The sequence below is a fragment of the Undibacterium sp. GW821-FHT07F11 genome (genome assembly GCF_059418665.1).
This window is the reverse complement of sequence record NZ_JBWKQH010000008.1, coordinates 230,686-288,356: the sequence shown is the minus strand read 5'-3', so window position 1 is coordinate 288,356 and position 57,671 is coordinate 230,686. Positions and strand designations below refer to the sequence as shown.

The 57,671-nt window shown below is 50.7% G+C and carries 49 protein-coding genes (2 of these 49 only partly in view); 32 read left to right on the top strand and 17 right to left on the bottom strand.

Annotated features, from left to right (window positions below; genetic code table 11):
- The 9 genes from AC07OI_RS20875 to AC07OI_RS20835 all read left to right on the top strand — a co-directional run.
- Nucleotides 1-280, top strand: partial view of an ANTAR domain-containing response regulator gene (locus AC07OI_RS20875; RefSeq protein ID WP_492706414.1) — the final stretch only. The gene continues 389 nt to the left of window position 1, outside the view; the window shows 280 of its 669 coding nt (coding positions 390-669); its start codon lies off the left edge, out of view; it ends in the stop codon at nucleotides 278-280.
- Between the two features lie 406 nt (nucleotides 281-686).
- Entirely contained in the window at nucleotides 687-1,856 is a 1,170-nt protein-coding gene (locus tag AC07OI_RS20870) for a CmpA/NrtA family ABC transporter substrate-binding protein (RefSeq protein ID WP_492706829.1), read from the top strand.
- A 9-nt stretch (nucleotides 1,857-1,865) separates the two neighbouring features.
- Nucleotides 1,866-2,774 carry a nitrate ABC transporter permease gene (gene ntrB, locus AC07OI_RS20865; protein WP_492706416.1) on the top strand — a complete coding sequence of 303 codons (909 nt, stop codon included), beginning with the start codon at nucleotides 1,866-1,868 and terminating at the stop codon, nucleotides 2,772-2,774.
- Nucleotides 2,775-2,776: 2 nt separating this feature from the next.
- A complete protein-coding gene (locus tag AC07OI_RS20860) occupies nucleotides 2,777-3,589 on the top strand; it encodes an ABC transporter ATP-binding protein (RefSeq protein WP_495258580.1) in 813 nt (270 codons plus the stop codon).
- Nucleotides 3,590-4,133: 544 nt separating this feature from the next.
- Nucleotides 4,134-6,434, top strand: a complete 2,301-nt coding sequence (locus tag AC07OI_RS20855) for a putative bifunctional diguanylate cyclase/phosphodiesterase (protein ID WP_492706419.1) — start codon at nucleotides 4,134-4,136, stop codon at nucleotides 6,432-6,434.
- Nucleotides 6,435-6,844: 410 nt separating this feature from the next.
- Nucleotides 6,845-8,767, top strand: a complete 1,923-nt coding sequence (locus AC07OI_RS20850; RefSeq protein WP_492706421.1) for a PrkA family serine protein kinase — start codon at nucleotides 6,845-6,847, stop codon at nucleotides 8,765-8,767.
- A gap of 55 nt (nucleotides 8,768-8,822) precedes the next feature.
- Nucleotides 8,823-10,094 carry a YeaH/YhbH family protein gene (locus AC07OI_RS20845; RefSeq protein ID WP_492706423.1) on the top strand — a complete coding sequence of 424 codons (1,272 nt, stop codon included), beginning with the start codon at nucleotides 8,823-8,825 and terminating at the stop codon, nucleotides 10,092-10,094.
- Between the two features lie 8 nt (nucleotides 10,095-10,102).
- The gene (locus tag AC07OI_RS20840; RefSeq protein WP_492706425.1) at nucleotides 10,103-11,644 is read left to right on the top strand and encodes a SpoVR family protein; all 1,542 of its coding nucleotides are present in this window, start codon (nucleotides 10,103-10,105) and stop codon (nucleotides 11,642-11,644) included.
- Nucleotides 11,645-11,743: 99 nt separating this feature from the next.
- Nucleotides 11,744-12,049 (top strand): hypothetical protein, encoded by a 306-nt coding sequence (locus AC07OI_RS20835; RefSeq protein WP_492706427.1) that lies wholly within the window; start codon nucleotides 11,744-11,746, stop codon nucleotides 12,047-12,049.
- Nucleotides 12,050-12,195: 146 nt separating this feature from the next.
- Here the strand turns inward: AC07OI_RS20835 and AC07OI_RS20830 are convergent, their stop codons facing one another.
- Nucleotides 12,196-12,876, bottom strand: a complete 681-nt coding sequence (locus AC07OI_RS20830; protein ID WP_492706429.1) for a MarC family protein — start codon at nucleotides 12,874-12,876, stop codon at nucleotides 12,196-12,198.
- 174 nt (nucleotides 12,877-13,050) lie between these two features.
- On the opposite strand from AC07OI_RS20830, the gene AC07OI_RS20825 reads away from it, so the two are divergent.
- From AC07OI_RS20825 to AC07OI_RS20815, 3 genes are all read left to right on the top strand, one after another.
- Nucleotides 13,051-13,479 (top strand): hypothetical protein, encoded by a 429-nt coding sequence (locus AC07OI_RS20825; RefSeq protein ID WP_495258579.1) that lies wholly within the window; start codon nucleotides 13,051-13,053, stop codon nucleotides 13,477-13,479.
- A 90-nt stretch (nucleotides 13,480-13,569) separates the two neighbouring features.
- On the top strand, nucleotides 13,570-14,055 hold the full coding sequence (locus AC07OI_RS20820) for a GNAT family N-acetyltransferase (protein ID WP_492706432.1): 486 nt from the start codon (nucleotides 13,570-13,572) through the stop codon (nucleotides 14,053-14,055).
- 46 nt (nucleotides 14,056-14,101) lie between these two features.
- On the top strand, nucleotides 14,102-14,461 hold the full coding sequence (locus tag AC07OI_RS20815) for a 5-carboxymethyl-2-hydroxymuconate Delta-isomerase (protein ID WP_495258578.1): 360 nt from the start codon (nucleotides 14,102-14,104) through the stop codon (nucleotides 14,459-14,461).
- A gap of 43 nt (nucleotides 14,462-14,504) precedes the next feature.
- Here the strand turns inward: AC07OI_RS20815 and AC07OI_RS20810 are convergent, their stop codons facing one another.
- Complete coding sequence (locus tag AC07OI_RS20810; RefSeq protein ID WP_495258577.1) at nucleotides 14,505-16,805, bottom strand: TonB-dependent receptor; 2,301 nt, start codon at nucleotides 16,803-16,805, stop codon at nucleotides 14,505-14,507.
- 92 nt (nucleotides 16,806-16,897) lie between these two features.
- Nucleotides 16,898-17,278 (bottom strand): DUF2946 family protein, encoded by a 381-nt coding sequence (locus AC07OI_RS20805; protein ID WP_492706438.1) that lies wholly within the window; start codon nucleotides 17,276-17,278, stop codon nucleotides 16,898-16,900.
- 235 nt (nucleotides 17,279-17,513) lie between these two features.
- Between AC07OI_RS20805 and AC07OI_RS20800 the strand changes: the two genes are divergently transcribed.
- The 3 genes from AC07OI_RS20800 to AC07OI_RS20790 all read left to right on the top strand — a co-directional run bounded on the left by AC07OI_RS20800 (nucleotide 17,514) and on the right by AC07OI_RS20790 (nucleotide 20,540).
- On the top strand, nucleotides 17,514-18,983 hold the full coding sequence (locus tag AC07OI_RS20800) for an APC family permease (RefSeq protein WP_495258576.1): 1,470 nt from the start codon (nucleotides 17,514-17,516) through the stop codon (nucleotides 18,981-18,983).
- A 55-nt stretch (nucleotides 18,984-19,038) separates the two neighbouring features.
- Nucleotides 19,039-19,527, top strand: a complete 489-nt coding sequence (locus AC07OI_RS20795; protein ID WP_492706441.1) for a CreA family protein — start codon at nucleotides 19,039-19,041, stop codon at nucleotides 19,525-19,527.
- A gap of 146 nt (nucleotides 19,528-19,673) precedes the next feature.
- On the top strand, nucleotides 19,674-20,540 hold the full coding sequence (locus AC07OI_RS20790) for an HDOD domain-containing protein (protein ID WP_495258575.1): 867 nt from the start codon (nucleotides 19,674-19,676) through the stop codon (nucleotides 20,538-20,540).
- 57 nt (nucleotides 20,541-20,597) lie between these two features.
- Here AC07OI_RS20790 and AC07OI_RS20785 read toward each other — a convergent pair whose 3' ends face one another.
- Together AC07OI_RS20785 and AC07OI_RS20780 are read right to left on the bottom strand one after the other, a co-directional pair.
- Nucleotides 20,598-20,795, bottom strand: a complete 198-nt coding sequence (locus tag AC07OI_RS20785) for a hypothetical protein (protein WP_495258574.1) — start codon at nucleotides 20,793-20,795, stop codon at nucleotides 20,598-20,600.
- Between the two features lie 318 nt (nucleotides 20,796-21,113).
- Entirely contained in the window at nucleotides 21,114-21,242 is a 129-nt protein-coding gene (locus AC07OI_RS20780; RefSeq protein WP_495258573.1) for a hypothetical protein, read from the bottom strand.
- Nucleotides 21,243-21,450: 208 nt separating this feature from the next.
- Here AC07OI_RS20780 and AC07OI_RS20775 point away from each other — a divergent pair, with 208 nt between their 5' ends.
- From AC07OI_RS20775 to AC07OI_RS20760, 4 genes are read left to right on the top strand one after another with little or no spacing between them, the layout of a single operon-like run.
- A complete protein-coding gene (locus AC07OI_RS20775; protein ID WP_495258572.1) occupies nucleotides 21,451-22,095 on the top strand; it encodes a TetR/AcrR family transcriptional regulator in 645 nt (214 codons plus the stop codon).
- Nucleotides 22,088-23,083, top strand: coding sequence for an HlyD family secretion protein (locus AC07OI_RS20770; RefSeq protein ID WP_495258571.1), 996 nt, complete (start codon nucleotides 22,088-22,090; stop codon nucleotides 23,081-23,083). Before AC07OI_RS20775 ends, AC07OI_RS20770 begins: the two co-directional genes overlap by 8 nt.
- Complete coding sequence (locus tag AC07OI_RS20765) at nucleotides 23,080-24,084, top strand: ABC transporter ATP-binding protein (protein WP_495258570.1); 1,005 nt, start codon at nucleotides 23,080-23,082, stop codon at nucleotides 24,082-24,084. The genes AC07OI_RS20770 and AC07OI_RS20765 overlap by 4 nt, the downstream gene beginning before the upstream one ends.
- Entirely contained in the window at nucleotides 24,081-25,214 is a 1,134-nt protein-coding gene (locus tag AC07OI_RS20760; RefSeq protein ID WP_495258569.1) for an ABC transporter permease, read from the top strand. The genes AC07OI_RS20765 and AC07OI_RS20760 overlap by 4 nt, the downstream gene beginning before the upstream one ends.
- Before the next feature lie 12 nt (nucleotides 25,215-25,226).
- Here AC07OI_RS20760 and AC07OI_RS20755 read toward each other — a convergent pair whose 3' ends face one another.
- The 4 genes from AC07OI_RS20755 to AC07OI_RS20740 are packed head-to-tail and all read right to left on the bottom strand — an operon-like array spanning nucleotide 25,227 to nucleotide 28,333.
- Nucleotides 25,227-26,183: an ATP-grasp domain-containing protein gene (locus tag AC07OI_RS20755; protein ID WP_495258568.1), complete on the bottom strand. Its 957-nt coding sequence runs from the start codon at nucleotides 26,181-26,183 to the stop codon at nucleotides 25,227-25,229.
- Nucleotides 26,071-26,580: a M15 family metallopeptidase gene (locus tag AC07OI_RS20750; protein WP_495258567.1), complete on the bottom strand. Its 510-nt coding sequence runs from the start codon at nucleotides 26,578-26,580 to the stop codon at nucleotides 26,071-26,073. The genes AC07OI_RS20755 and AC07OI_RS20750 overlap by 113 nt, the downstream gene beginning before the upstream one ends.
- Before the next feature lie 2 nt (nucleotides 26,581-26,582).
- Nucleotides 26,583-27,392 carry an N-acetylmuramoyl-L-alanine amidase gene (locus tag AC07OI_RS20745; protein ID WP_492706458.1) on the bottom strand — a complete coding sequence of 270 codons (810 nt, stop codon included), beginning with the start codon at nucleotides 27,390-27,392 and terminating at the stop codon, nucleotides 26,583-26,585.
- On the bottom strand, nucleotides 27,389-28,333 hold the full coding sequence (locus AC07OI_RS20740; protein ID WP_495258566.1) for an N-acetylglucosamine kinase: 945 nt from the start codon (nucleotides 28,331-28,333) through the stop codon (nucleotides 27,389-27,391). The genes AC07OI_RS20745 and AC07OI_RS20740 overlap by 4 nt, the downstream gene beginning before the upstream one ends.
- Nucleotides 28,334-28,561: 228 nt before the next feature.
- Between AC07OI_RS20740 and AC07OI_RS20735 the strand changes: the two genes are divergently transcribed.
- The 5 genes from AC07OI_RS20735 (at nucleotide 28,562) to AC07OI_RS20715 (ending at nucleotide 34,776) form a co-directional block, all read left to right on the top strand.
- The gene (locus AC07OI_RS20735; protein WP_492706462.1) at nucleotides 28,562-29,863 is read left to right on the top strand and encodes an MFS transporter; all 1,302 of its coding nucleotides are present in this window, start codon (nucleotides 28,562-28,564) and stop codon (nucleotides 29,861-29,863) included.
- A 14-nt stretch (nucleotides 29,864-29,877) separates the two neighbouring features.
- On the top strand, nucleotides 29,878-30,879 hold the full coding sequence (locus AC07OI_RS20730) for a M14 family metallopeptidase (RefSeq protein WP_495258565.1): 1,002 nt from the start codon (nucleotides 29,878-29,880) through the stop codon (nucleotides 30,877-30,879).
- Entirely contained in the window at nucleotides 30,876-32,672 is a 1,797-nt protein-coding gene (locus AC07OI_RS20725; RefSeq protein WP_495258564.1) for an ABC transporter substrate-binding protein, read from the top strand. Before AC07OI_RS20730 ends, AC07OI_RS20725 begins: the two co-directional genes overlap by 4 nt.
- Before the next feature lie 137 nt (nucleotides 32,673-32,809).
- Complete coding sequence (locus tag AC07OI_RS20720) at nucleotides 32,810-33,409, top strand: M15 family metallopeptidase (protein ID WP_492706466.1); 600 nt, start codon at nucleotides 32,810-32,812, stop codon at nucleotides 33,407-33,409.
- A 2-nt stretch (nucleotides 33,410-33,411) separates the two neighbouring features.
- Complete coding sequence (locus tag AC07OI_RS20715; RefSeq protein WP_495258563.1) at nucleotides 33,412-34,776, top strand: serine hydrolase domain-containing protein; 1,365 nt, start codon at nucleotides 33,412-33,414, stop codon at nucleotides 34,774-34,776.
- Here AC07OI_RS20715 and AC07OI_RS20710 read toward each other — a convergent pair.
- Both AC07OI_RS20710 and AC07OI_RS20705 read right to left on the bottom strand, forming a co-directional pair.
- Nucleotides 34,773-35,675, bottom strand: coding sequence for a LysR family transcriptional regulator (locus tag AC07OI_RS20710; RefSeq protein ID WP_492706468.1), 903 nt, complete (start codon nucleotides 35,673-35,675; stop codon nucleotides 34,773-34,775). The genes AC07OI_RS20715 and AC07OI_RS20710 overlap by 4 nt on opposite strands.
- 92 nt (nucleotides 35,676-35,767) lie before the next feature.
- Nucleotides 35,768-36,655 (bottom strand): N-acetylmuramic acid 6-phosphate etherase, encoded by an 888-nt coding sequence (locus AC07OI_RS20705; protein ID WP_492706469.1) that lies wholly within the window; start codon nucleotides 36,653-36,655, stop codon nucleotides 35,768-35,770.
- Nucleotides 36,656-36,820: 165 nt separating this feature from the next.
- Here AC07OI_RS20705 and AC07OI_RS20700 point away from each other — a divergent pair, with 165 nt between their 5' ends.
- Both AC07OI_RS20700 and AC07OI_RS20695 read left to right on the top strand, forming a co-directional pair.
- Nucleotides 36,821-37,387: a L,D-transpeptidase family protein gene (locus tag AC07OI_RS20700; protein WP_492706471.1), complete on the top strand. Its 567-nt coding sequence runs from the start codon at nucleotides 36,821-36,823 to the stop codon at nucleotides 37,385-37,387.
- Nucleotides 37,388-37,521: 134 nt separating this feature from the next.
- Nucleotides 37,522-38,844, top strand: coding sequence for a serpin family protein (locus tag AC07OI_RS20695; RefSeq protein ID WP_495258562.1), 1,323 nt, complete (start codon nucleotides 37,522-37,524; stop codon nucleotides 38,842-38,844).
- Nucleotides 38,845-38,935: 91 nt separating this feature from the next.
- Here the strand turns inward: AC07OI_RS20695 and AC07OI_RS20690 are convergent, their stop codons facing one another.
- Nucleotides 38,936-41,776: a TonB-dependent receptor domain-containing protein gene (locus tag AC07OI_RS20690; protein WP_492706475.1), complete on the bottom strand. Its 2,841-nt coding sequence runs from the start codon at nucleotides 41,774-41,776 to the stop codon at nucleotides 38,936-38,938.
- A 152-nt stretch (nucleotides 41,777-41,928) separates the two neighbouring features.
- Between AC07OI_RS20690 and AC07OI_RS20685 the strand changes: the two genes are divergently transcribed.
- Nucleotides 41,929-42,063: a hypothetical protein gene (locus AC07OI_RS20685; protein WP_492706477.1), complete on the top strand. Its 135-nt coding sequence runs from the start codon at nucleotides 41,929-41,931 to the stop codon at nucleotides 42,061-42,063.
- 50 nt (nucleotides 42,064-42,113) lie between these two features.
- Here AC07OI_RS20685 and AC07OI_RS20680 read toward each other — a convergent pair whose 3' ends face one another.
- Nucleotides 42,114-43,649, bottom strand: a complete 1,536-nt coding sequence (locus tag AC07OI_RS20680) for a glycoside hydrolase family 10-like protein (protein ID WP_495258561.1) — start codon at nucleotides 43,647-43,649, stop codon at nucleotides 42,114-42,116.
- A 164-nt stretch (nucleotides 43,650-43,813) separates the two neighbouring features.
- The gene (locus tag AC07OI_RS20675; protein WP_492706480.1) at nucleotides 43,814-44,962 is read right to left on the bottom strand and encodes an acyltransferase family protein; all 1,149 of its coding nucleotides are present in this window, start codon (nucleotides 44,960-44,962) and stop codon (nucleotides 43,814-43,816) included.
- Nucleotides 44,963-45,368: 406 nt separating this feature from the next.
- Here AC07OI_RS20675 and AC07OI_RS20670 point away from each other — a divergent pair, with 406 nt between their 5' ends.
- From AC07OI_RS20670 to AC07OI_RS20650, 5 genes are all read left to right on the top strand, one after another.
- Nucleotides 45,369-45,764, top strand: coding sequence for a DUF6404 family protein (locus AC07OI_RS20670; RefSeq protein ID WP_492706482.1), 396 nt, complete (start codon nucleotides 45,369-45,371; stop codon nucleotides 45,762-45,764).
- Nucleotides 45,764-46,354 (top strand): hypothetical protein, encoded by a 591-nt coding sequence (locus AC07OI_RS20665; RefSeq protein ID WP_492706483.1) that lies wholly within the window; start codon nucleotides 45,764-45,766, stop codon nucleotides 46,352-46,354. Before AC07OI_RS20670 ends, AC07OI_RS20665 begins: the two co-directional genes overlap by 1 nt.
- Before the next feature lie 368 nt (nucleotides 46,355-46,722).
- Complete coding sequence (locus tag AC07OI_RS20660; protein ID WP_495258560.1) at nucleotides 46,723-48,336, top strand: ShlB/FhaC/HecB family hemolysin secretion/activation protein; 1,614 nt, start codon at nucleotides 46,723-46,725, stop codon at nucleotides 48,334-48,336.
- 6 nt (nucleotides 48,337-48,342) lie between these two features.
- A complete protein-coding gene (locus AC07OI_RS20655; RefSeq protein WP_495258559.1) occupies nucleotides 48,343-54,462 on the top strand; it encodes a beta strand repeat-containing protein in 6,120 nt (2,039 codons plus the stop codon).
- Entirely contained in the window at nucleotides 54,431-55,297 is an 867-nt protein-coding gene (locus tag AC07OI_RS20650; RefSeq protein WP_495258558.1) for a FecR family protein, read from the top strand. The genes AC07OI_RS20655 and AC07OI_RS20650 overlap by 32 nt, the downstream gene beginning before the upstream one ends.
- Nucleotides 55,298-55,372: 75 nt before the next feature.
- Here AC07OI_RS20650 and AC07OI_RS20645 read toward each other — a convergent pair whose 3' ends face one another.
- The 3 genes from AC07OI_RS20645 to gmhB form a co-directional block, all read right to left on the bottom strand.
- Nucleotides 55,373-56,299, bottom strand: a complete 927-nt coding sequence (locus AC07OI_RS20645; protein WP_492706491.1) for a M48 family metallopeptidase — start codon at nucleotides 56,297-56,299, stop codon at nucleotides 55,373-55,375.
- A 198-nt stretch (nucleotides 56,300-56,497) separates the two neighbouring features.
- Nucleotides 56,498-57,247 (bottom strand): lysophospholipid acyltransferase family protein, encoded by a 750-nt coding sequence (locus AC07OI_RS20640; RefSeq protein WP_492706493.1) that lies wholly within the window; start codon nucleotides 57,245-57,247, stop codon nucleotides 56,498-56,500.
- Nucleotides 57,248-57,290: 43 nt separating this feature from the next.
- A protein-coding gene (gmhB, locus tag AC07OI_RS20635; protein ID WP_110255684.1) for a D-glycero-beta-D-manno-heptose 1,7-bisphosphate 7-phosphatase crosses the window boundary here: on the bottom strand, nucleotides 57,291-57,671 show its 3' portion. It continues 183 nt past the right edge of the window; 381 of the gene's 564 nt are visible here — the last part of the coding sequence; its start codon lies beyond the right edge, outside the window; its stop codon occupies nucleotides 57,291-57,293.

The window sequence follows — 57,671 nt, the reverse complement described above, 5'->3', positions numbered from 1 at the left end:
CGTTGCTGGTTTGCAGTCCGAGCGCATCAAGCCTGTGCTTGATGTTGCGATGGCACGCTTCAATGCAGATCAAAAACTGCGCAGTGAATTATCTGATACCAAAGCCAAGTTGCATGAGCGCAAAACCATAGAGCGGGCCAAGGGTTTGTTGATGGAACGTCATCATCTGTCGGAAAACGAGGCTTATCAAAAAATGCGCAAGCAAGCAATGGAAAAAAACCTCAAGCTGGTTGATCTGGCGCAGCGCATGCTGGATGTAGCTGATTTACTTGGGGGGTAAGTCCAGATTTGTGCGTGAAAATGGTGCGTTGCGTCATTTAGGTGCGAATCAGATGTGGATTTTTAAGGGAGTTTTGTTTCACAGGGCTGGTCTGAGGATATAAGTCCTTGTGTTTGAGCTGGCACGGCAATTGCTGTATCAAAAGAAAGTGCCAAAGCTGGTACTTAAGAAAACAAGTGAGCTTGACTAACGGCGGTCACCTCACAAGACAAAGGTGTCTTTCCATACGGTTTATCCGTAATGGGACGACACCTTTTTTCATTATAGAAATTACTTTAGCTGGAGTGCAGACATGTCGAATCAGGAAACTTCTATCAACCTCATCAAGACGCAGGAAGAAAATGAACCGAATTTCAAACGTCGCAGTTTCTTGCAAACTGCTGCACTGGCAAGTGGGGCAGGTATCATGGGCTTGAGTACAGGCGGAGTATGGGCTGCAGGATCAGACAAACCGGAAAAAGAAGAAGTGCATATCGGCTTTATCCCTCTCACCGATTGTGCTTCGGTGGTGATGGCGTCGGTGCTGGGTTTTGACAAAAAATATGGTATCAAAATCATCCCGACCAAAGAATCTTCGTGGGCCAGTGTGCGTGACAAACTGGTCAATGGTGAACTGGATGCTGCTCACGTACTGTATGGCCTGATCTATGGCGTGCAACTGGGTGTAGGCGGCAATAAAAAAGATATGGCCGTGTTGATGACGCTGAATAATAACGGTCAGGCAATTACGCTCTCAAAAAAACTGGCAGAGAAGGGTGCAGTAGATGGTGCCGGTTTGGCCAAGCTGATGCAAAGCGACAAGCGTGAATATACTTTCGCCCAGACATTCCCTACAGGCACCCACGCCATGTGGCTTTACTATTGGCTGGCTGCGCATGGCATTAATCCAATGAAAGACGCCAAGGTCATTACCGTACCGCCGCCACAAATGGTGGCGAACATGCGGGTCGGTAATATGGATGGTTATTGCGTAGGCGAACCCTGGAACCACCGTGCAATTGCTGATGGCATAGGCATCACGGCAGCGACTACACAAGACATCTGGAAAGATCATCCGGAAAAAGTATTGGGTACCACTTCTGAATTCGTACAGAAATATCCCAACACTGCGCGTGCCGTTGTCGCCGCGATCCTCGATGCCAGCCGCTGGATAGATGCATCCTTGTCCAACAAGACCAAGATGGCAGAAACCATCGCCGACAAGTCCTATGTCAATACCTCGGTCGATGTCATCAATCAGCGCATTCTGGGGCGCTATCAAAATGGACTGGGCAAGACCTGGGACGATCCTAACTACATGAAATTTTTTAACGACGGTGCGGTGAATTTTCCCTATTTGTCAGATGGCATGTGGTTCCTGACCCAGCATAAACGCTGGGGTTTGCTCAAGGCTGATCCTGATTATCTGGCAGTGGCGAAAGCTGTCAACCGTATCGATGTGTATAAGGATGCAGCGACCATGGCCAAGGTATCCGTTCCCAAGGATGTCATGCGCAGCAGCAAGCTCATGGACGGTACCGTCTGGGATGGCAAGAACCCGGCTGCCTATGCAGCTTCTTTCAAAATCAAGGCTTGAGGAGTCGCTATGAATACCTTGGTACATGGTGCAATGCCTGCAGCAGACGCGGAAGACACTGCAGCCAGCGCAGCAACAACAGTGACGGAAGTTAACGTGGCTAAGAAAATAAAACCCAGAGCAGAAAAAAAGCCACGCTCGTTCCGGCCCTTTTTTTTGAGTGTGTTGCCGCCTTTATTTGGCATAGGCATGCTGATACTGATTTGGGAAATCATCGCTGTGAGGAACACGACTTTCCCTTCACCATGGGTGACTTTGCAGGAAGCCATCAAGGTATTCTCTGACCCCTTTTACCAAAAGGGACCAAACGACCAGGGCATAGGCTGGAATATTTATGCTTCGCTGAAACGCGTGGCGGTCGGCTTTGGCCTGGCCGCAGCCGTGGGCATACCGCTGGGGTTTCTGATAGGCCGTTTCAAGTTTTTATCCGGCATGTTCAATCCCATCATCAGTCTCTTGAAACCAGTCTCACCGCTGGCCTGGCTGCCCATAGGTTTGCTGGTGTTCAAGTCGGCTCATCCGGCGGCAATCTGGTCTATCTTTATCTGTTCGATCTGGCCCATGATCATCAATACCGCGATCGGTGTGCAGCGTGTGCCGCAAGATTATATGAATGTCGCACGTGTGCTTAATTTATCCGAATGGAAAATCATTACGCGCATCTTATTACCCTCAGTGCTGCCATACATGTTGACCGGTGTCAGACTGGCGATAGGTACGGCATGGCTGGTGATTGTCGCTGCAGAAATGCTGACGGGGGGCGTAGGTATCGGTTTCTGGGTATGGGATGAATGGAATAATCTGAACGTGCCGCATATCATCATTGCCATCGTCGTCATAGGTATGGTGGGGCTGATACTTGAACAAATCCTGGTGGCAATAGCACGCGCCTTTACTTATGAAGATGTGGGGACATGATCATGAATGAAATCGATAACAAGTACATACAGATCAATCAGGTTGAAATGGTCTTCAATACCAGGAAGGGTAGTTTCCATGCACTGCGCGATATCAATCTGAATGTCAAAAAAGGCGAATTCATTACGTTGATCGGTCATTCCGGTTGTGGCAAATCGACGCTGCTGAATTTGCTTGCTGGTTTGACCAATGCCAGTTCCGGTACTCTGCTATGTGCCAACCGAGAAATTTCTGGCCCCTCACCAGAACGCGGCGTAGTGTTCCAGAATCATTCTTTATTGCCCTGGCTGACCTGCTATGAAAATGTCTTCCTGGCGGTAGAAAGAGTGTTTGGCGCGACCGAGAATGGTACGAAATTGCAAAAACGTACCATGCAAGCCTTGTCACTGGTGGGTTTGACGCATGCAGAGAAAAAACGTCCAAATGAAATTTCCGGTGGCATGAAGCAGCGTGTGGGCATCGCCCGCGCACTGGCAATAGAACCAAAAGTCTTGCTCATGGATGAGCCCTTCGGTGCCCTTGACGCCCTGACGCGCGCGCATCTGCAAGATGAATTGCTGAAGATCGTCGCCAAGACCCAATCAACTGTGGTCATGGTGACCCATGATGTGGATGAGGCAGTCTTGCTGTCAGACCGTATCGTCATGCTGACCAATGGCCCGGCTGCAACCATAGGTGAAATTTTGCAGGTGGATCTGGAAAGACCGCGTGACCGTGTGGCACTGGCGCAAAATCCGCAATATGCAGCCTACCGTACAGAAGTGCTGGAATTTTTATATCACCGCCAGTCACATCCTGTGCATGATGCGGCTTGATTTTGCTGAACAATGTTACTGCCCCGCAATCCAAAAGTGGGGTGGTAATTCGGTAAAGAATCTGCAAAGAATCCATAAAGAAAATTGAGCACAATTATTCAAGCTCATTTCATCAACCCGATGTAAGTTCCAGTCCCGGTCATTACTCACCAATACAGCGGTTTATATTTCATTTTCGACATATAACCAACTGCCCTGTATTTCATTACCGATAGGATAAAAATTATTAAAAAATTACTGGTGAAATGCCTGGTATTTAAGCAGGCATACAATATGAAATATAAATATCTGCCCAATTTACCAAATGAAAAATAGTTTTCATTTTTAATGCCGCTAATTGTGACAATATGTGCTGAAATAAACTGAATCTATGAGAGAATGCCTAATCCTTTTGGAAACATTTTTTTACAGATTCATAGGGGCTTGTTGATATAAATGCGGGCAATAAATGCTTGATGGTAATTAATTGGTTTGCCGCAAGAATTTAGATATTCCTCATCTTTTTCTGATAACAGGCTCTGGCTTCTTATATTGATTGCATGACATGTTTCGCTGGCTTTTTCTTAATGAAAGTGCATTAACGCCTGCTGAGCACGCTGCATGGAAATTAAGTGCACTACGTATCATTTTGATGTCTGGCTTTGTGCTGGAGGCGGCAGTAGCGATTCACAGTTCTCTGGACGCAATCGCAGTTGGTGCTTATCAGGTGTTGTGGGTGGTAGGCTTTTTCTATGCTGTGCTGGCATTGGGGTTGTACTATTCATCCCGACATCTGCGCGCCGGTGCCGCTATACTCATAGGCACGGTCTATGCGTCTGCATTTGCCATCGTTTGTCTCATCAATCAATTCGAGATAGCCAAGTTTGGCTATATCTTCATTTATACCACGCCGATTATCGCCAGATTGTTCTTTGGCACCCGCCTGGCCATAGGACTGATGGCTTTCAATGTCTTGCCTTTCCTTTTGCTGCTATTGAACCGGCCCTTGTTTAATGTGCCTGGTTTTGACGTCACACTGCCTTCAAGTAATACTTACATCCAGTCGCTGTTATTCCTGTTTTTTAATACCTGTGTGCCATTGGCCGTGTTCAGGGTCTTGCATGAGCTGGATGTATCTGCATTGCGTTACCGCCAGGCCAGCGCCGCCCTGGAAGTCAGCCACGCGCAATATGAGGAAGTGTTCCAGAATGCAGGAACAGCCCTGCTGTTGACCGACGCCAGCGGACAAATTTTGCAGGCTAACCAGCTTGCCAATAGTTTGCTCGGCCGTGAGGCTGATGATGATGGCGACCGTGCCTTGTTTGGCTGGTTATCGCTGGATAATAGTGTACGGTTGAAGAGTCCGAATGCCGAGGAATCAGAAAACATGCGCATGTCGGCTTATCGAACGCGTGACGGTAAACTGGTTGCACTGGAAAATATTTCACAGACCTCTACCGATCACTACATTGTCGCCTTGCGTGATGTCTCCGGTCTGCATTCCATGCATCATGCGCTGCAACTCAGCCTGCAACGCGAAGATTATCTGAGCCGTCATGATGCATTGACCAACTTACCAAACCGAGATATGTTGCGCAGTCACTTGCAAGGCGTCCTTGCCAGCATTGACGAGAGCAAGGTTACCGCCCTGGTGTCTTTCCGCCTCAATAGCATACGTCATGCAAATCAACAATTTGGCGCACATACCGGCGATATTCTGTTGCGCCGATTTGCAGAAGAATTGTCGCGTGCCTTGCCCAAGAATTGCTTCTGTGCCCGCTTGCGCAGCATCGTGTTTTCATTTGTGGTGGAGAATTCGCGCACACCTGGTGAAATTATCAAACTGGTAGAAAAAGTCAGAAATAATTTGCCTAAAGAATTGGAAGTCAATGGCGAGAATTTGCTGATACAGTTTTCTGCTGGTATTGCGCTGGTCAGGCCAGAAGATCAGGAGCCTGATGATTTGATACGCCGCAGCGAAGTGGCGCTTGATACTGCGCGCCGTTCCAGTGATCAGAGTGTGACCTTGTTCGATGAAGAAGACGCCCTGCAAATACGCCGCAGTGTTGAAATTGAAGTCGGTATCGTCAACGGTCTCAAGCAAAATGAATTCCGCCTGGTGTATCAACCCAAGGTGGACAGGGACGGCAAGATTGCTGGCCTGGAAGCCTTGCTGCGCTGGGAATCACCCAGCCTTGGTAATGTCGCACCCGCAGAATTTATCCCGATTGCTGAACGCGCTGGTTTGATAAGACTGATCAGCAACTATGTCATGAACCAGGTATGCTGCCAGGTCAGGGACTGGCTGAACCGCTTTGCTGATTGTCCGGTGATTGCCCTGAACTTGTCGGCTACCGATATCGCCCGCAATGACCTGTTGCAACTGATAGACGGTTGCTGCAATCGCTATGATATCGCCCCTTCATACATCGAGTTTGAGATCACAGAGACCGGTCTGATTGCGAATGAAGCGCTGACCATACATCATCTTGATGAACTCAAGGCACGCGGTTTTAATATTGCAATTGATGACTTCGGTACAGGTTATTCATCGTTGTCCAAGCTCAGCCATTTCCCTGCACAGAGTGTCAAGATTGACCGTTCCTTTGTTGCCCAGATAGGTAATAACAAGAAGAGCGAAATGATCATCAAGGCGATTATCTCGCTGGCCAATATCCTGTCTTGTCACACGGTTGCTGAGGGTGTGGAAAACGAAGAGCAGGAGCGATTCCTGAAAGAGATAGGCTGTGACTATTTCCAGGGATATTATTATTACAGGCCACTGGAAGTCTCTGCACTGGAATTACTGCTGACTGAAATGCCAGCCAAAGAAGCTGCGCCATCTTATAAATTCAAGCTTGCCTGACATTCGTTATGTCATATTTCCCGCATATGCATAAATGAATTGCGATGAAATTCGCAGAACAATTTGTGCATCTGCGGAATTACTCATCACATAAATTAACATTCGCTGTCAACGTCATCCACGGGATTGCGTTGGATAGTGTAGATTGGTGCTTTGTGCATGATCAGGTTTGACTTCATTCGTTTAGCTGCATTCGTTTAATAAATTTAATGTGACCGGGTTGTTCGTTTTGCTTATTTCCAACATTTTGCACAGAGTAACAATTTCGTCTGCACGTTTTGATAATTTCAACTACACTAAAGTTGTAGTGTGCTGGCTGGCAATTAATTTGAGTTGATTCGAATTGATTTGAGATTGCCACCAGACCGGTTCGGTATTTGCAAGTTTTCTGCTTATCCATGGAGGTCGGGATGAATATCTTTGACAACTACACCGCGCGGTATGAACGGACTCGTGAAGAAGAGTATTCCATGCAGGAATACCTTGATCTTTGTAAAAAGGACAGGCTGGTGTATGCCAGTGCTTCAGAACGCATGCTGGCTGCCATCGGTGAGCCAGAGTTGGTTGATACCCGGCATGACTCTCGGCTATCACGCATTTTTTCAAATAAAGTGATCAAGATTTATCCTGCTTTCCGTGAGTTTTATGGCATGGAAGAAGTGATAGAGCAAGTCGTTTCCTACTTCCGCCATGCCGCGCAAGGTCTGGAAGAGCGCAAACAAATTCTGTATTTGCTAGGCCCTGTCGGTGGTGGTAAATCTTCCATTGCTGAAAGATTGAAATCTTTGATGGAAAAAATCCCTTTTTATTGCATCAAGGGTTCACCCATCAATGAATCGCCTTTGGGTTTGTTCAACGAAGATGAGGACGGTGTTTTACTGGAAGAAGATTTTGGTATTCCGCGTCGTTATCTAAAAAACATACCGAGTCCCTGGGCCGTCAAGCGCCTGCATGAGTTTAATGGCGACATCAATCAGTTCCGTGTGGTGCGGCGTTATCCTTCGGTATTGAAACAGGTCGCGGTTTCCAAAACCGAACCAGGTGACGAAAATAATCAGGATATTTCTTCACTGGTGGGTAAGGTAGATATCCGCAAGCTCGAAGAATATGCGCAGGATGATCCTGATGCCTACAGCTATTCAGGTGGCTTGTGCCTGGCAAATCAAGGGCTGATGGAATTCGTCGAAATGTTCAAGGCTCCCATCAAGGTCTTGCACCCCTTATTGACAGCGACACAGGAAGGTAACTTCAAGGGGACCGAAGGATTTGGTGCGATACCTTTTGAGGGCATCATACTGGCTCACTCCAATGAGTCTGAATGGAAGACCTTTAAAAACAATAAAAACAATGAAGCCTTCCTCGACCGTATTTATATCGTCAAAGTACCGTATTGCCTGCGCGTCAATGATGAAATAAAAATTTACGAAAAACTGGTACGTACTTCTTCACTGGCAGCCGCACCATGTGCCCCTGGCACCTTGAAAATGATGGCGCAATTTGCCGTGCTGTCGCGCCTGAAAGAGCCAGAAAATTCCAGCATCTTTAGCAAGATGCAAGTGTACGACGGTGAAAACCTCAAGGACACAGATCCCAAGGCCAAGTCACGTCAGGAGTACGCTGATTATGCCGGTGTCGATGAAGGTATGAATGGTTTGTCTACCCGCTTTGCCTTCAAGATTTTGTCCAAGGTATTCAACTTCGATAACACCGAGGTTGCTGCGAATCCTGTGCATCTGTTGTATGTACTGGAACAGCAGATAGAACGCGAGCAGTTTGCACCAGAAATCGAGCAGAAATATGTGTCCTATATCAAGGAATATCTGGCTCAGCGTTATGCCGAATTCATAGGCAAAGAGATACAGACCGCCTATCTGGAAAGCTATTCAGAATACGGTCAGAATATTTTCGATCGTTATGTCACCTTTGCTGATTTCTGGATACAGGACCAGGAATTCCGTGATCCTGATACCGGTGAAAGTTTTGATCGTGATGCCCTGAACAATGAACTGGAAAAAATAGAGAAACCGGCAGGCATTTCCAATCCCAAAGACTTCCGCAACGAGATCGTCAATTTCGTGCTGAGGGCCAGGGCGCAGAATGCTGGTAAAAATCCGGCATGGACCAGTTATGAGAAACTGCGTACGGTAATCGAGAAAAAAATGTTCTCGAATACTGAAGAATTATTGCCTGTCATTTCCTTTAATGCCAAGGCCAGTGCAGATGACTCTAACAAACACCAGGAATTTGTTGAGCGTATGGTCGCCAAAGGCTATACCGCCAAACAGGTACGCCTGCTGTGTGAATGGTATCTGCGTGTCAGGAAATCTTCATAAAGAAGCATGGATAGCAGAACGGTGCAGGAAATTTCAGGGCAAACGGGAGAGCATTTTGGTTCATCTGATTGACCGGCGTGTCCAGGGTAAAAATAAATCTGCCCCGAATCGCGAGCGTTTTTTGCGTCGCTATAAAGGGCAGATCAAAGATGCTGTTGCCAGAGCAGTCAAAGGTCGTTCGATTACTGACATAGAAAGCGGCGAGCGTATTTCCATTCCTGTCAAAGATGTCAGCGAACCGACCTTTGGTCATGCCCACGGCGGCGTTTGGGAAGGTGTGCAGCCAGGTAATGAGCAATACCAGCGCGGTGATCAAGTTGCCAGACCAAAAGGTGGTAGCGGAGGCTCAGGCAAGGGCCAGGGCGGTAATAGCGAAGACCCCAGTGAAGATGATTTCGTATTCCAGTTGTCGCGCGAAGAATTCATGAATTACTTCTTTGAAGACCTGGAGTTGCCAAACATGGTCAAGACGCAACTGACCTCAACAACAGACTTCAAAAGCCAGCGTGCGGGTTATAAAACTTCAGGTACAGCATCGAGCCTGCATGTACTGCGCTCCCTGCGCGGTGCCATGGGCAGGCGCATTGCAGTGGGCGGTAAGTCTGCCCGCAGATTGAGGGATGCCGAAGCAGAAATGACAGTCTTGCTGGAAGTGGGTATGGATCCCAAAGATCCCTACTTTGTCGCACTGAAGGAAGAAATACATCACCTGCGCATGCGGCTGCTGGCTATTCCCTTTCTTGATCCTTTTGATTTGCGCTATAGCAATCGCGTCAAGGTTCCCAAACCAGCCAGCCAGTGCGTGATGTTTTGCCTGCTGGATGTATCGGGTTCCATGGATGAGCAAAAAAAAGATACAGCGAAACGCTTCTTTATCTTGCTATACCTGTTCTTGACACGTGCCTACGAAAAAATAGAAGTTGTCTTCATACGCCATCACACGACTGCACTCGAAGTGGATGAAGATGCTTTTTTCCATTCGCGCGAATCTGGTGGCACTATCGTTTCTTCTGCCCTGAATCTGTTGGCGCAAATTGTTCGTGAGCGTTATGCTGCATCGGACTGGAATGTATATGTGGCGCAGGCGTCGGATGGTGATAACTGGGACAATGATTCAGCCACCTGCAAGCAGTTGCTGATCAATAACATCATGCCTCTGGTGCAGTATTATGCCTATGTAGAAATTACTGATGGACAGCCACAGAACCTGTGGCTGGAATATGAAAAAGTCGCCGAGCAAAGTGCGCACTTTGCGATGCAAAAAATAGAAACACCGGCGGATATTTATCCGGTCTTTCGGGAACTGTTTAAGAAGCAGCCGAAATGAGGTAATCCATGGAAAACGACCATGTCAGCCCCAGGAAAAAACATGCACGCGCCTTGCCCGAACAATCAGAATGGACATTCGAACTGATCGAGCAAGCCCACGAAGAAATTCGCCGGGTGGCAGAACAATTTGGACTCGATACCTACCCGAATCAACTTGAGATCATTACCGCCGAGCAAATGATGGATGCCTATGCTTCGGTAGGTATGCCGGTATCCTATAATCACTGGTCGTTCGGCAAGCATTTCTTGTCTACCGAAAAAAGTTATAAACGCGGGCAAATGGGTTTGGCCTATGAGATAGTCATCAATTCCAACCCCTGTATTTCTTACCTCATGGAAGAAAACAGCCTGACCATGCAGGCTTTGGTGATCGCACATGCTGCCTATGGACATAATTCCTTTTTCAAGGGGAATTACCTGTTCCGTACCTGGACTGATGCCGAGGCCATCATCGACTACATGCTGTTCGCAAAAAATTATATTGCTGACTGTGAGCAGCGTCATGGCATGGAAGCGGTAGAGTTGATAATTGACTCCTGCCATGCCTTGCAAAATTATGGCGTCGACAGGTATAAGCGTCCAGCCCGCATTTCTCTTGCTGAAGAACGTGAACGGCAGGAAGAGCGGGAAAAATACATGCAGTCCCAGGTCAATGACTTGTGGCGCACCATACCGCGGCGCAGTGAAGCGCCAGAGAGTCTGGTGAAACAGCGGTTCCCTGCAGAGCCGCAAGAAAATCTCTTGTATTTCATTGAAAAATATTCACCCTTGCTGGAACCCTGGCAGCGTGAAATCGTGCGCATCATCCGTAAGGTGTCGCAGTATTTTTATCCGCAACGCCAAACCCAGGTCATGAATGAAGGCTGGGCAACGTTCTGGCACTACACCATCTTGCATCAGCTATATGAAGAAGGCGTGGTGGGCGACGGCTTCATGATGGAGTTTTTACAAAGCCATACCAATGTTGTGTATCAGCCGCCTGTGGGTAGCCGGTATTTCAGCGGTATCAACCCCTATGCCCTGGGCTTTGCCATGATGCGTGATATCCGTCGCATTTGTGAAGACCCGACACCAGAAGACCGCGAATGGTTCCCTGACTTTGCCGGGTCTGACTGGCAAAAAACCTTGCAATTTGCCATGCGCAATTTCAAGGATGAGAGCTTTATTGCGCAGTACCTGTCACCCAAACTCATGCGCGATTTTCATTTCTTTTCCATACTGGATGACGACAGCAAGGACAAATTGCTGATTTCTGCGATTCATGATGAGCATGGCTATCGTTACCTGCGTGAGCAACTGGCAGGGCAATACAATCTTGGTAACCGCGAGCCCAATATTCAGGTATGGTCGGTTGACATGCAGGGCGACAGGGCTTTGACCCTGCGTCATACCCAGTATCTGCGTCGTCCCTTGAACCCGCAGACCGGCGAAATGCTCAAGCATGTCGCCAGATTATGGGGCTTTGATGTTTATCTGGAAACGGTCGATCCTGAATCAAAAGTGCTGGCCAAACAGGAATGCAAATGGGAAAAACGCAACAGACCCTGAGTTTTTCAAGCTGCCGGAGTAGTACGGCTAAATCCCGATAGCGACTGTGCTGTCTATCAGTTAGAATGAAAAACGATCATCAGAAGACGGAGACGCACCATGTATCTGGACCACCCAAAAATTTCTGCTACCAATAGCGAAACCGAACCAGACCGCATAGAGCGACTGAGCCGTGTGTATGGTTATGCGATGGGGCTGGCAGATATTGATGGCAATACCGCCTGTATTACCAAACTGGCCAAGATACATGACCATAAGGGTACATTGATGGTGATCTGGTATGACGCACCGACAACTGCTGAGAAGAGTTATTTCGTGCGCGCGTGGAATAGCCGTATCGGTGATGAAACTGAAATTGTCGAGCATGCCCTGATGCTCAATGAGCCGGTATCCAACGCAGAATAAGTAATTTCAGCTCTCTGCATAGAGCTGAAGTTGTTTCAGCCCTTGCTATCCATCCTCATTCTTTTTGCAACTGCACATGGACAGGCTTATGCCTGCCATGCGCAGGTAGTAGTACTGAGAGTACTGAGCGTACTGAACTTTACCGCCTAGTGCTTCAAATCTCCCAGCAAATCAGAAATGCCCGCCCAGCCAATCTCTATGCCTATGCACAACAAAATAAAGGCAGACAAGCGCAGCAAGACTATCGCACCGACATCACCCAGTATTCTTTCCATATTGCGGGCAAAGCGATAGCACAGGTAAATCACCAGGCTGGTCAGCAGTACGCCCACCAAAGAAGCAATACCGGTAATGATCCAGTCCACAGGTTTATGCGGCATCTGTGTCCCCAGCGTGACAGAAGCGGCGATGGTGCCGGGCCCCACCGTCAGGGGGAAGCTGAAAGGGTAAAAACTGCGCCTACGCAATTCTTCCTTGGTCCAGCTGCCGCCATGGGACGCTGCCACAGAGTTGCGCAAACTGTCCTGACCCTGGTCATTCAATAATTTCCATCCTGCCATGGCAACGACGATGCCACCGGCAACCCTGACGATGGGCAGGGAAATACCAAAAAAATCCAGCACATAAGAGCCGATAAAGATGGCACCCATGAGCAGGAAAAAGCAATTCAGGGCGATGCGTTTTGCCAGCCGGTTGGCCAGTGACGGCTCTATTGGTCCTGTCATGGACAAGAAGATAGGAGCAATGGCGATGGGGTTCAATATGGGCAGCAAAGTGATCGGTACTACGATCAGGGCCTTAAAAAAAATGATCATCGTGATGCTCATGAATACTCCTTGAATATGGGCTAATGATTATGCATCAGAATTTCAGTCGCGGCGACTACCAGACCACGCTTTCACCTACAAAATGATACTTTCAGCGGGTAGGCGATTGCACGTGCATGATATACAATTAATTTGCCAGTTTTAAGAAACTGGTCAATCAAAACTGAGGATGCCATGAAGTCTTTGAGCAAAGTTGTAGTACTTTCGGCCCTGAGCCTGACTTTGTTTGGGGCTTGCCAGATGGCTCCCCTTTCTTATTTGAATGGTAATCCTGGACGGCCCTTGTTTAACCATGAATATCCGGTCCGCATCGTTGCAGTAGATCAGACATATTACCTGACCGGACCTGTTCAGGTCACACCAGGCAAGCACCTGGTTACGGTTCAGCTCAGCCACTCCACTTCTCACGTACCAACCCAGAAGACCCTGACCCTGGATGTGCAGCCATGTACTCGTTATTACATTACCGCTAAAAAAGAATCCCTTATGGAAAGCAAATGGGAACCCAGGATTTTCGATACTGAAAATGTCGGCGGCTGCAATGCGGCAGAAGAGTTAAAGAAAGCCAGTAGTTCTGCATTAGTGACTGAGTCCAAATCATAGGCACCTGAATACCTTCCGAAGGCATGCAATGCACTTATTCCAGTATTTGCTTAGAATACTGCATTCGCTTGATGACTTTGCTGCGCTGCCATGAGTATAAGCTTTTCCCCATTACTTCCTGAGCATCAGGATTTGCTCTGGAATTTTCTGCATATTGCCTTGTGGGATCCACCGCCTGCAGGTTTGCGTCCGCTGGAAACCCTGCAACTGCCACCTGTGCGCATTTATGCCGAAAACTGGGGCCGTGCCAGCGATATTGGTATCATCGCCCGCATTGAGGGTGAGCAAGGTCCCATAGGCGCATGCTGGATGCGCCTGGTGCCAGATGGTTTGGGGCTGGCTTATATCGATGAACAGACACCGCAACTGGGTATCGCGCTCTTGCCCGCGTATCAGCACAAGGGCTACGGCAAGGTCATGATGCTTGCCGCGCTGGATGCGGCACGTCAGCGCGGGGTGGGACAAGTTTCTCTTACCGTGCATCCACAAAACCCAGCGGCAGGTATGTATGCATCTTGCGGCTTTGTGCAAACTGAAATCAGGAATTCTTATCTGCTCATGCAGGTCAAGTTATGAATGTTGTGAATGCAGCGACAATTTTAAAATAATCTGAAAGAAAAACATGCCTCATCTGACCATCGAATATTCCTGTAATTTGCCTCTGCAAGCCAAGGAAGTGCTCTTGCAGATCAATACTTCTTTAGCAGAAACAGGACATTTTAATGAGATCGATATCAAGAGCCGGGCAATTCGCTTTGATGATGTAATTATTGGTACCGCACCTGCTGCGCGTGCTTTTTTGCATGCCAAGCTGGTGATATTGAAAGGGCGCAGCACTGAAGTAAAACGTGAATTGTCTGAGCGTGTGCTGGCCGTCATTCAAGCTGCACAAATCTGGCCGCAAGGGCTGGATGTGCAGCTTTGCGTAGAAGTACTGGAAATTGATAAAGAAACTTATGCGAAGGCGCATTTAGCGAACTAAAAAGAAGCTGCCAAAGTAGCCTTCACCATCAATCTCTCATTGGTTAAAAATCAAACTTCAATTCACCTACTACACTGCGTTGTGTGTAGGGGTGAAAGGCCCAGTATTTTTTATTATTCAAATTATCTATGCCGACAGAGGCCACCCATTGCCTGGCCAACTGATAGCGCACGCGCACATCGGCGACCACAAAGCTGGAAAACCCCTGATAGGTAAAGGCATTGCTATCGCTGTTATCGAGTGAGCCATATTGCTTGCCGCTATAGCGCAAACCCAAGGTGGTGCTGAGTTTGTCGTCCGGGCGGTAACTGATGACAAAATTGGCGCGCCATGCTGGTACCCGTGGCTGCCATTTGCCAACGCTGGCCGGGAATTTGTCGTTCCTGGTGATAACAGAGTCGGCATAAGTCAGGCTGGTGATCAGGTCCAGCCCACGTGTGAATACATCATTGGCCTGATAAGCGAGTTCCAGTCCTGTCGTATGGATTTCATCGACGTTCTGGATATTTGTCACATTCGGTGTCACCAGCGTATTCACTTGTGAATACAGCGCGTCTTTGGTTCTTTCATGGAACAGGGTAGTACGCAGAAAACCTTTGCCATCATTCAGTGTCCGCTCTGCCGTCCACTCTGTAGTCCAGGATTTTTCTGGCTTCAGGTTGGGGTCGTTATTGACGATGGCCGTAGTCGAAATACTGCCCTGGTACAACTCAGAAACAGTAGGCATACGTACAGCACGACCTGCTGATGCTTTCAAAGTCCAGTCTTCATTGGCCTTAAAGGCGATTGCTGCTTTTGGGGAAAAATAATTTTCCTTGCGCTCTGCAAAGGGCATCGTGGAATTTGCATTTGAGATAGCGCCACGATCTGCCTGCCATTGCTCAAGGCGACCACCAACAATGGCTTTCCAATGAGGATTGATACGCCAGGCATCTTGCGCATACAGGCTTTGCAATTGGGTATTACCCTGGAAGGCAGAGTAGCGCTTGGCCGCAGCGCCTTTGATCCAGTCATCAGTATCGGATACCAGGGTACGCATTTGATAGGCTTCACGCTGATAACCAAATTCTGCAGTATGTTCTGCATTTGGACGCCAGATGCCTTTCAATGTCAGGGTATTCCAGCCTGTGCCTGCGCCATCTGTAATACGGCCATTGCCGCCGCCGTTGGCCTGCGGGATTGCCACAGTTGGTGCACGGGCGATATCCTTGCTATAGTCATACAGGCTGGCGGCCACTTCCCAGTCAAACTCGCCCTTGGTATTGCTCTTCAGGTTCAGGCCATGAGTGATATGTTCGAGCTGGTTTTTGCTGTTCGATATATCGGTTGGGGCCAGGGTATATTTTTTACCGGCGATATTGATGTCGCCGCTATATACCGCATTGCCCGCAGCATCACGCAAATAACTTTCGACACCACTGTTCATATTGTTGCGCCAGTAGCCAAAGGTGTAGCTGGCACGCAAAGTCGGGCTAAAGTCATAGGCTAGCTTGACTTTGGCATGGTCTTGCGTGGTATGGTATTGCCCCGTAGCACCCAGTATCCACCAGTCCAGCCCTTGTGGATTTTTGTCGGCAATCGCGCCTGTCACTGCGATGCCCGCGCTGCTGCTGATGCCAGTGGAGGCCAGCTTGTTGGCGAAGGCGATAGGGTGGCCATCGCTATCAAGTTGATTCACATTCAGCCACCAGGAAAACGCACCTTGTTTATTACCCAGGCTGGCGCTGAGCTGTTTGCCGCTATAGCTTTTGTCTGTGCCATATTGCTGGAAGTTTTCGCTAAAACCCACCAATTTGGCATGGGCTTCAAACTGCTTGGGCATGCGCGTCACATAGTCGACTACGGCACCGGCAGAATTGCCAGCATAGGCAGCAGAGAAGGGGCCGTACAGGACATCCACTCGCTCGATTTCTTCCGGTGTTACCAGACCCCAGCGCGGGGTGAAGCTGGCACCATTGCCCAGCAGGTTGGACAGCAAGATGCCATCGGCATACACCATGGAGCGCGCGCTGTTACCTGTGCCAGATGCGCGTGTCGCCAGCACTGCATGATTGTAGTCACCGACATAGCGTTTGCGTACCAGCAGACTGGGCAGGTATTTCAGGGCATCTTCTGCATCTATGGCATTGATGGTCTGTTCCATGGTCTTGGCACTGATACCTTCTATGGTGGTCGGTATTTCCTTGGGCAGGGAAGAGGGGCGGTCGCCATTGATGATGACGCGCTCGGCCTGGGTGGTATTTTCTATTGCTTCAATTGCGAAGGAAGTAGCAGGTAACAGTGGGAAGGCGGCAGTCAGTGCCGCTGTCAATGCGCGCAAGCGCAAAGGGCGTAAAGGAGACATATGAATAATCTGAAAATTGGAACGCGCATGCAAATGCGCAAAGCAAACTTGCCAGTGCGGGTGGCATGGCCGGTTTGAACTAATTCAATTTTTTAGATGGCTGGCGGCCCGCGTGCAGGTAAAGGTGCGGCAACGATCGATGCCAGGCGTGCTGCCGGGATGGAGCGGGTGGCGTAGGATAAGGCGTGGGGTGCTGCAAAAACCGTGGTTTGCGGGAAGCTGGCAGGCAAACTGGCTGCCAGGCACATGGAGCAATCAAGCATGTGCGTCATGCTCTTGCCAGTTTCTTTGACGCCACTGCCGTCCGCTTTGATGAATTTATAGCCGGTACTGGTACAGATCAGATTCATGCCCTGTTCGCCGGATTTCACCACTGAAGATGCCATCGCGACACCCAGCGTCAGTACATACATAAGCAGTACTGCGCGCACCAGGTGGCGAAAACACGACAGGGAAATACGTTGGGCGGACATGGGGCGGAATTGTACCACCCTTCTGTCCTGCTATAAATCTGCTGTTGGAAGTCAGGAAAAATAAGCGAACTGACATCAAAGCAGTCAAATTTGGGGCTATCATGGCGATTTTCGGGGCAAGCCTGGCCTGGGCCGCACAATGGCAGACAGCCAAATCTGGATGAGTAGTCCAGATGATAGTCAGGCATCAGCCCCTTTACTCAACAGGTATTTGGCATAAGTAGAAGGATAGATCTTGAGACAAGTTAGCCTGGGTCAGCAACTGACCCGCACCAAGCCCATAGACCATAGTGAACAGGTGACCGATGACCAGGGCCACGCACTGCACCGCTCATTGGGACTGTTTGCCCTGACCATGATAGGCGTGGGTTCTACTATCGGTACCGGTATTTTCTTCACCATGGTGGAGGCTGTGCCCAAAGCCGGGCCTTCAGTCATCCTGTCTTTTATCATCGCGGCGATTACGGCTGGTTTGACTGCCCTGTGTTATTCCGAGCTGTCTTCCCGTATCCCGGCATCCGGTTCTTCTTATTCTTATGCCTATGCAACGGTCGGTGAATTTGGTGCCTTCATTGTTGCAGCATGCCTGTTGCTGGAATATGGCCTGGCCGCCAGTGCGACTGCGATAGGCTGGTCGGCTTACCTGAATAATTTCCTGACCAACGCCCTGGGCTGGCAGATACCTGAAATGTTGCGTTCCCCCATGATCGTGGCTGGCGCCAACGGGGTGGAATTTCATGCCGGGCAATTCAACCTGCCGCCCATGGTACTGGTAGCGATATGCTGCATACTCTTGTTGCGGGGTGCCAAGGAGTCCGCCACTGTGAATACCATCATGGTATTGATCAAACTGGTGATTTTGACTTTCTTTGCTGTCGTCGCATTTTCCGGCTTTAATGCCGAGCATTTCACCCCCTTCTTTAATACCGACAATAGCAAGGGCCTGGCAGGCATGGCTGGCGTAACGGCAGCGGCCGGTACAGTATTCTTTTCCTTCATCGGTCTTGATACCGTGGCGACGGCTGGTGCTGAAGTCAAGGACCCCAAACGCAATGTGCCACTGGGCATCATGGCAGCACTCATCGTCGTGACGGTGTTTTACTTGCTGGTAGCCGTTGCAGCTGTTGGTGCCCAGCCTGCCAAGATGTTTGAGGGGCAGGAAGCCGGTCTGGCAGTGATCTTGCAAAACGTGACAGGTAAGGCCTGGCCTGCATTGATCTTGTCTGCTGGCGCTGTGATTTCGGTATTCAGCGTGACCCTGGTGACCATCTATGGCCAAAGCCGGATTTTATTTGCGATAAGTAAAGACGGCTTGATCCCAAGTTCTTTCCAGCGCGTGCATGCCCGCACCCGTACCCCTGTCAGCAATACCATCATGGTTTGCGTGCTGGTGGGTATAGTTGCTGGTCTGGTTGATTCTACTTTCCTGTGGGATATGGTCAGCATGGGCACTCTGGTTGCGTTCATGGTGGTGTCGGTTGCCGTGCCTGTCATACGCAGGCAAAAGCTGGGTGAAGGTGTAGCCGGTTTCCGCGTGCCTTTCGGTCCTTACCTGATACCTGGCCTCAGCATACTGGCTTGCCTGTATATCCTGAAAGACTTGTCGGCGACCACCTATCATGTCTTCTTTATCTGGATGGCAGTCGCTATCGCGATTTATTTCCTGTATAGCAAAGCTCATTCACACTTGAATAAACAGCAATAAGCCTGATATTCCTGAAGCGCCCGGCTTGTGGCGTCTTCAGGAAAAGAGCGAGATTATGAAACTGCCACCATTAAGTTTTGCCGCTATAGTGATATCCGTAGCATTCTCTGCCGTCGCCTCTATTGCATCGGCAGAAAACATAGGTAGTGTAGACACGGCCTTCAAGCTCATAGGCCCGGACCATAAAGTCGTGGTAGAAGCCTATGATGACCCCAAAGTGAATGGCGTTACATGTTATATATCACGTGCCAAGACGGGTGGTATCTCTGGTGGCCTGGGCTTGGCTGAAGACAAATCTGAAGCTTCCATCGCTTGCCGTCAAGTTGGTCCTATCAGTTTCACGGGCTCACTCAAGCAACAGGATGAAGTCTTTAATCAAAGCTTGTCCATCCTGTTCAAAAAGCTACGCATCGTGCGCATGGTAGATCAAAAACGCAACGCTTTAATCTATCTGACTTATTCCGATAAACTGGTTGATGGTTCACCCAAGAATAGTGTCACTGCTGTTGCGGTCGATCGTAGTACGCCCATCCCTGTCAAATAGCGAGGCGGAAGTTAGTGAGAAGCAGGCTGGAGTCAGGCAGGGTCTGATATGTAAAAAATGTTTGGGTTTTTCTACCCAGCAATGAATTACGCTTACAATAGCAGACTGTAAGCGTAAGCCTTCCCTAGCGTATCAACTGTATTAATATGACAAGCCCTGCTGCAGCCCCCAGGCTGACCACTGAACAATCTGTTGATGCGCTCGTCAAGACGATACGCATACCGCCGCGTCCCAGCTTGCTGGCTGACGTGCAGGCTGAGCTTGCAGCCGACGACCCCGACCCGCGCAGATTGACTGGCATTATTGCCAACGATGTGGCCATGTCGGCATCTTTATTAAAGCTGGCAAACTCATCTTTCTTTGGTTTGCGGCTGAAAGCCAAATCTGTGGAGCATGCTGTCAATTTGTTAGGAATTACCCAGTGCGGTAATTTGATGACAGGAATTATTGCCAGGCAAAGTATACAGGTTGAAAAAATATCACTGGTCAAGTTCTGGGATTTTTCCACCAAGCGTGCCCAGGCCATGACACAACTGGCAAGACGCATGCGCGTATGCCCGGCTGATATGGCACATACGTTTGGGTTGTTTTGCGACATAGGCATACCCTTGCTGCTGGAACGCTTCCCTGATTATGCCGAGACCCTGGAACTGGCTCATGAGGAAGCTCAAGAGACCTTTAGCGCGGTAGAAGAGCAGCGTCACAATACTTCGCATACTGCCATAGGTTCTCTGATGGCCCGCACCTGGGGTTTGCCTGAAACAGTTTCACTGGCGATACTGTTACATCACGACTATAGCGTGTTGCATGATCCCAATACCGAAGATGCTGTCAAGAGCCTGATCGCGCTGGCATTATTGGCTGAGTATGGAATACAAAAATACCATGGTCAGGAGTATTCTTGCGAATGGGAAAAAGGTGGCGAAGCCGCCTGTGAATTTTTGGGTCTGTCTGCTGACGAAGTGGATGACAGATTTGAAGAGCTACACGAATTATTCAATCACGCGCACTGATCTCTTCTTTGCCGCTAAGTAATTCTCGAAAAGAATTCTCTAAAGAGCCGTCCATTATCATGGACGGCTTTTTAACAAATTGGCAGGCAACATGAAGATAGCCCGCAATAATTCAAATACGCCATTCACCGCTATGCCCAGTACACGGAAGGGTAGCAACAATAGCCACACCAGTGGGTACAGCACCAGGGCCAGTATGGCTAAAGGCCAGCAGAGTACAAACAAGATAATCCAGATCAGAAAGCCTAGCATCATTTCTCCTTAAGCGATGATGATGTGCAACAAGCTGCTCAGGATAACCAGGGCGATAGTAGCGATAACAACGCCGTCCATGTTTGCTGTGATGTTCATGATATTTCCTTTCAATTCGGGTGGGAGTGATTGCACTGTAGATCGCCGTCATGCAGGTCGCCAGCAGCAAGCGACGAAGTGCAATTTCCTAGTACCGGAATGCGTTTGGGGCGGATGAATTGAGGGAGCGGATTTGCGATGCTAGGGGTGTTTATTCACAGCAGGCTGGCTGCCTGAGCACAACTGCTTTTTACAGCAATTTCTTGTATTTACCTCTTCTATTTACAGGACTTGTTTAATCACAACAAAGTCTTGCTGGACATCCACCAACTTCTTTGCATAAGAGTCTGTCGCAAACAAAAGCAGAGCGATGAACAAGAGCTTACGTATCCATAGATTGTGCAAAGACATGCTGTTCTCCTTTTGGAGCTATAGCTAACAGCATAGTACAAAAACAATATTTAATTTGAATGATTTATCGATAAATATGAAGCCTGTGCTTTGAACTGGCAGCATTTTTTCCCGATGAACCAGGCAAATAAATTCTTGACAGGGTCAGGAAAAGCTCGCAAACTTCAATTATTAGTCAAGTGTATAGTAATTATTGAAGTGAGAAGAAATGGCCCGTCCATCCCAACAATTAGATGAAGTTTTATTGCAGAGTGGCCGCGCCCTGTTTGCCCAGCATGGTTGCGGCGGATTGTCCTTGCGCATGCTGGCTGAGCATGCGCAAGTCAATGTGGGCATGTTCCATTATCACTTTAAAAACAAGGACAATTTCCTGACCCAATTGCTGCAAACCATGTATGAGGAAGTATTTGCACAACTGCAGGCTGAAGTTAATCATGAAGGCTCACCTGTGCAGCGACTGCGCGAAGCGCTCTGTCTGTTGGGGCGTTTATTGCGTGAGCATGGCAGCTGGATAGGGCGGGTCTGGGCAGACGCGGCCCTGGGCGAAAAAGTCGCCAGACAGTTTCTTGAAAAGAATGGCGCCCGCCATGTCTTGCTGATCACAGGTTTGCTGATGCAGGCCATGCAGGCTGGCGAGATAGCCCTGGTGCAGCCTGCCCATGCCCTGTCGTTTTTGATGGGTAGTGTTGCTGCCCCCATGGTCATCGTCCCGCGTGCATTGGAGATGGGCTTTGTGCCAGCGATGCTGCAAGAACCTCTGAGCCAGGTATTAAGCGATGCAGCCATTGCCGACCGCGTCAACCGCGCCCTGTATGCGCTGGCTGCAACGAATGAGGAGTTACAACGTGCATAAAAAATTCAAACCCGCGATGACATTTATCTCGGCTCTCGCCATGTTTGCCATGCTGACTGCCTGTAATGAAAAAACATCGACCAACTGGTCAGGTTATGCAGAAGGGGAATACGTCTATATCTCTGCACCATTGGGTGGCAAGCTTGACAGCATCAAGGTGCAGGCAGGGCAACAAGTGACCAAGGATAGCCTGTTGTTTGCCCTTGATGCCGAAGCTGAAAATGCTGCCCATGATGAAGCCAATGCCCGCCTCATGAGCGCCAGGGCACAAGCCAGTAATACAGAAAAAGGCAGACGCAATGAAGAGATTGCCGTCAGCCAGGCACAACTGATCAGCGCACAGGCGCAGGCAGCACTGGCAAGGCAGGAGCTGGCACGCCAGCAGCAACTGGTGGGGCAGGGCTTTGTGTCCAAATCCCGTATGGACGATGCACAAACCAATGTCAAACTCGCGGAAGCCCGCGTAGCAGAACTGAGCGCCGCATTGAGTGTCGCAAAACTGCCAGCGCGCGTAGATGAACGCGCTGCCGCCCAGGCTGGTGCTGACGCGGCCAAAGAAGCCTTGCGCCAGACCACCTGGCGCTCAGGACAAAAATCACAAAACGCACCTGCAAATGCGCTGGTGGCAGAAGTATTTTTCCGCCAGGGGGAATATGTGCAGCCGGGTCAACCGGTATTGTCCCTGCTGCCGCCAGAAAACCGCAAAGCCAGGTTCTTTGTGCCGGAAGGCGAGCTGGGCAAGATCGCTGTTGGCCAGGCTGTCAGCCTGCATTGCGATGGCTGCGCAACAACTATCCCCGCGCACATTTCCCGTATCGCCAGTCAGGCTGAATACACACCGCCCGTGATTTATTCAAATGCGCAAAGAGCCAAACTGGTGTTCATGGTCGAGGCCAAACCTGACCAGCCTGGCAAACTTTTGCTGCATCCCGGACAGCCTCTGGATGTATCACTGCTGGCTGTAGCAACTACAGGAAAAGCACAGTGAATGCCGCACTGACTACCGCACTGAATACCGGCGTCGATACGAATAATCTCGCCATCAATGTGCATGGCTTGAGTAAATCCTATGGTGGCCGCGCCGTGGTTGACAAGGTCGAACTGCAAGTCGCCAAAGGCCGCATCTGTGGTTTCCTCGGGCCTAACGGCAGTGGCAAGACCACGACCATACGCATGCTGTGTGGCTTGTTGACGCCTGATGCAGGAACTGGTTTCTGCCTGGGTCTGGATATCATCAAACAGGCAGAGCAGATCAAGCGTCAGGTAGGTTATATGACACAAAAATTTGGACTGTACGATGATTTGTCGATACGCCAGAACCTGGATTTCGTGGCACGCCTGTTTGAACTGCCATCGAGAAAAAATGCAGTTGACCAGTCGCTGGAAAGGTTGGGCCTGACAGCCCGCCAGCATCAACTGGCAGGGTCATTGTCCGGAGGCTGGAAGCAGAGGCTGGCTCTGGCCGCCTGCCTCATCCATGAACCGCGCTTGCTGTTACTGGATGAACCCACGGCTGGCGTGGATCCCAAGGCCCGCCGTGATTTTTGGGACCAGATCCATTTGCTGGCGGACCAGGGTATCACCGTGCTGGTGTCCACCCACTATATGGACGAAGCAGAGCGGTGCCATGAACTCTGCTATATCGCCTACGGCAAAATACTGGCACGTGGCACCGAGGCCGAGATTATTCGTGACTCCAAACTCAAGGTCTGGACACTGCAAGGTGAACAACTGGGTGCCTTGCTGGAACCATTGAAATCAGCACCTGGTGTATTAAGTGTTGCTGCTTTCGGCAATGCTGTTCATGTGGCGGGGCTGGATGAGGCACTGGTCTTGCAGGCCCTGGACACTATCAGGCATCAGGCCAATATCCAAATCACGCCCAGTGCCGCCAATCTGGAAGATGTCTTCATCAGCCTGATCGCTAGTGCACCTGATAATTTTTCCAAGGATGACCTGCGACAAAAACAGCAAAAGGCAGCAGCATGAAAAAATTTTCGCTGGCCCGCATGTTTGCCATCTTCATCAAGGAATTCCAGCAAATGATGCGTGACCGCCTGACCTTTGCCATGGCGGTCGGCATCCCCATTTTGCAGCTCATCCTGTTTGGCTATGCCATCAATACCGACCCCAAGGGTTTGCCAACTGCCGTAGTCAGTACCGACAACAGCCCCATGGCGCGCAGCTTTGTCGTTGCCATGCAAAACACTGGTTACTTCCGTATCGATTCGGTAGGGCAGAGTGAGCAAGAGGCAGAACGCTTGCTGGAAAACGGAAAAATACAATTCATGCTGGTGATACCGCCACAATTCACTCAACAAATGGTGCGTGGTGAGAAACCGGCTTTGCTGATATCTGTCGATGCGACCGATCCATCCGCATCGGGCAATGCAATTGCTGCACTGAATGCCATCGCCACCCAGGCCTTGCATCATGACTTGAAAGGCCCTTTGCAATACCTGCAAACCGGCACGCCCGCTTATGAAGTGCGTGTACACCGCCGCTATAACCCTGAAGGCCTGTCACGCTATAACATCGTCCCCGGCCTGATAGGCACCATACTCACGATGACCATGGTCATGCTGACTTCACTGGCCATGACACGCGAACGCGAGCGCGGCACCATGGAAAACCTGCTGGCAACCCCAGTACGTCCGGCAGAAGTCATGGTAGGTAAAATTCTGCCCTATGTGCTGATGGGCTATATACAACTGGGCGTCATCATCAGTGCTGCCTTCCTGTTATTTGAAGTACCGATGATGGGCAGCTTCAGCCTGCTGATGAGCATGATAGGCGTCTTCATCCTGGCCAATCTTGCGGTCGGCTTCACTTTTTCCACGATAGCCAAAAACCAGTTGCAAGCCATGCAGATGACTTTCTTTTTCTTCCTGCCATCCATGCTCCTGTCCGGCTTCATGTTCCCTTTCCGCGCCATGCCAGAATGGGCGCAAGTCATAGGTGAAGCTCTGCCCTTGACGCATTTCCTGCGCATCGTGCGGGGTATTTTATTAAAGGGAAATACCGCAGGCCAGCTCATGCCTGAGCTATGGCCCATGCTGGTATTTTTACTGTTGGCGGGGTTTGTGGCTTTGAAGAGGTATAGGCAGACGTTGGATTGATATGGGAAAAAGCTAAGTGCTTGAAGGTGAAGGTATTTGTGCCAACAGTCTCTGCCATAATTGCAGAGACTGTATTCCAACATAACCGGATTCTTGTGCGTCGTTGCATTCAATGATGATCCAGTGACCATTTGCTGTTTTTGCAAAGTCTATGACTAAAAATGGAACAGCCAGTCTGGCGGCAGCCTTGGCTGCAATGGCAAGTCCAATATCTGCATCAGGACTATCATATGGCTGCACCTGATACCAATAGCGTCCCCAACCCACGCAGACGCCATGCCACCAGAATGAACGGTACTCAATGGACACCTGCACTTTACCAGGAACTGTGTCATCTACTTTTGCGAGAGAAATAAACTCACGTATGACGGGTTTTTGCCAGTGCAATATCGCATCGTTTTGATAAAGATGAATTGCTCTTTCATAGTGAACACGGTTTTGTATGACGGCGAGATCGGGATTGTGTTTGCTGGTTTGTCTGGAACCTTTCAGAAAAACTGGCCAGTCAAAGTTGGATTCAATTTCTTGCACTGTCGGTAAGGTTTCATAAACTACAGTACGTGGTGTGAGTTCACTTATCAATGGATACCAGGCTTCCAGCTCGCTTGCCAATATGTGTTGGTCTGGCGCGTTGACGAGCTGCAAACCCATCTCCAGTTTTTCTTCATACTCTTGTACGTAATTAGCGATTGCACCTACCCGCATGATGCAAGGGTGCTGTCCTTCAATTAGATAAGGATGCTTGCATGAAAAATGCAAATCAAAATCGAAGTCATAGACTGCAACACCAAGCTGTTCGCTGACGACGAATAATTTTTCTTCAATTAGGGCAAGGTTCATTGCGAGTGAGTCTCTTTCATCCTGGCTGAAAGCACCAGTGCCAAGGCTCATATTGAAACCCGCTGCTATTTCCCGGCGGGTAAGACATATGGAAACCAAAGCGCCCGGCATTATTTTGCAACCACGCAAAGGCCGTCGTGGTGTCGAAAGAAATTTCCAGCTCCGGGTCTTCTGGCGTGGCAATATCGATGGCGCGGCCGGTGTGGTGTTCGCTGTAGCCGGGTGGGGCGCAGACCAGCAGGATGTCTTCCAGTTGCTGGCCCTCAGCCAGTTTGTCGCTGATAATCTCGGTTTGTCTGGCGATGCTGCGGAAGGCAGAAATCATCAATAGTGCTATGCCGTCCTGGCTGGCAGCTTTCTTCATGGCTTGCCACGCTAGCTTGGTGGCAGGTGTCAGCAGATATTGCCTGCCATCTTCTCCGGTTTCTGCCAGTACCAGTTCTGCGGCTTCTTGCTGTAGCAACAGGCCACGCTGTTCCAGCAATTGCGGCGGAATGGTGAAGTTTTCAGCGTGACCAACTGCCATGTTTATTTTGCTTTCAGGTTGGCGATCAGGGTATCCAGCATGGCGGCGGTTTCTGCATCTGGCATGCCGTCAAATTTTGTTGGCCGGTACTTGGTCTGGAAGGCGATCAGCACGCTGCGGGTGGCTTCATCAAGCAGGCCGGTTTGCGGAATGCCGTAACCATATTGTGCGAGTTTTTGCTGGAACCATTTGATCTCTGGTAATTGCAATTCATAAGCTGTCATGCGTTGCGCGACTTCATCTGCCTTGGGCCAGGGGATCAGGCCGGCATCGGCCAGTTGCTTCCACGGGAACATTGGGCCGGGGTCAGATTTGCGCATGGGGGCGATATCGGAATGACCAAGTATATATTCAGGGCGTATCTGGTAACGCAGGGAGATGTCCTTGACCAGGGCAATCACACGGTCTATCTGGGCTTGTGGGAAGGGGAAATAAATGCGGCCTTCCGGCGTATCCTTGAAACCGAGATTGACGATTTCTATGCCTATGGAACTGGCATTCAGACGGCTATAGCCTTTCCATTCACTGAGACCGGCATGATAAGCCATGTGATTTTCTGGCACCAGTTGCCAGACCTTGATGGGGTCTTCATCACCGACGAGATAATTTGCGCTGACGGCCTGCTGGCTGAGTACCCGCAATGAAGTGGGCTGATCCAGTGCGGTGTAATGCAGGACGATGAATTGCACGCGTTCTTCCTGGCTCTTGGCAGAAATGCTGGTATCGAGTCTGCCCATGGGGCCGACCGTGGCACAGCCGCTGATGAAGATGCTGGCAGCAGCAAATAAGCTATATAGACTGACTTTATTCATGATAGTTTTTTGAGTTGTCGGGCAGCGAGTCGTGCTGCGGAAAAATGGGCTTCGCAAGTACTCTGGCGCAGACTGATTTCTGGCGACAGATGCAGGCGCAGGGATTCTACTATGGCGGGATGCAGTTCTTGTACCCTGCCGCTGAGTGCAATGGGCTTATTGCCAAAACGGGTGCACATGGCCATGCCCAGACGTGCCAGTTCCTTGCCTGCGCTTTGTAATATGGCCATGGCGACCGGGTCGCTATCGGCAGCGGCAGCAACGGCCATAGCCAGCTTGCCTATGTCGCCACGGCTGCGGTGGTAGATAAAGTCACGTGATATGTTCCAGTCATTGCCGCCGATGAGCTTGAACAGGCGCTTCGCCATTTCTGAATTTTTCCAGTGATCGGGATGTTCATCTTCGGCGCGCCATAGTTTGCGCATGGCTTCACGCGCAATCCAGAAACCACCACCGGCATCATCCAGCAAATAACCACGACCACCGGCGCGGTGAAACTCACCATTTGCATCTATGTAGGCAGCGATGGAGCCGGTACCGGCATAAATCAGGTAACCCGTACCTGGTTTGAAAATATCGAGGTAGGCAATTTCTATATCATTGCTGACTGAGATTTGTTCTTTTTCCAGATCAAAGCAGTCGGCCAGCATATCTGGCAGGGTATGGGCATCACCACCAAAACCGGTAATGCCTGCACGTATGCTGCTTACCTTGCCATGGCTGCGCGTGGCGGCGGCCAGACTGGCAAATACCTGGTGTACGGCTTGCGTACCTTCAGCGTTATCGGTTTGCAAGGCAGTCAGACCGGCAGCAGTGCCGCTGGCAAGGATTTGTTCATCTTTAGTCGCCAATGCCCAGCGGGTTTGCGTGCCGCCTGCATCTATACCCAGCGCAATGTCGGTGGTTTGCAGTGGCAAGGGCGTTTGCTGGTCAGATGGCATAAATGTAGGCTGGTGTGCTGATTTCTGGGGAATTTGATGAAACATCGTGGAGCTGAATCGCAATAACTGGCAGTTGTTCGTTTATCATAGGGCGCTTCTGGCACTGGCAGCGAATGAAAAGATGCATCCGGCTTATAACTTTTTGCTATGAAGCAGCAGCAAAATTTCAATCGCAATCCCGGTATTTTACTGGGAAGATGAACCCTACCACTTAAGAAAAAGATCAAGATGACAAGCGAGACAGTCACTGCAGTCAACAATCCTGAGGTTCCGGCGGGCGGGGTCTGGCGCTGGATACCGTCATTGTATTTCAGCCAGGGCATTCCATACGTCGTGGTAATGACACTTTCCGTCATTATGTACAAAAACCTGGATATTTCCAATTCAGACATTGCCTTATATACAAGCTGGCTATACCTGCCGTTTGTGATCAAGCCTTTCTGGTCTCCTTTCGTGGACATGTTCAAGACCAAGCGTTTCTGGATTGTTACGCTGGAACTGGTGATTGGCGCACTCTTTGGCCTGGTGGCCTTAACTATCCCCATGCCGGGTTTTTTCCAGGCTACGCTGCTGGTCTTCTGGTTATTAGCATTCAGTGCTGCTACCCACGACATCAGTTCTGACGGATTTTACATGTTGGGGCTGGAACAGCATCAGCAGGCTGCTTTTGTTGGTGTGCGCAGCATGTTTTTTCGCATGGCCATGCTGTATGGGCAGGGGGCTCTGGTGTATATGGCAGGTTCGCTGCGTGATCTGACGGGTGATGTCAGGTTTGCCTGGGTTGTAGTTTTTAGTGTACTAGCGATGAAGTTCATCAGTCTCGCGGTTTACCATAAATGGGCTTTGCCACGCCCTGCCAGTGATACGGCGCATGGTGACCCAAATCAGGTGGTGGCGACTTTCTTCACGATCTTTGGCAAGTTCATCAAAAAGAAAAACATCTTGCTGACCATTGCCTTTCTCTTGCTGTATCGCTTTGGTGAAGCGCAACTGGTGAAGATGGCACCACCGTTTTTGCTCGACAGTGTGGATAAGGGGGGGCTAGGCCTTTCTACACAGGCAGTTGGTATCGTATATGGCACCATGGGCATGATTGCTCTGACCATAGGTGGTCTGGCAGGGGGCGCGCTGATCTCTCGTTTTGGTTTGAAGCGTATGCTCTGGCCCATGGCACTGGCGATCAATGTACCGCATCTGGTGTATGTGTACCTGGCCTTTGTGCAGCCACAAAATATTTATCTGATCGGCGCTGCTGTCGCCATAGAGCAAATGGGTTATGGCTTTGGCTTTACGGCTTATGTGCTGTACATGATCATGATTGCCGATGGCGAACACAAGACGGCACATTATGCGATTTGCACAGGCTTCATGGCGCTGAGCATGATGTTGCCCGGCATGTTCAGTGGCCGCTTGCAAGAGTATCTGGGCTATGCCCATTTCTTTGTCTGGATATGTATCGCTGCCGTGCCTACCTTTATCGTCACCGCCCTCATTAAAGTGGACCCGGCTTTTGGCAAAAAAGCTGAATAGAGGCTGAATAAAATATGAACAGAACTACTTATCCTTATCACTTTCAAAGCAACAGCTACAGCTCACCACAACCTGGCAGCAGTGTCATTATCACCGGTGCCGTGCATGGCAATGAAACCTGTGGCACCCAGGCCATACGCCGCGTCATTGCTGAACTGGAAGATGGCAGCCTGCAATTGCTGGCTGGCCGTTTGACGCTGGTGCCGGTATGCAATCCGCTGGCTTACAAAATGGGACAAAGGGAAGGCGAACGCAACTTGAACCGTCGCCTGATACCGACAGCAGATGTGCAGGAATTTGAAGATCATGTGGCAAACTGGTTATGCCCTCTGATGGCTCAGCATGATGTCTTGCTGGACCTGCATTCTTTCCGTAGCCAGGGAGAACCTTTTGTCCTGATAGGACCAGAAAATAACCGTGGTCCCATAGAATCATTCAGTCATGAACAGCAGGAACTAGCGATGGCCATGCGCCTCGGTGTGCACAGACTAGTCGATGGCTGGCTCAGTACTTATGCCCGTGGCGTACAACGACGCCAGGTGCGGCTGGCCCATGATGCGGATGCCAAAGCCATCGCAAATGCAAATACACAGTTTGGCGTCGGTACGACAGAATACATGCGCTCAGTCGGCGGTTATGCCATGACGCTAGAATGCGGCCAGCATCTTGACCCGCAAGCGCCAGCGGTGGCTTATGCCGCCATCGTCAACAGCCTGCGTCATCTGGGTGTGATTGCCGGTGCAGTGCCAGAACCTGTGGCACAGATGGAAGCCCTGCGCATCTATGATGTCATCGATAAACTGCATGATGGCGATAGTTTCGTGCGCGAATGGCGCAGCTTTGATGAATTGAAACAGGGCGAGCTGATAGGCATGCGCGCTGATGGCACTGAAGTCAGGGCAGATCAGGATGGTCGTATCATCTTCCCTGATGCAGGTGCCAGTGCCGGGGAAGAGTGGTTTTACCTGACCAAGCCTAACCCTCGTCTGGCCGAATTTGCAAAGGCCAAAGCATGAGTTTGCGTTTCTTATTTTTGGCATTGCTGAGTGTGTCTGTCCTGATCAGCGTGACATCTGCACATGCCGCAGTCAGCACTGAAAAAGTCTTGCGTGTGCTGGTGACCACGCCAGAGAGCAGTCTCGACCCGGCAGTAGCATCGGACGTACCTTCGGTCAGTATCAACGAAAATATTTTTGAACCCATGCTGCGCTATGACTACCTGGCGCGGCCTGTCAAACTCAAACCCAATACTCTGAAAAGCATGCCGGAAATCCTGGATCAGGGCAAAACCTATGTCCTGCATCTGCAACCTGGGATCATGTTTACACCTGACCCTGCATTCAAGGGCAAGCCCAGGGAATTGACTGCGGAAGATTATATCTACAGCATCAAGCGCATCTATGATCCTGCTGTCAAGTCGCCCTGGTTGTTCATGTTTGAAGGAAAGTTGCTTGGCGATGAAAAACTTAAGCCAGCCAAAGATGGCAAAAGCCAGGGCTTCAATTTGCAAACCAGCATACCCGGTTTGCAAGCGGTGGATAAATACACGCTGCGCGTACGATTGAATGCGCCAGACAGTAATTTCCTGTTCATCCTCGCAACTACCGCTACTGGTGCAGTGGCCAGGGAAGTGGTTGAGGCTTATGGCAACCAGGTTGGCAATCACCCTATAGGTACTGGCCCTTTCATACTAGGCCAGTGGCAGCGCAGTTTTCGCATAGAGTTACTGGCGAATCCGCAGTACCGCAAAGTCGTGTTCAATGACCAAGGTGCTGATGACAATACCAGGAAAATTGCTGCCAGCCTGGCGGGGCAGACTTTGCCACGTGTCAGCAAGGTAGAAATCAAGATCATGGAAGAGCAGCAGTCGCGTGTGCTGGGTTTCTTGAACCATGAATTCGATTATCTTGAACAAGTGCCGCCACCACTGTCGAATATGGTGCTTGATGACGGCAAGCTCAAGCCAGCATTGCAGCAACAGGGCGTGCGCCTGTCGCTGTTCACCCCACTGCAGACTTATTACATGTGGATGAATATGGAAGATCCGGTGATAGGTGGTTATACGCCAGAGAAAATCGCCTTGCGCCGTGCCATTGCCCTCAGTTATGACAGCAAGGAAGACATCGCTCTGATGGAAAAAGGTCTGGCGATACAGGCGCAATCGCCTCTGCCGCCCAATGTACTTGGCTACGACGCCAACTATAAAACCCCGGTGCAATATGATGTGAAGCTGGCCAATGCCTTGCTCGACAAGTTTGCTTATAAACGTGCCGCAGATGGTTACCGCAAGCTGCCTGACGGTCAGCCCCTGCATCTGCAAATGCATAGTCTGGCCAGTACTACCGGTCGCTTGCGCGATGAAGTGTGGCGCAAGAATTTGGATGCGATTGGCATCCATGTCAGCTTCAAAACCGACAAACATTCAGAAGTCTTGCGTGCAGCCCGCCTTGGCAAGGTACAGATGACTGAGGCCAACTGGATAGCCGACTTCCCCGATGCCGAGAATTTTTACCAGCTCCTGTATGGTCCCAATGCTGGCCGTGCCAATTACTCGCGCTTCAACCTGCCAGCCTTTAACAAACTGTATGAAGAAGCCATGCGCCTGAGCGACAGCCCGGAGAGAACGGCTATTTACCGGCAAATGGCCCAGCTCATGCACGGCTACAGCCCCTGGGTGCCGCGTATACATCCGGTGACGGCAGATTTATCTCAGCCCTGGTTGCAAAACTACTATAGACATCCAGTGGATTTCACAAGCTGGCGCTATGTCGATGTTGATGTTGCTGCCCGTAATAAAGTATTAAAATAAATTGCATTGATTGCCTGTTGGAAGTTCAAAGCTTGATCATTCCATCTGGTTATATGTCATCGGTAAGTTTTCATTGGCAGGTGCAGGTGACTCACCCTATGCTGCAATTATGAAAAACTCTGTTGTGTGGAGAATGTGTGCGTTGTGAATTGATTGCTGATCATCCTGATTTTTGCCGGCTCGATACCGTCAGCGGCATAGTTATCGATTTACGTTATGTCGGTGCCGACAATTTTGTCGGTCGTGAGTTATATGGTGATCTGGACTGTAGCTGGTTGCACCGTGAAGCGATAGCCGCCCTGCAGGCTGCGGTCAACTGGTTGCACGAACATCACCCTGACTTGCGCATACTGGTACTGGACGCCCTGCGCCCGCACCGTGTGCAGGAAATGCTGTGGCAACACCTGGATGGTACACCCTTGCGCATGTACGTGGCCGACCCGGCACGGGGCTCCATCCATTCCTTTGGCATGGCGGTGGATGTGACTCTCATTGATGCTGATGGCAAGGAACTGGATATGGGCAGCGGCTTTGATGCACTCGAAGAAAAATCACATCCGGCGCTGGAACAAAGAATGCTGGCCGAAGGTCAGCTCACCCAGCACCAGCTAGACCAGCGCGGTATATTGCGGGCGGCAATGGCACATGGTGGATTCAGGGGCATCAATAGCGAATGGTGGCATTTCAATTGTGGTGACCCGGTGGTCGTGCGTGAAACCTATCTGCGTATTGACTAAGGATGCAGTCTTATCCTGCCCGCTGCCTGTTCGTACTCATGTCCTTACTGGCAAGTCAGGTCATGGCACAAGTCAATCCAGAACTCGAACAGCAAAAGCAGGTGATGCAGCAGATAAGCCAACAATTGACTGCAATTGTCGCGCAGTCTGATACAGCGCTTTCCAGCCTGTCTGTACTGGCAATCAAGGCTGGTAAAGTCGTTTACCAGCAGCAGTTTGGTAAAGCTTATATCGACCAGAAAAATCCCGCCAATAGTCTGCCTGCTGACAGCCAGACCCTGTTTCGCGTTGCTTCGGTGTCCAAGATGGTTGCCGCCATAGGTGCCATGTGTCTGGTAGAACAGGGCAAACTTGACCTGGATACAGATATTAGCAACTACCTGGGTTTCAAGCTCAGGAACCCGCACTATCCGGATGTAGTCATTACTACCCGCATGCTGCTGGGTCACACATCATCCCTGCGGGATGACGGTGGCGATAACTTTTCGGCAGATGTTACTATGCAGAGTTTCCTGCAGCCTGGTGGCAAGAATTATGCGCAAGGTTTGCAATGGGCTGATCCGGCGACAGCCAAACCGGGAGAGAACTTTGCTCCTGGTCTTTATTTTCATTATGTGAATTTGAACTGGGGTGTGCTGGGCACCGTCATGGAAGCCGTCAGCGGCCAGCGCTTTGATGTGCTCATGCAAAATCTGGTTTTGCAACCCTTGCAGATAGAAGGCGCGTATCACCTTGAACTCTTATCGACGGATGCCTTTTCGCGGCTGGCTGTCTTGTACCGCAAGCAGGCTAATGAAGTGTGGAATGCGCAAGGCCCGTGGGTGGCGCAGACAGACGATTTCCGTAATAAGCCTCTGCTTAAAAGGCAGCTGCAAAACTACCGGCCAGGCACGAATGCGGCTTTGTCCAGCCCGCAAGGTGGCTTGCGCATCAGCGTGCAGGGTTTGAGCCGCATCATGCTGATGCTCATGAACCAAGGTGAGCTTGATGGAGTGCGTTTGCTAAAACCTGCCAGCGTCAAGGCTTTGACTGCAGAGCAATGGCGTTACGATGCAAGTAGTCACAATGGTGATGATTACCGTGGCCTGTTTCTGTCCTGGGGGCTGGGTTTCCAGCGTTTTACTGACACCAGCGCTGCGCATTATGGGGACAGGCTGGTACAGGCTAGACCTGCCTTCAAGCCGGTTGGTCATCTGGGGTTTGCTTATGGTTTGCAATCGGCCTTCCTGTTTGATCCGGCAGCACGTAATGGCATTATCTATGTCATAGGCGGTGTTGCGGCTGACCCGGAAAAAAATCCTGGTATCTATTCCAGTCTTAGTATTTGGGAAGAGCAGATACAGACATCGCTTTACACTCTGTTTTAGCTGGTACGGGCAATAAACTCAGCCCCAGCTTCCTTGATGCATTCGACGAAAGCGCGCGCAGAGCGTGACAGTGGCGTTGATTTTACCGTCAGCAGATACAAATCCACAGGAACATTTGGTGACAGCGGGCGACATTGCACTTTGCTATGGTCAGATGTGGCGGCAGTAAAGGGGTCGATGACGGCTGCGCCTGCACCCAGCTCCACCAGTGTCCTGGCCAGCAAGTAGGTCTGCACCACGGTGTAAGAAGTAAAGCTCAAACCTTGTTCTTCACAGGCATCCATGACGCGGCTGACGAGATGGTCATCGAGATCCAGCGCAATCAGGTTCTTGGGCAGGTCGGCAACGGGCAGGGCAGTATTGTCCAGGTTCTTTGCCCAGCTACCCAGCGGCGCGATGGCAGTCATGCTGCCGCGTATCAAGGGTTCAGACGCGATATTTGGGTGACAGGGGTCGTACAGGGACAGCGCAAAATCCACGTCGCCCAGCAACAGGGCATTGACAATCTCGCTGGTGTGATGGGTCGCCAGTGTGCAATGCACATTGCCAAATTTCTTGCGCCAGGCAGCCAGCGCAGTGGGGACTACGGTAATCGACAAGGTCGGTGTCGATGCCAGTCTGACGGCCTCGTCAGGGTGATTTTTCAAGTTGCTGGCCAGCCTGCGTACTGATTGCAAATCGCGGTTGAGTTTATCGACTTCAGCAAACAGCTTGTGCGCTTCTGGCGTGGGGTGCAGCTTGCCCTTGATGCGCTCGAACAGTTTCAGGCCCAGCTGTATTTCACAATGCTGCAAGACCTTGGTGGCGGCTGGCTGTGAAATATTCAACAATTGTGCAGCACCACTGATCGTGCCTGCCTGCATGATGGCATGAAAAACTTCGATATGACGCAAACGCATGGTGAAAGTCCATTCAGCAAAAAATCGAGCTTGATTGTAACGCCTGACAAGGGATGTTGTCGCGCTTATTGCCGCGTCTGCGGCTTGTGGCTTTATGGTCTGCTTTGCAGGGCAAGACGCAAGTTGTCACCGCAGGCCAGCAATTTGGCATGTGCGGCTGTCACGCTGATGTTGCTCAGGATAGCCAGTATGGCAGTCTTGACGTGGAAGTCGCATTCTTCCAGTATGCGGCGGCAATGTACTTCATCCCGCCCGGTTGCGTGCATGGTCAGGGCAACGGTGCGTCGCAGCAGTTTGACATTGGTCGGTTTGACATCCACCATGAGGTTGCCATAGACCTTGTGCAGCCTGACCATCAGGGCGCTGGAAAAGCTGTTCAGGGCGACTTTTTGTGAGGTGCCTGCTTTCAGGCGGGTACTGCCTGAAATCACTTCGCTGCCAGTATCCAGCGTGATGCCTATCTCTGCCTGCAAAGTCACAGGTGCGCCAGGATTATTGGCAAAGCCTATGGTCAGGGCACCCGCCTGACGCGCTGCCTGCAAGGCACCCAGCACATAGGGGGTAGCGCCGGATGCGGCAATCAGCATCACCACATCATTGGCGGTCAAAGCCAGTTCCTGAATTTCTTTTGCGCCTTGGTCAGCATCATCTTCCGCGCCTTCAACAGCCACAAACATGGCCTGCTTGCCACCTGCCAGCAAGGACAGGGCGCGCTCATTTGGCCATGAGAAGGTCGGCAATAATTCGACACCATCCAGCACACCCAGGCGGCCAGAGGTACCTGCCCCCACATACACCAGACGGCCACCTGCCAGTATGCGCGGTGCGGCGGCATCCACAGCCGCTGCGATCTGTGCCGCAGCCAGGCTGACGGCACGTATGGCATTGAACTGATCATCAATGAAGGCATCAACCAGTTGCGTGGTCGGGTATAAATCCAGTCCGGTGTGGTTAATGCTTGGTGCTTCTGTATTCAGCATGGCTTGATTCCTTTTCTCTCATTACCTTATGTCCTCTGCAGGCAGAGCACAAATGAAAGCTGATACCCGGCCCATAACTTCAGGTAATGCATGCGGCTGCAGGAATTATTTGCAGATACCCTTTGATCAGCTTATGCTGAGCTGTCATCAAAGCATAGGTAAAACATGCAAATTCGTCGTCATCTGATAGGGATACTGGCTATCAGCCTGCTGCTAGCGGCTTGTCAGTGGGGCTGGCTGCAAGGTGGCGATACCCGCCATCAATTAATCATTTCAGTCCCAGAGCAAAAAATGGTGTTGCTGGAAGACGGTAAGCAAGTAGCGGCCTATGCCATTTCTACCGCCAAACGTGGCATAGGTGATATGCCTGACAGTTATATGACGCCTGGAGGCCGCATGCAGATCGCCGAGAAAATCGGTGCTGGCGTACCCTTGGGCTCAGTCTTCAAAGACCGCATGCCAACAGGCGAAATCGTGGCTGCAGACGCGCCTGGGCGTGACCCCGTGGTGACACGCATCCTGTGGTTGCGGGGTACCGAAGTGCGCAACCGCAATGCTTATCCGCGTTTTATCTACATCCACGGTACGCCACAGGAAAGCCTGCTGGGTACGCCTGCAAGCTATGGCTGCATACGTATGCGTTCTGTCGATATTGCAGAGTTGTTTGAGCGGGTAGGTGTAGGGGCGGTAGTCGATGTAGTTGAAAAGCCCGTGGATATGACAGCATCCTGATTATTTAATTGAAAATATCTTTCAGGATTTACAATTTAATGACAATTTGAGTACATTTTTGAACTGATTCAATAGAGTGGCAGGCGTATTATGGCCAAGTGTTTCTATTCTGACAGCTCAATTGAAAGCTCAATATGCGCCCTACACTCCTATGCTCAAGCTTGCTGCTCGCCCTGGTTTCTGCCTGCGGCGGGGCAGGTATCGCTGCTACAGCCACTGCTTCCGATACCAGCAAGCCCCAGGCTGTCAGTACAGTCAAATCCTCGTTAACACGCAATGTTGCCCCGCAGACCAGTGATGCTGATCTGGCCGCAGCAGTGGGCGGAAATACCGAATTTGCTCTCAAAATCTTGCCTTTGCTGGATGCTCAGGGCGACAGTAACCTCGTCTATTCGCCATATAGCCTGACACTGGCACTGGAGATGGCGGCGGCAGGTGCCAAGGGTGATACCCTCAGCGGTATGGAAAAGGCGCTGGCTTTCCAGTTGCCGCAAAGCCGTTTGCAACCCGCCCTGAATCGTCTCGATTTACTGCTGGCAGATAAAACCTCGACGGCAGCCAAACCGAACGCCCAATTACCCAACCTGAATATCGCGAATGCCCTGTGGGCACAGCAGGGTTATAGCTTGCAAAGCAGTTACCTTGATGCACTCAGTGTGAATTTTGGCGCTGCTGTGAATTTGCAGGACTTCGTCAACGCTGCTGAACCTTCACGCCTGACGATTAATAACTGGGTAGCTGACCAGACCCAGCAAAAAATCAAGGACCTGATACCTGCCGGTGGAGTCTCACCAATGACTCGCGTGGTACTGACAAATGCGATCTGGTTCAAGTCAGACTGGGCACAGCCATTTACCAAAGAAGCGACGAGGAACCAGGATTTCACTGACCGTAAAGGCAGCGTGAAAAATCTGCCTTTCATGAATCTGACCAGCAATTTCCCTTATGTGCAGGGCAAGGGTTATCAGGCGGTGGAGCTGCCTTACATCGATAACAAACTCGCCATGTTGCTTGTTGTGCCTGATGCCGGCAAGTTTGATAGTTTTTTCCAGAGCCTGAGCAGCACTACTATCAGCGACATTACGACAGGCTTGAAAGACAATTACATTGCCCTGAGCATGCCCAAGTTTAACTTCAGTGCCAGCCCGGCGATGAATTCCAGTCTGAGCACTCTGGGCATGGGTGCTGCCTTTGATGCAAGCAAGGCAGATTTTTCCGGTATAAGCGGTAACCGCGAATTGTCGATTTCTGGTGTCGTCCACAAGGCCTTCATCAATGTTGATGAGAAGGGCACAGAAGCTGCCGCTGCTACGGGTGTATTGATCGGTGTCACAAGCATTAATGTGACTCAACCGTTGAAGTTGACGCTGGATCGTCCTTTTCTGTTCATGATCAGGGACAGGCAGACTGGCCTCATCATCTTTATGGGTAAGCTCATGAATCCTGCTGCAAGCTAATCGATAGATGCTTTAGTTGTAGAGCATAAAAAAATCCCTTGGCATTGATGGATGCCAAGGGATTTTTGTTGTAGCTTTTTACTTGTGCGTTTTACTTGAACTTGTAATTCGCCAGCAAAGTAAATGCACGTCCGCGTGGATCAGCTACGCGTGGTTCCCAGGAACTGCCTGCACCGGTGTTGCTGTCATAAGTGATGGCAAATGGCGGATCGGTATTGAAGATGTTTTTCAAACCAGCAGTCAGTGTCAGGTTTTTGATGCCGCTATAAGTCACGCTCATGTTGTAGATGATATAGGCTTTGACATTGGGATTGTAGTTGGATGGCATGACCAGGCCACTCTGTACGCCAGGCAAGACCTGGTCCTTGTAGCCAGCACGGTAAATCTGCGTGAAGGTGCCTGTCCAGTCGCCCTGGGTGTAGTTGACATAGGCAGTATGCTTCCACCTCAGGCCCAGATCGCCGGTGAAGGTGAAGCGGCCAACTTCGCTCTCACCATAAGGTGCGTTCGCCATGGGGCGGGATTTTTTCTCCAGCAGATAAGAGCCATCCAGACCGGCAGCCCATTTGCCATTCAGGATTGCACCATTCGCTTTTGCACCAAGTTCCACACCCCGGGTAATACTCGAACCGGCATTGACCCAGCGTTGATCAACGAAAATCAATGCGCCTGTACTGTCACGCAAGAACTGGTCTTTGAACAGCTCATAATTTTGCAGCATCGTAGTCAGGTCTATGGACATGATGGAATTTTCCTTACGGATTTCCCAGATGTCTGCGTTGGCACTGAAGTTACTGCTCGGTGCCCAGACCACACCTACTGTTCCTTGCTTGGCTTTTTCAGGACCCAGCGTGGTTTTACCGCCAGTCAGGATGTTTGGTGTGATGGCTGCGCAACCAGGTTTGCTGCTATCGACCTTCAAAGTCGGGCAGGTGGCTGGATCGGCCAGGTCTTTACCAGCATAAGGTGAATCGGTAATGCCGTTAAACAATTGATTGAACGAAGGGGCACGGAAGCCGGTGTTGTATGAACCACGGAACAGCAGCGTATCTGTTGGTGTATAACGGAAGCTCAGTTTTGGATTGAAGGTATTGCCAAAGCCTGAATAATGATCCTGGCGACCGGCAACTGTGACTTCCAGTGACTTGAACACCGGTACCAGTACCTCCGCATACACCGCACGTATATCGCGACTGACTTTAGGCAGTGCATTGCTGTCATCAAAAGGCGCATTCAGGATGGCAGGGCGCACGCTGGATGCCCTTGCATCGCCGTTGAAAGTATATTCTTCCTTGCGCACATCCATGCCAACAGCTGCCATGACAGCACCGGCAGGCAATTGCCAGATTTCACCGGACAGGGCAGCATCTGCCTGTGTCAACGTGGTTTTGCCACCATACAATGTGACGCCTGCTGCGGAGGTGCTGTTGATCAGGTCAAGCGCAGCTTGTGACTGTTTTTCACCAGGCTTCAGGAAAGGATTGATGATGCCCGTACCCAGCGCATTCGCCAGGGCGACCGTGTAGTTATAACCGGTACCCAGTTTGGATTGGGACTCACTATAGGCACGTGACAGGCCGACGCGGTAATCCCATTTGCCTATCTGACCATCGGCACCCAATTGCAGGCGGCCTGCTTCTGTCTTGGTGGTAATTTCACGGTTACCGCATTCCATACAACGCCAGCGGTAGGCGATAGGCGCACCGCGATTGGCTTCTATGCTGGGAAATACTGCAACGATGGCATTGAATACATCGTTGTAGGCAGAACCTGTGCTTGGATAAAATGAAGAAGCAGGGAAGTTGGTGCCAGGAGAAACCTGGTTAGGCGAAAAGCGCTTGGACACTTCAACCTGGGAGCCGACAGCCTCGGCAAACAATTGATGTGTACCTATCCTGAAAGTGCCGCGCGCGACAAAGTTGTCGTTCTTGACGGGCTGCTGCAGCACAGCAGCGCGGCCAGTATCCCAGGCGCAGGCATATTTGGAAGATGCTACGTCCCACAATTTGGCATCATAAGCCGCCATGCCATCAACGGCGCTACAACCAGCACCGCCCGGCAGGTTCAGCACATTGATGGCGTTCATGACCTGTGTAGTACCAGGGAAGACCGGGCCATTATTGCTCTTGTTGCTGAGTATGGTATTGGCCAGCGAGGTGGCAAATACAGTTGCATTCGGTGTGCCACGGGTATCAACCGACAAGCCGCGGTTAGGCTGGAAGGTATTCACAAAATCGCGTTGGTCACCGCGCAGGGCGTCGTTCTCGCTATGGGTGGCAGTGAGCAGGACATTGTAACTATCTTTGTCCAGGTCACCAAAACCACCAACGACAGAGACGCGCTTGATATTGCCGCCACCTTGTTGGGAAATGTCTGTGAATGCCTGGGCTTCCAGTCCATTGTAATTCTTGCGCAGGATGAAATTGATGACACCACCAATGGCATCCGTACCGTAGATGGCTGAGGCACCATCTTTCAGGACTTCGATTCTTTCCACCGCAGCCATGGGGATGGAATTCAGGTCAACTGCCGAGCCCTTCATGCCATGGGTGGCAACGCGGCGGCCATTCAGCAATACCAGCGTGCTGTCGGCACCCTGACCACGCAGGTTGGCGGAGGAGGCACCGTTATTGCCGCGCTGGGCACCAGACGTGACGTCAGCATTACTGGCCAGATTGTCAGAACCATTGCCATTGATGTTCAGATTGGCAATAAATTGCTCGGCAGTGACGATGCCAGCTGCTTCCAGCTGCTTGCGGGTAATGACTTCAATCGGCAGGGCACCTTCGGAGGCAATGCGTTTGATGCTGCTACCGGTAATTTCTACTTTTTGCGGTGGCGGAGCAGGCAGTTCCTGTGCCTGTACCCATCCGCTGGTACCGGCAGAAATGCCTATCAGGGCGATGCACCTGGCTATGGTCTTTAACTTCACTGGTCTCTCCTTGGGTCGTACAACGTTGATGTGTGAGCGGTTTTACTTTCAACTATCGGCTTGAGCCGTAATTGATATAAATTTTTTCGATATAAATTTTTTGTATATGCCAGACTAGAGTTTTGCCATTAAGAGTGACAAATGAAAATATCATGTCGGGCGATAACCAAAAGATATGGGGTTTGTCTTCACAGGCTTGCCAGCCAGTGAAGGCGCTGATTTCAGAGAGGAAACCGGGAAAACAGCAAAGAAAAATACGTATGGACAAGCTGTCCATACGTATCTAAAAACCACACTTGCTTACCTGATTTATGTTGGCCTTGTTTCGGGGAAAACTTCAGGGCAAGCTATAACTGGCGCGCAAACCCTCTACACCCGTACGGCTGATAGCTGATACCGTCACCTGCCTGATAGCGCCAAGCTGAGGATCATCCGTGATATCGATGTTCATATTTTGGGCAGGTACCACAGAAAACAGCCATTGCTGGTCAGTGCGTTTCCAGATGGCCAGCAGGCGGGTATTGCTGGTGTAGCTGAGTTGCAGGCGTAATGACTTCTTGTCGGCACTGGCTTCCAGCACCGCGCTGGCTGGCAGGCTATTGTCCAGCCATGGGCTGGCGGGGATCAGCGCCTGCGAGGTGTATTTCTCGCTCGCCAGGCGTTTGCGTATGTCTTTACGGTTCTGGTTCAGCGCTGCCATGCTGAAATGCACGTGACCATTGCCAGCTTTTTCACGCATGGCATCTACCTGGTTCAAAATTTCATCGGCAGACCAGGATTTATCGGTGTTGTCTATACGACTGGTGTACAAGCCTGGCCAGATATGCTTGCCAGCGGGGTTTTGTGCCAGCCAGTAGTCATGTAAAACCTTGAAGGCCTGCGGCCCCTGATTGATGGGCCAGTAGAGCTGGGGAGCCAGATAATCGAGCCAGCCTTTGGCCAGCCACAGTTCGACATCTGCATACAGCTTGTCATATTGACTGAAACCGGCAATGCCGGGTGGCAGACGATCTGGCCTGCCTATGCCAAAAGGGCTGATACCGAATTTCACCCAGGGCTTTTCCAGGTGCACGCGCTGATTGACGGCCTCGACCAGGCGGTTGACATTATCACGGCGCCAGTCGGCACGCGCCAGCTTGCCGCCGGATTGAATGTAGGCAACCCAGGACGGGTCATCAGGAAAGTCCTGCTCTGCGCCATTGCTGCCCTTGACCGGGTAAGGGTAGAAATAGTCGTCAATATGGATGCCATCGACATCATAACGGCGCACCACGTCACTGATGACATTCAGGGTTTGCTGCATCGCCAGCGGTTCACCAGGGTCCATCCATTGCAGGTCGCCATAAGTCTTCACTACCTGTGGTGCCAGTTTGCTGATGTGGTTGGTCGCCAGCGCCATCCTGGATTGCGCAGTGCGGGAACGATAGGGGTTGAACCATGCATGCAATTCCAGACCGCGTGCATGTGCCTGTTCTACCCAGAATTGCAGCGGGTCATAGTAGGGAGATGGGGGCCGGCCTTGCTCGCCCGTCAGGAATTCTGACCAGGGTTCTATCATTGACGGGTAAATGGCATCCGCTGCCGGACGCACCTGCAAGACAATGGCATTCAGTTTCAACTGCACCGCATTGTCGAGTATGGTGATGACTTCACTCTTTTGTTTCTCTGTGTTCAGGTCACGGCGCGAAGGCCAGTCTATATTGGCCACGGTCGACACCCAGGCAGCGCGGAATTCACGCGGCAAGGGCGGCGCGTCTTTCACCTGCGTGGGATAATTGACCAGTGCATTTTGCGGGATGATAGTCAAGTCTGTTACCACTGGCTTGGCTGGCTGAGGCTTTACTGGCGGTGTCGCAGTAGTGCAGGCAAGCATGAGTGCACACGCAGATGCCGCCAGCGCAGGTAACTTGAACCGTTGAAGATAAATTTTCAAATTAGACAAAGTAAAAGCAGGTCGTGACGAAGGTTGTAGCGAAAGCATGGATAAACCAGAACTAATAAAGCAATTAAGGGCGAAAGACCTGAGATGCTACTGCATTACACTTTGACAAACCAGCGTTTCTTCCACATTGCCCAGGCAATCAGCAACATCAGCAGATTAAACAGCACTGCATACAGCAAGGATGCATTCAATGCATTCATGGGCAGAGCCTTGATCGGTGCATAGATAATCGCATGCAGGCTGGGTTTAGTGCCATCAGCCTGATCTACATGGATAAATCCCAGCATTTTGGCAATCAGGCCAGACAGAGTGAACAGGAACAGGGCATTCATGCCATACATGACAAGAGGATGACAGAGTTTTGCCATGGATTTTTTAATCATGGCTGAGGGATTGCCATCCAGCAGCCAGTAAAAACAGGCAAAGCTGACGAGTGCCCAGCCTGTCATGAAGATGCTGTAAGAAGGTGTCCACAGGCTTTTATTGATGGGCATGAACAAGGTATCGAGCAGCAGACCAATTGCTAGACAAGTCAAACCTGCGACAAAGAACCAGGTAGTTTTTGTGGCGGTATCCTGCCTGCCGCTGAGCCAGCGACCAGCCCATGCGCCAAAGATCACACTGCAGACCGCGGGCAGGCTGCTCAGCACACCCTCCGGGTCCCAGGTTTTTGCGCGTTTCCATAAGTGCCCGTCGAGCAGCAGTCTGTCCAGCCATGCACCGGCGTCACGCCCGGGTTCCAGTGCTGCCCTGAACCAGGCTCCGTCTGCATCTGGCACAGGTATGACCAGCATAAGTATGGAGTATACAGCGATGAGGATTCCAACCCAGATCGCTTGCCATTTCCGGTCGCAATAAATCAGTATGGGGGCCGCCACAAAAGTACATAGGGCGATGCGTTGCAACACACCAGGTATGCGCACAGTTTGGAAATCAAAGCTGGGGATGAGATTCAACATCAGGCCTATCAGGAATATCCACAGAGCCCGCTTGGCCGTTTGCCTGAACAACTGTCCCTGGACATGGCCAGCCATGAGTTTTTGATGTAGCGATATATGCAGCGAGACGCCAACGATGAACAGGAAGAAAGGGAAAATACAGTCTGTAAAAGTCCAGCCTGACCATGCAGCGTGCTCTAACGGCGGGTACAGATGACCCCAGTCACCCGGATTATTCACCAGAAACATGCTGGCGATGGTGAAGCCGCGAAAAGCATCGAGTGACAGTAATCTTGATTTATTCATCGCGCTGACAAGATAGGCTGAAAAAAAGGGCGCTTGCGCGCCCTTGAAAATCTCGTTCGTCTTGGGGGAGTCATGAGAGTAATCCAACGAGGAAAGAAGGATTACCTACATCATAGGCACTAATACCAGTTTACTGCGATTGACTTTTTATTCATCAGATATAAGCCTGGGTTATTCTCTCCTGAGCAGAATTCGGGTTTTCTTTCTGTAAATCAATATTTTCAACAAAGTACTGGATGGCGGGCTTAAAAGCATTTCTTCTTTTGCAGTTTATCTCTGCAGAGAAAGTGCTGAATATGGATCAAGTTGCATATAATCCATTATCGAGGACGCTTTCCTGAATGCCTATTTGCAATTTCAAGCATTCGGATTCTCATTTGAATATTTTTTCTTGATAAGCAGACAGATGAATACCACTGAATCAAACAATCGTGAAAACAGCCGCGACCACAAGCGCCAGGCGGCATTGAAGTTGCTGGAAAAGACTGGCATCATGCGCAGCAATTACGCACCACCTTATTTACGTCTGTTATGGCGCATGGGGTTTGATATTCCACCGCCACACTTTGCCCAATTCTGGCAAAACGCGCTATTTGCGGGCTCTTTTTACGCTGTCGCCTGGGGCGCATTGATGTACTTTTTTGTCTGGTCCAAAACAGCCATGTCGGCGACCACCATGCTGAATTCAGCTGCGATTGCCGGTATCTTGTTTGGTCTGGCCCTGGCCAGTTATTATGCCTACGGCAAACGCAAGCATGGTCTGCCATCCTGGCAAGAATTTAAGCCGGATACGGTAGCCTGATGATGAAGTTTTTTTTGTCATCCTTACTCTGTAGTCTTACTCTGGCAGCAGGAGTTGCAACGGGTGTTCAGGCGGCAGCGCCACAAACTGACACAGCAGTTACTGCATCTGCATTACAACAAGCGGCAATGCAGCTTGAATTGACCCGGCTGACAGAGCAGTTTGGCGATGGCATTGCCGAAACCTATAGTGAAAACCCTGCCCGTATCATCTATGGGAATTTTTTCGGTGATCATAAGAATGATGCCGTAGTCTTGTTTAATCTGGAAGGATATGGTGGCGGCAACCATCATGCGGAATTTATCGCCTTTTTTACCGAACTTGAGCAATTCGAAGTAGCGGGCAAGCGCAACCGGCCATATCTGCTGGTGGCAGTCACCAAACTGGGTGAACGTGGTTGGCGCTCCTTTGATTTTAATAGTGCGAGCATCAAACAGGGCATAGTGACACTGAAAGGCAGGGAAATGGCATCCCGCGACGCCATGTGCTGTCCTTCATTGGCGATTACCCGTAGTTTTAGCGTCGATGAATTTGACCATATCGTTGAAAGCAAAGACGGAAAACTGAAACGCCGTATTTCCCGTCCTTGATTCACAAGTTTACATTTCTCATATTCAAATTTCTTGCACTTAAAAGATCTCACATTCACATTTCTCTGCTTTAACTTGGCTTTTAAGTCATCAGTTTTAAATTTCCAGAATGCAAAATAAGACACCATGTCTGAATTAACAACATAGTGCTTGTAGTGCGTATTGGATTGCAGGATACTTGTAACTAAACATTTGTAAGCAGACATTTCAGCCGCAGTTTTTTGCGCGCATCTTCAGTACCGAATTCGATACAAAAATAGAAGTCGACAGGCATTATCAGCACAAATCAGCACGATGAAGGAGGCTGGCAAAGCTCCGCACACAGAAGAACTTGGTATAGCACGACTCAGTAACTGGGAAATCTTAGTATGAGACCGTTGAAGAACAAGCACGTCAAATCCCGTCTTACCCTCAGCCTGCTGTTCACCATGGCATTGGGACTTAGCCAGCCATTGGCTGCGCAGGATACCGACAGCGTCATTGGGCGCTTTGATATCAGTCGTTATGATGTCAAGGGTAATAACTTGCTGACTCCCACTGCTCTGGATAGCTTGCTGGCACCCTATACAGGCAAGGGCCGCAGTTTTGCCGATGTACAAAGGGCGCTGGAAGCACTGGAAAAAGCCTATCACCAGAAAGGCTATAGCCTGGTGCAGGTGGTCTTGCCTGAGCAGGAATTGAATCAGGGCGTCGTCAAATTCATTGTCATACAGGCGCGCATTGCCACTGTCAGTGTCAAGGGTAACCGCCATTTTGACAGCGACAATATCAAACGCAGCCTGCCGCAATTGCGCATAGGCGATACCCCCAATATTAAAAAACTGTCTGAAAGTTTAAAGACTGCGAATGAAAATCCGGCCAAGAAAACCAGTTTGCAATTTGAGACTGCAAGCAAAGAAGGCGAAGTCAATGCCGTATTGAATGTTGCCGACAACAAGCCCTGGACCGTTGGGGCAACTGTGGATAATGCTGGTGACAGCAATACCGGAAAATCACATCTTGGGCTGCTGTTCCAGCATGCCAATATCAGCGGGCGTGATGATGTACTCAGCCTGCAATATACGACCACGCTGCAAAAGCCCAGCAAGTATGCGGTATTTGGTATTGGCTACCATTTGCCCCTGTATCAGCTCGGCGATAGCGTGGATTTGTATGCGAGTTATTCGAATGTTGATTCCGGTTCAGTCGCTGCAGGCATCTTTGACCTGAATGTCAGTGGTCGTGGAGCCGTGGTGGGCGGGCGCTATAACTTCAACCTGGGTCGTAGCGAGGATTTTGATTCACGCCTGAGTTTTGGCTGGGACTATAAGGCCTTCAAGAATAATGTCGCCTTGCAGGGCATACAGCTGGGGAATGATGTCACTGTCCATCCCATCAGTGTCAGCTATGCTGCTACTTTGAATTCAACTGCGGGCGATGCCAATGCCTATGTGACGGTGGTGCATAACCTGCCTGGCGGTGAAAAGGGCAAGACCGAAGATTTTCAGAGAGTGCGTAGTGGCGCAACTGCCGGATACAGCATCTTGCGCTATGGTTTTGGCTATAGCAAGGTCTTGCCGGCTGCCTGGCAATTGAAGCTCATGCTGAGTGGACAATACACCAGAGATAGCCTGGTACCCGGTGAGCAGTTTGGCGCTGGTGGTGCCAGCAGTGTGCGTGGCTTTACCGAGCGTGCACTGGCCAATGATTATGGCACTTTGGTCAGTGCAGAAATTTATACACCCAACTTGTGTGCAGGTTTTAGCGCCAGTCTTACCCAGTGCCAGTTACTTGGTTTTTATGATGCTGCCCATTTATCACGTAACAAGGCGCTGCCTGGGGAGCAGAGTTCTGCTTCCATTTCCAGCATAGGCATAGGTATCAGGCTGGCCATGTCACGCATGATGTCGCTGCAGATGGACTATGGCAAGTCGCTGCATGCACCGGATGAATTGAGCAAAGATGACAGGCGTTTGCATGTCAGGCTGGGCGTCAACTATTAATGATGGATGAGGAAGAGCATGAGAAATGAAATCGATATGTTCGCTCAATCTGAATCTGTATTGAGGCCGAACCTGAGGCAAGCCCTATTGCCTAAGCAGCTATCTAAGCTTATGCCAGTGTTGCTGGCAGCTTGTTTTGTGTCCAGTATTGCCCATGCGAATCCGGTTGGCCCGCAAATCGTCAATGGCAAGGTTATCTTCAACCAGGATGGCAAGGTATTCACGATCACCAATACGCCAGGTGCGATCATCAACTGGCAGGATTTTTTCATCAATGCCGGTGAGACTACCCGCTTCATACAAGAAAGCGCCAGCAGCACGGTATTGAATCGCATCATAGGCCAGAACCCGACCCAGATTCTGGGTGCCTTGCAGTCCAATGGACGGGTGTTTTTGATTAACCCGAATGGCATCCTGTTTGGCAAGGGTGCACAAGTTGACGTCAATGGCTTGACTGTTTCCAGCCTGGGCATGACGGATGCTGATTTCAAGGCAGGCAAGCTGAATTTTAATGCAGGTACAGCTGCAGGCAAAGTCAGTAATCAGGGCGCAATCACGACGCCGTCAGGTGGTCATGTTTACCTGATAGCACCTGATGTAGAAAACAGCGGCATCATTACTTCACCCAAAGGTGAAGTCTTGCTGGCAGCAGGGCGCTCAGTAAAACTGGTGGACTCGACTAACCCTGATGTGCATGTGGTCGTCAGCGCCGATGCTGATCAGGCCGTCAACCTGGGACAGGTCATTGCCCAGGGGGGCAAGGTAGGGATTTATGGTGGTCTGATCAGCCAGCGTGGCCTGATCAGTGCCAACAGTGCCGTCGTAGGTGAAAACGGCAAGATTTATTTCAAGGCCAGTGGAGATACCGTACTCGACACTGGTAGCACGACCACTGCAACTGGCAAAGGCAAGGGCGGTGACATACAGGTACTCGGACAACGCGTAGCTTTGGCAGGAAATGCCCAGGTGGATGCCAGTGGTGACACCGGTGGTGGCCAGGTTCTGGTGGGTGGTGATTATCATGGCGATAATCCCTCTATCATGAATGCAAAACGCGCCTTTGTGTCCAGTGATGCCAAAATCAGTGCCGATGCCGTTAAGTCTGGTGACGGCGGTAAAGTTATCGTCTGGTCGGATGAAGTGACGCGGGTGAATGGCAGTATTTCAGCACAGGGCGGGACTCAAAGCGGGAATGGTGGCTTTGTAGAGACCTCAGGCAAGCAAAACCTGGATTTTCACGCGAAAGTGAATGTCGGGGCAGTACGTGGCAAGGCCGGTACTTTATTACTTGATCCATCTTCTATTACGATTGCCGGCGGTACTGGTGATGGTGCATCTGACGGTACCGGGACATTTCAAGGTTCGGCGATAGGTAGTATCAATTTTGCTGATGGTGGCCCGACCACCGTGTACCAGTCAGAGTTGACTGGCCTGGCTCCTGGCACGAACATCGTGCTGGAAGCAACAAATTTTATTGATACCAGCGGTACCTTTTTCGGTAGTCAGATATCTCTGCCCAACAATTCCAATCTGACCCTGAGAACACGCAATGCATCTACCGATGTCAGCGTCACCCGTGGCATTAACCTGACAGGAGCAGACCCCAATCTCGAGATCAAGGCAAATGGTACGGGCACGATTACCTTGCAAACCGGTACTGGCGCATCACCACAGTCTGCCAATATCGTGGTTGCCAAGCTGACCACCAACAGCAGCCAGATCAGTACCAGTTCCAGTGGCAGCACGACTTTTAAAACCTTGCTGACCACGCCAGGCACGGTCGGCGTAGGTGGCAATATCACAATCAACAGTAGCGGCCTCGTGAACGTAGGATCTGGTGGTATTGATGCGCGCGGCAATTCTTCTACCGATGGGAATGTCACCATCAGTTCTGGTGCCAATATCGCACAACAAAATGGTTCAATCATCTATGCCAACGACTTGAAGCTGTCAGCTGCCAGTGGCTTGCATGGGACTTCTGCCAGTGACAGTATGGGAGTACAAGCTAGCAAATTGAATGCCATCAACACAGCAAGCGGAGATATTCGCATTGCCAGTTCTGGAGCGAATCTGGTCATAGGGGATATTGGGGGAACCGGTTACGGAGTCAAGCAACAAGGGGCTGGTGCCGGTATACACCTGAGTTCGCCGACCACCCGGAACATATCGATTAACGCTGCATTAATAGCCAACAATGGCCTGATATCTGTCAGCGGATCAGGTGGTATCAACCTGCTTTCCGGCGGCAATATTAATAGCGCTGGTGGCAGCATCAGCTTGCTGGCCAGTGACGCCGACATCATGACCAGTACTGCATCCGGTACACAGATCAACAGTGCCGGTGGCACGATCTCGCTTAAATCCGACAAAATGAATTTGCTCGGTAATATCAACGCGGGCAGCAACTCAGTGAGTCTGGACAGAAATGCTGCAGCCACTATACATCTGGCCACTGGCACCACTGATCTGGTCGCAAATACGCTGGAATTGTCAACCGGTGAACTGAACCGGATAACAGCTACGCGTTTGAGGGTAGGTAACATCTCTGGTGCCAGTATAGATATCAAGGGCCCCATGAGTTCTGGTGCTGGTGGGGCATTGCAAAATGTCAATACCTCCCTGACTTTGAATTCAGGCAATACGATTTCCCAGCAATCCGGCGCCATTATTGATGGTGCCAGTTCTCTGCAGGTACGGGGTTACGGTGTCAGCTTGCCAGAAGCTAATACCATAGGTGTGATTTCCGGCTCCGGTGACATAGGTGGCTTTACCTATCGCTCCATCAATCATCTCAATATCACGACAGTTGATGGTTATAGCGGTATCAATGTGAATGCTGCTGCCAAGCTGGTGACCGATTCGGTTTCCGGTATCAGCCAGGCGGCTGGCAACCCGATTACTGCTACCTTCCTTGGGCTGCAGAGCAAGGGACCAGTAGTCTTGATGAACACAGCCAATAATTTTGGTACGCTGGGTGCCGACCTGAATTTGAGCGGCATGGGCGTAGGCGGCATCAGTCTGTTCAATTCGGGCAACCTGAGCATAGGCACAGCGTCCGGCATCGTTGGCGTCACTACGAATAACCAGCCTGTATTGTTAAGTACGGGAACAGGATCTTCGCTCACTGTTTCTGATAGCGTCAATGCCGGTTTCGCAAAGGTAGGTTTTATTGCTGACTTGCTGACATTAGGTGGGCCAGGCGGAGTTACTGCAGGCGATTTCGGTGTGCGGCCTTTTACAAGCGGGCGTGCAATTACGGTAGGTTCCGGCACTTGCACTTCGTCCCCCTGCCTTAGCCTGACTAATCTGTATAAAGTCAGTGCGACCAATATTGCGATAGGCAGCGATAATTCAGCCAATCCTTCGGGAGCTATTTCTGTTGTTGGTATTACTGATACCAATACCAGTGCGATCACAGATATCAAGCATTTGATAACGACACGTATAGGCTTGCTCAGCGGATCTGACATTAGCCAGGCCAATGGCATCACTGTGCAAGACCTGGGCTTGGTGGCGAACGGTAGCATCAACCTCAATAGCGTGAACACGGTTAGCAACCTGGCAGCAAAAAGCGGTAGCAGTTTTAATTTCATTAATAGCCAGGGCATCAATGTCAGCACACTCAGCGGTGCCAATGGATCGAGTAGCTATAATCTTGCAGGTATCACTACTGTCGGCAATTTGTACCTGACTGCCAACTCAGGCAATATCGCGCTAGGGGCCAATGTCAATACTGGCAGCGGCACTGCCACACTGGCCGCAGCTAACGGGGCAATTACCCAGTCGGCTGGCAATCTACTCAGTGGCGGTGCGCTGGATGCAACTGCCAATGGTGGCATAGGACATAGCACTGGTTTGAAAACCAGCGTGCCCATCCTGCTGGCGAATAACACCGGTGCAAATACTGATATCAACATCAAAAATACCGGTGCCCTGAATATCCGTAATGTGCAGCAAAGCTCGGTTGGCAGCACTGGCAATGTTCTCATCGATAACATCGGCGCGATCACGCTAGACAGCACAGATGCAGTACGTACCAAGGCAGGCAATATCAGCCTGGTGGCACATAGTCCTCTGACGGTGAATGGTACGGTTGCCAGTTCAAATGGCGGCAATATCACACTTGAAGCCGGGGCGAGCGGCAGTACTGCCGACAAGCTGACTGTAGGTAGTACAGGCTCTGTCACCACCAGTGGCAATATTTTGCTCAAGGCTGGTGATGCCATCCTGATTTCTGGTACTGTCAGCGGTGGTACGGTGACCCAGCAAGCTTTCCAGAATGCGCCGCTGCCCACCCTGGAACAGTGCATTGCTAACTCGGCTACGCCCGGTTGCAGCTCAGTCCTGCCTAGTCTGGCTGCCTGTGTCAGCAATCCTAATTTGCTGGGTTGTAGCGTAGTTTTACCTAGCGTGGCTGCTTGTCAGGCCAACCCTAGCCTGGCTGGTTGTAGCGTAGTGCTGCCTAGCCTGAGTTCTTGTATCGCCAATCCTTCGCTGTTTGGTTGCTCGAATGTCTTGCCTAGCCTGAGCAGTTGCCTGGCCAACTCAAATATTGCTGGCTGCAGCGTAGTCTTGCCCAGCTTGTCGTCCTGCCTTGCTAATCCTTCCATATCAGGTTGCAGTGCTATTTTGCCTAGCTTGAATTCGTGCATCAATAACCCCAGCCAGTCTGGTTGCAGTGCTGTTTTGCCTAGCCTGACACAATGTACTGCCAGCCCAAGTACTCCAGGCTGCAGCGTGGTCTTGCCTGCATTGGCAGCTTGTCTGGTATCGCCCAATATAGCTGGTTGCTCGGCAGTCTTGCCATCCATCGCTGCATGTACGGCCAGTCCGACTTTGCCCGGCTGCTCCTCGGTCTTGCCTAGCTTGTCTGCCTGTATCGCCAATAGCAGTCTGGCCGGTTGCAGTGCTGTATTGCCTACACTTGCGGCTTGTACTACCAGCCCCAGCCTGCCTGGTTGCAGTGCAGTATTGCCTAGCCTGAGTGCCTGTATTGCCACCCCAACGCTGGCAGGTTGCAGCAATGTGTTGCCGACGCTGACAGCATGTGTCGCCAATCCTGCACTGACGGGTTGCAGCGTGGTCTTGCCAACTCTGGCAGCCTGTACTGCCAATCCTGCTTTGGCGGGTTGCTCGTCTATTCTGCCTGGCCTTGCGGCTTGTCTGGCCAGCCCATCCCTGCCAGGATGCAGCGCTGTTCTGCCTACTCTGACCGCTTGTATCGCCAATCCTGGTCTGGCTGGCTGTTCATCTATCCTGCCATCTGTTGCAGCGTGTACGGCTACACCAAGTTTGCCAGGTTGCAGCGTGGTCTTGCCTAGCCTGAGCGCCTGTATTGCCACTCCTGCACTGGCAGGTTGCAGCAATGTCCTGCCTACGCTGACGGCTTGTACTGCTGCGCCGACCCTGCCAGGATGCAGCGTGGTCTTGCCTGGTCTGGCTGCATGTACTGCTAACCCGGCTACTCCAGGTTGCTCTGCCGTTTTGCCAAGTTTTGCCAGTTGCACGGCCAATCCAACACAAGCAGGTTGCAGCGCCGTGTTGCCAACCTTGGCAGTGTGCACCGCTACCCCATCAACTGCAGGATGTTCTGCGGTTCTGCCAGGTTTGAATGCCTGTATCGCTAATCCAGGTTTGCCTGGTTGCAGCGTCGTGTTGCCTAGTCTTGCTATTTGCGTAGGTTCACCGCTGACGATTGGTTGTAGTGCCGTGTTACCTAGCCTGGCTGCATGTACTGCTAATCCGTCGACTCCAGGTTGCTCTGCCGTTTTACCCGCACTGGCGAGCTGTGCGGCTAATCCGGGTTTGCCTGGTTGTGCTGCAGTCTTGCCAACCCAGGCGCAGTGCGCAGTCAACCCAGCTTTGCTGGGCTGCGCGCTGGTCTTACCTATAGGCGACCTCAGGACAGGGAATATCCTGAATAACTCAATCAATTTTGCCCTGAATAACTTTGTCAGTTCCACCTTGTTCATGACCAATGCTATCAGCAATCCGAATAGCTTCTTTGACAGTGGCGGCAGTGATTCCGGCAGGGAAACCAGATTTGAGCAAAGAAGTAGTTTTGGCGGTACCAGGGATAACGGAGTATTAAAAAATGCTACAGATAAAAAACTCTACTGCAATTAAGTTTTTCTTTATTGCAGCACTGTGCCTGAGCTGCGCGCTGAGTTTTGCCGCGCAGATTGCAGGCACGGTGACCCACCTGAGTGGGCCATTGATCGCCAAGAAAGCTGATGGCACGGTAAAGGTATTGTCCCAGCAATCTGGCATAGAGCAGGGCGACACCCTGATTGCCGAGAAAGATACCTATGCCCGTATCAAGTTTGCCGACAATAGCGAAATTGTTCTGCGCCCCAATACCCAGATCAAGATAGACCAGTTTTCCTTTGAAGAAGACAAACCCAATAATGATGGCTTCACCATGACCCTGATCAAAGGTGGCTTGCGCGCTGTCACCGGTTTGCTGGGCAAACGCAATAAAGAAAGGTTTGGTCTCAATACGCCAACGGCATCGATAGGTATACGCGGTACTATTTTCATCGCCGAATATGTTCCACCTGAAACGAATCTGGTTGCCTACAATCTGGCAACTACGGCAGCTTTGCAGATGCCGTCAGCTAAGGATGCTAATGCAGTACGCAGCGATGTTGATGTGCCAGTCACCGCAATACAGCCTATGCAACTTGCTGCCAATGAGACTTCGAATTCTGGTACGGGGCGTGCGCCCGGCTTGTATGTACAAGTGCTGGATGGCACCATCTTCCTGCGAAACGGTGCAGGTAGCCTGGATGTCACCTCTGGGCAGTTTGGGTTTGCTATCAGCTTCAGCAGACCACCTGTCCTTTTACCTAATAACCCCGGCATGCAATTCTCGCCACCGGGCAGTTTCCCGGTTAGCCTGAATCAGGATAATGCCAATAATGAGAGCAAGTCAGGCAGTTTGATTTGTGAAGTAAGGTAATTGATATTGATGAAAACAGGATTTGCCATAGCGGCAAATCCTGTTTTGTATTTTTTGCGTTCTGTGCAGCTGAATTTAGAAGACAGGTAAATCAGCACTGGCATGCTGACGCAAGGTGTTGCGTGCGACCTCAAAGTCTGGAAATACCGACTGCACGGTGGCCCAGAAACGTGGGCTGTGGTTCATCTCTCGTAAATGCGCAAGCTCGTGCGCAATCACATAATCAATAATCATTGGCGAAAAATGGATCAAACGCCAGTTCAGACGTATCTTGCCTTGTGAAGTGCAAGAGCCCCAGCGCGTTGCCGCTGCCGACAAAGCCATGCTTTGATAGCGCACATTGAGTTTTTCCGCGAATACTGGCAGGCGTTCATTGAAAACCCGTTTGGCTTCTTGCTGCAACCAGGCTTGTACTCGGTCTTTCAATTGCTGCTCACCAGCGTCCGCTGGCAGGTTGATAATCAACTCAGCTTGCTCGCTCTGGAAGTGTGTGCCACTGACAGAGGCAGGCGCAATCCGCAAAGTGATTTCACCACCAAGATAAGGCAATCTTGCCCCGTCCTGCCAGGTCATGCTGGGTTCCAGTTTGCGCTGTGTGCGCTCACGCCGCTCAGTCAGCTTGCGCAAAATCCAGGCTTGTTTCTCTTGTATCGCTGTTTCAATGTCGGCAATCGTCACCCAGCGCGGTGCCGTGATACGCAAGCCATCTTCATTGATCAAAAAACCTATGCTGCGTCGTTTCGAACGTTGCAAATCATATTCGAGCAAATAATCCTGTATCAGGATGCGGCGTTTGTTGCTGCTGTTAACAAAAGTCGACGGTGGCGGAGAGACTGGCCGTGTGTCATCTCGCTGAGTTTTGTCATTGACCGGAACCGGTGCTGGTACCGGTGTTTTTGCAGGTGTGGGACGCAATTTGTCCGGCACCAAAAAATCACTGAATAAATCCAGTTGCAATGCCATTTGTATGGCCTTGCCAATCGATGGAATACGGGGTTTCATTTAAGCTTGGAGAATCCTGATTCAATAGCAAGTGAATATCTGACCAGCTTAATTTTTAAGCTGGCATTACACTAGTTTGACCTATTTTCAGGTTTTCGTGTTTTTGCGACTGAAAATGGAGATTTGCAGAGGAATCTGCAGCGGGGAAGAGAAGGAGCTGATGAAGAGGCTGATGTAGCAAGCATCAGCCCCGGTATTTCATTGGGATTGTTCAGCCTGATAAACCTGTGGAGAAATCACACGCATCTCTGCTTCTATCCATTTCTCCACTTCCTGCATCAGTTCAACCGCATTCATGCCGTTTGGCGGTATCGGTTTGCCAACGGAGACAGTGACGGTACCTGGCAATTTGGTGAAAGAATTTTTTGGCCAGCATTCGCCAGAGTTCAGCGCGATGGGTACGACAGGAGTATTGGTTTCCACCGCAAGACGTGCACCGCCACCTTTGTACTGACCTTTTTTACCGACAGCGATACGCGTACCTTCAGGGAACATGATGATCCATTGTCCATCAGCCAGGCGCTTACGGCCTTGCGTGACGACGTGGGCGAAAGCATCCTTGCCCTTGCTGCGGTCGATAGGGATCATGCGCAGCATGGAGATAGCCCAGCCAAAGAAGGGGATATAGGTAATTTCTTTTTTGAAAACAAAAACCAGAGGGCGTGGTGTTGCCATTAACAGGAAGATGGTTTCCCAGGCAGACTGGTGCTTAGACAGCAGGATGGCCGGACCATCCGGGAAGTTTTCAAAACCCTTGGTCTGGTAGCGTATGCCGCAGATTACTTTTGCTGCCCAGATAATGGTGACATTCCAGCGGGCAGTAATGTAATAGCGCTGGTTATATGGCAAAAAGGCAAACAGCATGCTGATGGGGGCCCAGACGATGGTGACTATCGCCATCACCAGCAAGAAAATCAGCGAACGAACAAAACGGGTAAAGCTGAGCATGTAGTCTCCATTGTAGCGATGCTGTTTGAGTTTTATGAGTGACTCAGATCGCGATATTAAATTCAGATGGCGAGTTTTCCACCAGTTTGTCGACCATTGCAGCAAGGTCAGCAAAGACCTGCGTACCTGGCGGCAAGCCCCCTTTTTCCTGGGTCTTGCTGCCTTTGCCAGTCAGCACCAGATGCGGTTTGCAACCTAGTACAAAACCAGCCTGCAAGTCACGCAGGGAATCGCCCACGCAATGCACACCCTTGAGATTGGTGTCATAGCGGCGCGCAATTTCCTGCAGCATGCCAGGCTTGGGTTTGCGGCAATCGCAATTATCGTCCGCCATATGCGGGCAAAAGAAAATCGCATCAATCGTGGCACCAACTTGCTGGGCGCTGGTATGCATTTTTTGATGGATGGCATTCAGCGTCGCCAT

Excerpts from the sequence above, each read along its gene's own strand:
- AC07OI_RS20870 (WP_492706829.1), top strand. The coding sequence starts at position 687 with ATGGGCTTGAGTACAGGCGGAGTATGGGCTGCAGGATCAGACAAACCG.
- ntrB (WP_492706416.1), top strand. The coding sequence starts at position 1,866 with ATGAATACCTTGGTACATGGTGCAATGCCTGCAGCAGACGCGGAAGAC.
- AC07OI_RS20860 (WP_495258580.1), top strand. The coding sequence starts at position 2,777 with ATGAATGAAATCGATAACAAGTACATACAGATCAATCAGGTTGAAATG.
- AC07OI_RS20855 (WP_492706419.1), top strand. The coding sequence starts at position 4,134 with ATGTTTCGCTGGCTTTTTCTTAATGAAAGTGCATTAACGCCTGCTGAG.
- AC07OI_RS20850 (WP_492706421.1), top strand. The coding sequence starts at position 6,845 with ATGAATATCTTTGACAACTACACCGCGCGGTATGAACGGACTCGTGAA.
- AC07OI_RS20840 (WP_492706425.1), top strand. The coding sequence starts at position 10,103 with ATGGAAAACGACCATGTCAGCCCCAGGAAAAAACATGCACGCGCCTTG.
- AC07OI_RS20835 (WP_492706427.1), top strand. The coding sequence starts at position 11,744 with ATGTATCTGGACCACCCAAAAATTTCTGCTACCAATAGCGAAACCGAA.
- AC07OI_RS20830 (WP_492706429.1), bottom strand. The coding sequence starts at position 12,876 with ATGAGCATCACGATGATCATTTTTTTTAAGGCCCTGATCGTAGTACCG.
- AC07OI_RS20825 (WP_495258579.1), top strand. The coding sequence starts at position 13,051 with ATGAAGTCTTTGAGCAAAGTTGTAGTACTTTCGGCCCTGAGCCTGACT.
- AC07OI_RS20820 (WP_492706432.1), top strand. The coding sequence starts at position 13,570 with ATGAGTATAAGCTTTTCCCCATTACTTCCTGAGCATCAGGATTTGCTC.
- AC07OI_RS20815 (WP_495258578.1), top strand. The coding sequence starts at position 14,102 with ATGCCTCATCTGACCATCGAATATTCCTGTAATTTGCCTCTGCAAGCC.
- AC07OI_RS20810 (WP_495258577.1), bottom strand. The coding sequence starts at position 16,805 with ATGTCTCCTTTACGCCCTTTGCGCTTGCGCGCATTGACAGCGGCACTG.
- AC07OI_RS20805 (WP_492706438.1), bottom strand. The coding sequence starts at position 17,278 with ATGTCCGCCCAACGTATTTCCCTGTCGTGTTTTCGCCACCTGGTGCGC.
- AC07OI_RS20795 (WP_492706441.1), top strand. The coding sequence starts at position 19,039 with ATGAAACTGCCACCATTAAGTTTTGCCGCTATAGTGATATCCGTAGCA.
- AC07OI_RS20790 (WP_495258575.1), top strand. The coding sequence starts at position 19,674 with ATGACAAGCCCTGCTGCAGCCCCCAGGCTGACCACTGAACAATCTGTT.
- AC07OI_RS20785 (WP_495258574.1), bottom strand. The coding sequence starts at position 20,795 with ATGATGCTAGGCTTTCTGATCTGGATTATCTTGTTTGTACTCTGCTGG.
- AC07OI_RS20780 (WP_495258573.1), bottom strand. The coding sequence starts at position 21,242 with ATGTCTTTGCACAATCTATGGATACGTAAGCTCTTGTTCATCGCTCTG.
- AC07OI_RS20775 (WP_495258572.1), top strand. The coding sequence starts at position 21,451 with ATGGCCCGTCCATCCCAACAATTAGATGAAGTTTTATTGCAGAGTGGC.
- AC07OI_RS20760 (WP_495258569.1), top strand. The coding sequence starts at position 24,081 with ATGAAAAAATTTTCGCTGGCCCGCATGTTTGCCATCTTCATCAAGGAA.
- AC07OI_RS20750 (WP_495258567.1), bottom strand. The coding sequence starts at position 26,580 with ATGGCAGTTGGTCACGCTGAAAACTTCACCATTCCGCCGCAATTGCTG.
- AC07OI_RS20745 (WP_492706458.1), bottom strand. The coding sequence starts at position 27,392 with ATGAATAAAGTCAGTCTATATAGCTTATTTGCTGCTGCCAGCATCTTC.
- AC07OI_RS20740 (WP_495258566.1), bottom strand. The coding sequence starts at position 28,333 with ATGCCATCTGACCAGCAAACGCCCTTGCCACTGCAAACCACCGACATT.
- AC07OI_RS20735 (WP_492706462.1), top strand. The coding sequence starts at position 28,562 with ATGACAAGCGAGACAGTCACTGCAGTCAACAATCCTGAGGTTCCGGCG.
- AC07OI_RS20730 (WP_495258565.1), top strand. The coding sequence starts at position 29,878 with ATGAACAGAACTACTTATCCTTATCACTTTCAAAGCAACAGCTACAGC.
- AC07OI_RS20725 (WP_495258564.1), top strand. The coding sequence starts at position 30,876 with ATGAGTTTGCGTTTCTTATTTTTGGCATTGCTGAGTGTGTCTGTCCTG.
- AC07OI_RS20715 (WP_495258563.1), top strand. The coding sequence starts at position 33,412 with ATGCAGTCTTATCCTGCCCGCTGCCTGTTCGTACTCATGTCCTTACTG.
- AC07OI_RS20710 (WP_492706468.1), bottom strand. The coding sequence starts at position 35,675 with ATGCGTTTGCGTCATATCGAAGTTTTTCATGCCATCATGCAGGCAGGC.
- AC07OI_RS20705 (WP_492706469.1), bottom strand. The coding sequence starts at position 36,655 with ATGCTGAATACAGAAGCACCAAGCATTAACCACACCGGACTGGATTTA.
- AC07OI_RS20700 (WP_492706471.1), top strand. The coding sequence starts at position 36,821 with ATGCAAATTCGTCGTCATCTGATAGGGATACTGGCTATCAGCCTGCTG.
- AC07OI_RS20695 (WP_495258562.1), top strand. The coding sequence starts at position 37,522 with ATGCGCCCTACACTCCTATGCTCAAGCTTGCTGCTCGCCCTGGTTTCT.
- AC07OI_RS20685 (WP_492706477.1), top strand. The coding sequence starts at position 41,929 with ATGTCGGGCGATAACCAAAAGATATGGGGTTTGTCTTCACAGGCTTGC.
- AC07OI_RS20680 (WP_495258561.1), bottom strand. The coding sequence starts at position 43,649 with ATGCTTGCCTGCACTACTGCGACACCGCCAGTAAAGCCTCAGCCAGCC.
- AC07OI_RS20675 (WP_492706480.1), bottom strand. The coding sequence starts at position 44,962 with ATGAATAAATCAAGATTACTGTCACTCGATGCTTTTCGCGGCTTCACC.
- AC07OI_RS20670 (WP_492706482.1), top strand. The coding sequence starts at position 45,369 with ATGAATACCACTGAATCAAACAATCGTGAAAACAGCCGCGACCACAAG.
- AC07OI_RS20665 (WP_492706483.1), top strand. The coding sequence starts at position 45,764 with ATGATGAAGTTTTTTTTGTCATCCTTACTCTGTAGTCTTACTCTGGCA.
- AC07OI_RS20660 (WP_495258560.1), top strand. The coding sequence starts at position 46,723 with ATGAGACCGTTGAAGAACAAGCACGTCAAATCCCGTCTTACCCTCAGC.
- AC07OI_RS20655 (WP_495258559.1), top strand. The coding sequence starts at position 48,343 with ATGAGGAAGAGCATGAGAAATGAAATCGATATGTTCGCTCAATCTGAA.
- AC07OI_RS20650 (WP_495258558.1), top strand. The coding sequence starts at position 54,431 with ATGCTACAGATAAAAAACTCTACTGCAATTAAGTTTTTCTTTATTGCA.
- AC07OI_RS20645 (WP_492706491.1), bottom strand. The coding sequence starts at position 56,299 with ATGAAACCCCGTATTCCATCGATTGGCAAGGCCATACAAATGGCATTG.
- AC07OI_RS20640 (WP_492706493.1), bottom strand. The coding sequence starts at position 57,247 with ATGCTCAGCTTTACCCGTTTTGTTCGTTCGCTGATTTTCTTGCTGGTG.